At 69.3% G+C, this 55,976-nt stretch carries 55 protein-coding genes (1 of these 55 running past the window's edge); 28 read left to right on the top strand and 27 right to left on the bottom strand.

Annotated features, from left to right (window positions below; all coding sequences use genetic code 11):
- From murI to Q0568_RS02930, 3 genes are all read right to left on the bottom strand, one after another.
- On the bottom strand, positions 1–134 hold the start of the coding sequence (murI, locus tag Q0568_RS02940; protein ID WP_298861991.1) for a glutamate racemase. The gene continues 706 nt to the left of window position 1, outside the view; only the first 134 of its 840 coding nucleotides appear in the window; it begins with the start codon at positions 132–134; its stop codon lies off the left edge, out of view.
- Between the two features lie 67 nt (positions 135–201).
- Positions 202–1,143 carry an N-acetylmuramic acid 6-phosphate etherase gene (gene murQ, locus Q0568_RS02935; RefSeq protein WP_298861988.1) on the bottom strand — a complete coding sequence of 314 codons (942 nt, stop codon included), beginning with the start codon at positions 1,141–1,143 and terminating at the stop codon, positions 202–204.
- Positions 1,140–2,645 (bottom strand): glycoside hydrolase family 3 N-terminal domain-containing protein, encoded by a 1,506-nt coding sequence (locus Q0568_RS02930; protein WP_298861985.1) that lies wholly within the window; start codon positions 2,643–2,645, stop codon positions 1,140–1,142. Before Q0568_RS02930 ends, murQ begins: the two co-directional genes overlap by 4 nt.
- A gap of 84 nt (positions 2,646–2,729) precedes the next feature.
- Between Q0568_RS02930 and Q0568_RS02925 the strand changes: the two genes are divergently transcribed.
- On the top strand, positions 2,730–4,067 hold the full coding sequence (locus Q0568_RS02925; protein WP_298861982.1) for a nicotinate phosphoribosyltransferase: 1,338 nt from the start codon (positions 2,730–2,732) through the stop codon (positions 4,065–4,067).
- 50 nt (positions 4,068–4,117) lie between these two features.
- Here Q0568_RS02925 and Q0568_RS02920 read toward each other — a convergent pair whose 3' ends face one another.
- From Q0568_RS02920 to Q0568_RS02910, 3 genes are read right to left on the bottom strand one after another with little or no spacing between them, the layout of a single operon-like run.
- A complete protein-coding gene (locus Q0568_RS02920) occupies positions 4,118–4,384 on the bottom strand; it encodes a DUF3039 domain-containing protein (RefSeq protein ID WP_298861979.1) in 267 nt (88 codons plus the stop codon).
- A 33-nt stretch (positions 4,385–4,417) separates the two neighbouring features.
- Entirely contained in the window at positions 4,418–5,986 is a 1,569-nt protein-coding gene (locus Q0568_RS02915; RefSeq protein WP_298861977.1) for a hypothetical protein, read from the bottom strand.
- Entirely contained in the window at positions 5,962–7,029 is a 1,068-nt protein-coding gene (locus tag Q0568_RS02910) for an ATP-binding cassette domain-containing protein (protein ID WP_298861975.1), read from the bottom strand. The genes Q0568_RS02915 and Q0568_RS02910 overlap by 25 nt, the downstream gene beginning before the upstream one ends.
- Between Q0568_RS02910 and Q0568_RS02905 the strand changes: the two genes are divergently transcribed.
- The 4 genes from Q0568_RS02905 (at position 6,998) to Q0568_RS02890 (ending at position 10,306) form a co-directional block, all read left to right on the top strand.
- Positions 6,998–8,251 carry a hypothetical protein gene (locus Q0568_RS02905; protein ID WP_298861973.1) on the top strand — a complete coding sequence of 418 codons (1,254 nt, stop codon included), beginning with the start codon at positions 6,998–7,000 and terminating at the stop codon, positions 8,249–8,251. The genes Q0568_RS02910 and Q0568_RS02905 overlap by 32 nt on opposite strands.
- A 37-nt stretch (positions 8,252–8,288) precedes the next feature.
- On the top strand, positions 8,289–8,981 hold the full coding sequence (locus Q0568_RS02900) for a phosphocholine cytidylyltransferase family protein (protein WP_298861939.1): 693 nt from the start codon (positions 8,289–8,291) through the stop codon (positions 8,979–8,981).
- Between the two features lie 89 nt (positions 8,982–9,070).
- A complete protein-coding gene (locus Q0568_RS02895) occupies positions 9,071–9,922 on the top strand; it encodes a hypothetical protein (RefSeq protein WP_298861936.1) in 852 nt (283 codons plus the stop codon).
- 78 nt (positions 9,923–10,000) lie between these two features.
- The gene (locus Q0568_RS02890) at positions 10,001–10,306 is read left to right on the top strand and encodes a hypothetical protein (protein WP_298861931.1); all 306 of its coding nucleotides are present in this window, start codon (positions 10,001–10,003) and stop codon (positions 10,304–10,306) included.
- Positions 10,307–10,312: 6 nt separating this feature from the next.
- On the opposite strand, the gene Q0568_RS02885 is transcribed toward Q0568_RS02890, so the two are convergent.
- Complete coding sequence (locus tag Q0568_RS02885) at positions 10,313–10,621, bottom strand: helix-turn-helix transcriptional regulator (protein WP_298861928.1); 309 nt, start codon at positions 10,619–10,621, stop codon at positions 10,313–10,315.
- 73 nt (positions 10,622–10,694) lie between these two features.
- Here Q0568_RS02885 and Q0568_RS02880 point away from each other — a divergent pair, with 73 nt between their 5' ends.
- From Q0568_RS02880 to Q0568_RS02865, 4 genes are all read left to right on the top strand, one after another.
- Positions 10,695–12,434 (top strand): class I SAM-dependent DNA methyltransferase, encoded by a 1,740-nt coding sequence (locus Q0568_RS02880; RefSeq protein WP_298861925.1) that lies wholly within the window; start codon positions 10,695–10,697, stop codon positions 12,432–12,434.
- Positions 12,431–13,702, top strand: coding sequence for a restriction endonuclease subunit S (locus Q0568_RS02875; protein ID WP_298861922.1), 1,272 nt, complete (start codon positions 12,431–12,433; stop codon positions 13,700–13,702). The genes Q0568_RS02880 and Q0568_RS02875 overlap by 4 nt, the downstream gene beginning before the upstream one ends.
- A 184-nt stretch (positions 13,703–13,886) precedes the next feature.
- Entirely contained in the window at positions 13,887–14,282 is a 396-nt protein-coding gene (locus Q0568_RS02870; RefSeq protein WP_298861919.1) for a hypothetical protein, read from the top strand.
- Between the two features lie 114 nt (positions 14,283–14,396).
- A complete protein-coding gene (locus Q0568_RS02865; protein WP_298861916.1) occupies positions 14,397–14,708 on the top strand; it encodes a HigA family addiction module antitoxin in 312 nt (103 codons plus the stop codon).
- 258 nt (positions 14,709–14,966) lie between these two features.
- On the opposite strand, the gene Q0568_RS02860 is transcribed toward Q0568_RS02865, so the two are convergent.
- The 3 genes from Q0568_RS02860 to Q0568_RS02850 all read right to left on the bottom strand — a co-directional run bounded on the left by Q0568_RS02860 (position 14,967) and on the right by Q0568_RS02850 (position 17,263).
- Positions 14,967–16,379, bottom strand: a complete 1,413-nt coding sequence (locus tag Q0568_RS02860) for a DUF222 domain-containing protein (protein ID WP_298861913.1) — start codon at positions 16,377–16,379, stop codon at positions 14,967–14,969.
- Positions 16,380–16,478: 99 nt separating this feature from the next.
- Complete coding sequence (locus tag Q0568_RS02855; RefSeq protein WP_298861910.1) at positions 16,479–16,844, bottom strand: DUF5615 family PIN-like protein; 366 nt, start codon at positions 16,842–16,844, stop codon at positions 16,479–16,481.
- On the bottom strand, positions 16,841–17,263 hold the full coding sequence (locus Q0568_RS02850; protein ID WP_298861907.1) for a hypothetical protein: 423 nt from the start codon (positions 17,261–17,263) through the stop codon (positions 16,841–16,843). The genes Q0568_RS02855 and Q0568_RS02850 overlap by 4 nt, the downstream gene beginning before the upstream one ends.
- 66 nt (positions 17,264–17,329) lie before the next feature.
- On the opposite strand from Q0568_RS02850, the gene Q0568_RS02845 reads away from it, so the two are divergent.
- Complete coding sequence (locus Q0568_RS02845) at positions 17,330–20,473, top strand: type I restriction endonuclease (RefSeq protein WP_298861904.1); 3,144 nt, start codon at positions 17,330–17,332, stop codon at positions 20,471–20,473.
- A gap of 3 nt (positions 20,474–20,476) precedes the next feature.
- On the opposite strand, the gene Q0568_RS02840 is transcribed toward Q0568_RS02845, so the two are convergent.
- Together Q0568_RS02840 and Q0568_RS02835 are read right to left on the bottom strand one after the other, a co-directional pair.
- Positions 20,477–20,869, bottom strand: a complete 393-nt coding sequence (locus Q0568_RS02840) for a type II toxin-antitoxin system VapC family toxin (protein ID WP_298861901.1) — start codon at positions 20,867–20,869, stop codon at positions 20,477–20,479.
- Positions 20,869–21,150, bottom strand: a complete 282-nt coding sequence (locus Q0568_RS02835) for a type II toxin-antitoxin system Phd/YefM family antitoxin (protein WP_298861898.1) — start codon at positions 21,148–21,150, stop codon at positions 20,869–20,871. Before Q0568_RS02835 ends, Q0568_RS02840 begins: the two co-directional genes overlap by 1 nt.
- Before the next feature lie 83 nt (positions 21,151–21,233).
- Here Q0568_RS02835 and Q0568_RS02830 point away from each other — a divergent pair, with 83 nt between their 5' ends.
- From Q0568_RS02830 to Q0568_RS02815, 4 genes are all read left to right on the top strand, one after another.
- Positions 21,234–21,776, top strand: coding sequence for a hypothetical protein (locus Q0568_RS02830; RefSeq protein WP_298861895.1), 543 nt, complete (start codon positions 21,234–21,236; stop codon positions 21,774–21,776).
- Positions 21,770–22,636 (top strand): hypothetical protein, encoded by an 867-nt coding sequence (locus tag Q0568_RS02825; protein WP_298861892.1) that lies wholly within the window; start codon positions 21,770–21,772, stop codon positions 22,634–22,636. Before Q0568_RS02830 ends, Q0568_RS02825 begins: the two co-directional genes overlap by 7 nt.
- 75 nt (positions 22,637–22,711) lie before the next feature.
- On the top strand, positions 22,712–24,310 hold the full coding sequence (locus tag Q0568_RS02820) for an acyl-CoA carboxylase subunit beta (protein ID WP_298861889.1): 1,599 nt from the start codon (positions 22,712–22,714) through the stop codon (positions 24,308–24,310).
- Positions 24,311–24,323: 13 nt separating this feature from the next.
- Positions 24,324–24,542, top strand: coding sequence for an acyl-CoA carboxylase subunit epsilon (locus Q0568_RS02815; protein WP_298861886.1), 219 nt, complete (start codon positions 24,324–24,326; stop codon positions 24,540–24,542).
- 245 nt (positions 24,543–24,787) lie between these two features.
- On the opposite strand, the gene Q0568_RS02810 is transcribed toward Q0568_RS02815, so the two are convergent.
- The 4 genes from Q0568_RS02810 to Q0568_RS02795 are packed head-to-tail and all read right to left on the bottom strand — an operon-like array spanning position 24,788 to position 28,942.
- A complete protein-coding gene (locus Q0568_RS02810; protein WP_298861883.1) occupies positions 24,788–25,789 on the bottom strand; it encodes a hypothetical protein in 1,002 nt (333 codons plus the stop codon).
- Positions 25,786–27,039, bottom strand: a complete 1,254-nt coding sequence (locus Q0568_RS02805; protein WP_298861878.1) for an ATP-binding protein — start codon at positions 27,037–27,039, stop codon at positions 25,786–25,788. The genes Q0568_RS02810 and Q0568_RS02805 overlap by 4 nt, the downstream gene beginning before the upstream one ends.
- On the bottom strand, positions 27,029–27,691 hold the full coding sequence (locus Q0568_RS02800; RefSeq protein ID WP_298861875.1) for a response regulator transcription factor: 663 nt from the start codon (positions 27,689–27,691) through the stop codon (positions 27,029–27,031). Before Q0568_RS02800 ends, Q0568_RS02805 begins: the two co-directional genes overlap by 11 nt.
- Positions 27,692–27,745: 54 nt before the next feature.
- A complete protein-coding gene (locus Q0568_RS02795) occupies positions 27,746–28,942 on the bottom strand; it encodes a class I SAM-dependent RNA methyltransferase (protein ID WP_298861872.1) in 1,197 nt (398 codons plus the stop codon).
- 42 nt (positions 28,943–28,984) lie between these two features.
- Between Q0568_RS02795 and Q0568_RS02790 the strand changes: the two genes are divergently transcribed.
- The gene (locus Q0568_RS02790) at positions 28,985–29,641 is read left to right on the top strand and encodes a nucleoside triphosphate pyrophosphatase (protein WP_298861869.1); all 657 of its coding nucleotides are present in this window, start codon (positions 28,985–28,987) and stop codon (positions 29,639–29,641) included.
- A gap of 70 nt (positions 29,642–29,711) precedes the next feature.
- Positions 29,712–31,481: a biotin carboxylase N-terminal domain-containing protein gene (locus tag Q0568_RS02785; RefSeq protein ID WP_298861866.1), complete on the top strand. Its 1,770-nt coding sequence runs from the start codon at positions 29,712–29,714 to the stop codon at positions 31,479–31,481.
- Between the two features lie 101 nt (positions 31,482–31,582).
- Here the strand turns inward: Q0568_RS02785 and Q0568_RS02780 are convergent, their stop codons facing one another.
- Positions 31,583–33,031 (bottom strand): NAD(P)H-quinone dehydrogenase, encoded by a 1,449-nt coding sequence (locus Q0568_RS02780; RefSeq protein ID WP_298861863.1) that lies wholly within the window; start codon positions 33,029–33,031, stop codon positions 31,583–31,585.
- 45 nt (positions 33,032–33,076) lie between these two features.
- On the opposite strand from Q0568_RS02780, the gene Q0568_RS02775 reads away from it, so the two are divergent.
- Genes Q0568_RS02775 through Q0568_RS02765 form a run of 3 tightly spaced genes read left to right on the top strand, consistent with a single transcriptional unit; the run spans position 33,077 to position 35,852 of the window.
- Entirely contained in the window at positions 33,077–33,910 is an 834-nt protein-coding gene (locus Q0568_RS02775; protein ID WP_298861860.1) for a purine-nucleoside phosphorylase, read from the top strand.
- On the top strand, positions 33,907–35,592 hold the full coding sequence (locus tag Q0568_RS02770) for a phospho-sugar mutase (protein ID WP_298861857.1): 1,686 nt from the start codon (positions 33,907–33,909) through the stop codon (positions 35,590–35,592). Before Q0568_RS02775 ends, Q0568_RS02770 begins: the two co-directional genes overlap by 4 nt.
- A 2-nt stretch (positions 35,593–35,594) precedes the next feature.
- The gene (locus Q0568_RS02765; RefSeq protein ID WP_298861854.1) at positions 35,595–35,852 is read left to right on the top strand and encodes an HPr family phosphocarrier protein; all 258 of its coding nucleotides are present in this window, start codon (positions 35,595–35,597) and stop codon (positions 35,850–35,852) included.
- Positions 35,853–35,858: 6 nt separating this feature from the next.
- Here the strand turns inward: Q0568_RS02765 and Q0568_RS02760 are convergent, their stop codons facing one another.
- On the bottom strand, positions 35,859–37,775 hold the full coding sequence (locus Q0568_RS02760) for a PTS sugar transporter subunit IIA (protein ID WP_298861851.1): 1,917 nt from the start codon (positions 37,773–37,775) through the stop codon (positions 35,859–35,861).
- Between the two features lie 152 nt (positions 37,776–37,927).
- Here Q0568_RS02760 and Q0568_RS02755 point away from each other — a divergent pair, with 152 nt between their 5' ends.
- The 6 genes from Q0568_RS02755 (at position 37,928) to Q0568_RS02730 (ending at position 44,228) form a co-directional block, all read left to right on the top strand.
- Positions 37,928–38,245: a hypothetical protein gene (locus Q0568_RS02755; RefSeq protein WP_298861848.1), complete on the top strand. Its 318-nt coding sequence runs from the start codon at positions 37,928–37,930 to the stop codon at positions 38,243–38,245.
- A complete protein-coding gene (locus Q0568_RS02750) occupies positions 38,242–38,520 on the top strand; it encodes an HPr family phosphocarrier protein (protein ID WP_298861845.1) in 279 nt (92 codons plus the stop codon). Before Q0568_RS02755 ends, Q0568_RS02750 begins: the two co-directional genes overlap by 4 nt.
- Positions 38,517–40,172 carry a phosphoenolpyruvate--protein phosphotransferase gene (gene ptsP, locus Q0568_RS02745; RefSeq protein ID WP_298861843.1) on the top strand — a complete coding sequence of 552 codons (1,656 nt, stop codon included), beginning with the start codon at positions 38,517–38,519 and terminating at the stop codon, positions 40,170–40,172. The genes Q0568_RS02750 and ptsP overlap by 4 nt, the downstream gene beginning before the upstream one ends.
- A gap of 39 nt (positions 40,173–40,211) precedes the next feature.
- Entirely contained in the window at positions 40,212–42,290 is a 2,079-nt protein-coding gene (locus Q0568_RS02740) for a PTS mannitol transporter subunit IICBA (RefSeq protein WP_298861841.1), read from the top strand.
- Positions 42,287–43,447 carry a mannitol-1-phosphate 5-dehydrogenase gene (locus tag Q0568_RS02735; protein WP_298861838.1) on the top strand — a complete coding sequence of 387 codons (1,161 nt, stop codon included), beginning with the start codon at positions 42,287–42,289 and terminating at the stop codon, positions 43,445–43,447. The genes Q0568_RS02740 and Q0568_RS02735 overlap by 4 nt, the downstream gene beginning before the upstream one ends.
- A gap of 61 nt (positions 43,448–43,508) precedes the next feature.
- Positions 43,509–44,228, top strand: coding sequence for a TSUP family transporter (locus tag Q0568_RS02730; protein ID WP_298861835.1), 720 nt, complete (start codon positions 43,509–43,511; stop codon positions 44,226–44,228).
- Positions 44,229–44,236: 8 nt separating this feature from the next.
- On the opposite strand, the gene Q0568_RS02725 is transcribed toward Q0568_RS02730, so the two are convergent.
- The 9 genes from Q0568_RS02725 to Q0568_RS02685 form a co-directional block, all read right to left on the bottom strand.
- Positions 44,237–45,100, bottom strand: coding sequence for a carbohydrate kinase family protein (locus tag Q0568_RS02725; RefSeq protein ID WP_298861832.1), 864 nt, complete (start codon positions 45,098–45,100; stop codon positions 44,237–44,239).
- 7 nt (positions 45,101–45,107) lie between these two features.
- Positions 45,108–46,223 (bottom strand): adenosine deaminase, encoded by a 1,116-nt coding sequence (locus Q0568_RS02720; RefSeq protein ID WP_298861829.1) that lies wholly within the window; start codon positions 46,221–46,223, stop codon positions 45,108–45,110.
- 29 nt (positions 46,224–46,252) lie between these two features.
- Complete coding sequence (locus Q0568_RS02715; protein WP_298861827.1) at positions 46,253–47,545, bottom strand: thymidine phosphorylase; 1,293 nt, start codon at positions 47,543–47,545, stop codon at positions 46,253–46,255.
- Positions 47,542–47,940, bottom strand: coding sequence for a cytidine deaminase (locus tag Q0568_RS02710; RefSeq protein ID WP_298861825.1), 399 nt, complete (start codon positions 47,938–47,940; stop codon positions 47,542–47,544). The genes Q0568_RS02715 and Q0568_RS02710 overlap by 4 nt, the downstream gene beginning before the upstream one ends.
- A 42-nt stretch (positions 47,941–47,982) precedes the next feature.
- Positions 47,983–49,257 carry an ABC transporter permease gene (locus Q0568_RS02705; protein ID WP_298861822.1) on the bottom strand — a complete coding sequence of 425 codons (1,275 nt, stop codon included), beginning with the start codon at positions 49,255–49,257 and terminating at the stop codon, positions 47,983–47,985.
- Entirely contained in the window at positions 49,254–50,516 is a 1,263-nt protein-coding gene (locus Q0568_RS02700; protein WP_298861819.1) for an ABC transporter permease, read from the bottom strand. Before Q0568_RS02700 ends, Q0568_RS02705 begins: the two co-directional genes overlap by 4 nt.
- Positions 50,513–52,027 (bottom strand): ABC transporter ATP-binding protein, encoded by a 1,515-nt coding sequence (locus tag Q0568_RS02695; protein WP_298861816.1) that lies wholly within the window; start codon positions 52,025–52,027, stop codon positions 50,513–50,515. Before Q0568_RS02695 ends, Q0568_RS02700 begins: the two co-directional genes overlap by 4 nt.
- A 99-nt stretch (positions 52,028–52,126) precedes the next feature.
- Positions 52,127–53,185, bottom strand: a complete 1,059-nt coding sequence (locus Q0568_RS02690) for a BMP family ABC transporter substrate-binding protein (RefSeq protein WP_298862153.1) — start codon at positions 53,183–53,185, stop codon at positions 52,127–52,129.
- A gap of 144 nt (positions 53,186–53,329) precedes the next feature.
- A complete protein-coding gene (locus tag Q0568_RS02685) occupies positions 53,330–54,442 on the bottom strand; it encodes a mannose-1-phosphate guanylyltransferase (RefSeq protein ID WP_298861813.1) in 1,113 nt (370 codons plus the stop codon).
- A 156-nt stretch (positions 54,443–54,598) separates the two neighbouring features.
- On the opposite strand from Q0568_RS02685, the gene sdhC reads away from it, so the two are divergent.
- The 3 genes from sdhC to Q0568_RS02670 form a co-directional block, all read left to right on the top strand.
- Positions 54,599–55,024 (top strand): succinate dehydrogenase, cytochrome b556 subunit, encoded by a 426-nt coding sequence (sdhC, locus tag Q0568_RS02680; RefSeq protein WP_298861810.1) that lies wholly within the window; start codon positions 54,599–54,601, stop codon positions 55,022–55,024.
- Positions 55,024–55,476, top strand: coding sequence for a succinate dehydrogenase hydrophobic membrane anchor subunit (locus Q0568_RS02675; RefSeq protein ID WP_298861807.1), 453 nt, complete (start codon positions 55,024–55,026; stop codon positions 55,474–55,476). The genes sdhC and Q0568_RS02675 overlap by 1 nt, the downstream gene beginning before the upstream one ends.
- A gap of 25 nt (positions 55,477–55,501) precedes the next feature.
- Positions 55,502–55,976: FAD-binding protein (locus Q0568_RS02670; RefSeq protein WP_298861803.1), on the top strand; the 475-nt coding region annotated here is incomplete at its 3' end.

Below are 55,976 nucleotides of genomic sequence, written 5' to 3'. Positions count from 1 at the left end.
TTGGGCCCGTACGGGGAGTGCGCGGTGTCGCCGATGTACACCATGGACTCCGCAGGCAGCTGCGCGCGGATGGCTCTGGCCACGGTGAGTCCGCCGACGCCGGAGTCGAAGATGCCGATGGGCGCGTCGTTCATGATGCCCAAGCCTACTCGGGGCCCGCGACGGTCCAGCCGGAGCCCGCCCCTACGAGCATCGGCGGCGTCATCCCGCCTCGCCACTGCGGCGAGTCCCTGACGCGTGCACGAGCGTGCGCAGGTCGCCGGCGTCGCGCAGCGCGGCCCTGGCCGCATCGGCGTCGAGTCCGGTGGCGAGGATGGCGATGGCGAGGGCGGCCGAACCGCCGGCTGCGGCCAGCGCGGCGGCGGCGGTGTCGGCATCCGCTCCCGTCGCGCGGACGACGATGCGCTGCGCCCGCACGCGCAGTTTCTCGTTGGTGGCCTGCACGTCGATCATGAGGTTCCCCAGCACCTTGCCCTCGTGCACCATCGTCAGCGTCGACAGCGTGTTCAGCACGAGCTTCTGCGCGGTTCCGGCCTTCAGCCGGGTGGAGCCGGCGACGACCTCAGGGCCGACGGCCACCTCGATGGCCACATCCACACCCTGCGAGATCGCGGCTGTCGTGTTGCATGCCAGTGACACGGTGAACGCCCCCGCCCGCTGAGCGTGGGCGAGAGCGGCGACGACGTACGGCGTTCGTCCGGATGCCGAGATGCCGACCACCGCGTCGTCAGCGCTGAGTCCGATGTCCTCCAGGTCCGTGATGCCGGCGAGCGCGTCATCCTCGGCGTTCTCGACCGCGTGACGCAGCGCCTCATCGCCGCCCGCGATGAGCCCGACGACCTCGGCGGGGTCGGTGCCGAACGTCGGCGGGATCTCGCTGGCGTCCAGCACGCCCATCCGTCCGGCGGTGCCGGCACCGATGTAGACGAGGCGCCCGCCCCGCGCGCGGCGGGCGGCGATCCCGTCCACGGCCGCGGCGATGCTGTCGGCGCAGGCGGCGACGGCGGATGCCGCCTGCGCCGCGTGCGTCATCATCAGCGCCACCTGGGCGCCGGTGCCGAGCTCGTCCAAGTGCGCGGCCGCCGGGTCCACCTGCTCGGTGGCCAGGGCGTCGAGCGTGCGGTTCAGGTCGTCGGTGCTCATGTGAGATCCTCCAGTTCGCTCGGGGACGGTCGATACGGGGCGCCCACGAGCAGACGCCGCGCCTGCTGCGCGCCGAGGAGCCCGGCTCCGCGGACCTCGATCACGGGGACGTCGTCGATGGCAGGCCCGGGCACGCCGACGTCGACGATCACCGCGCGGTACGCCCGGGCCAGGCGCTCGGCGAGCGCGCGCTGCGCGGCGCCCGCGTCCAGCCGATCCGCCAGCACGATCAGAGGACCCTCTCCGGCCGCGACCGGCACGGCGTCGACTCGCACAGCATCTGCCGTCGCTTCCCATCGCAGGGTCGGCCCGCCGGCGGCCAGGGCGAGGGCGACATGGCCCGCAGCGCTGTCCACGGCCAACGACGAGCGGCGGCGGATGTCGATGACGGCGGTCGGCACGTCCGGCAGGGGCCGCAGCCGCCCGCGGACGGTGACCGCGCGCTGCACCACGGCCGCGGCGTCGAAGCGGGTCTCCGGCACCGCCGGACGCGAGCGAACGCGCTCCGCCATCCGCGCGACGCGGGCCGCTGCCTCGGCCACCCGCTCGCGCGGGAGCGCACCGCTGCGGATCGCCTCGACGACGGCATCCCGCACGGCGTGGAAATCGTGCTGGTCCTGGTCCGGCAGCATCGCCTGACCGGGGTTGGTGGGGTTGCCGACGCACAGCAGGTCGGCGCCGGCGTTCAGCGCCGCCACCGCGCCGGGCCCGAGCCCCACGGTCTCGCGGACGGCGGCCATGTCCAGCGCGTCTGTGACGATCACACCGTCGAAGCCGCCCGCCCGCAGCATCCCGAGGATGCGGGGATTGAGCGTGGCGGGGGCGTCGCCCCAGGCGGGCACGACGATGTGCGCAGTCATGACGGCCTGAACGCCGGCATCGACCACCGCGGCGAACGGCGGCAGGTGCCGCGCCGTGATCTCCGCCACCGGTGCGTCGATGCGGGGCAGGTCGTGGTGCGAGTCCAGCGCCGTGTCGCCGTGGCCCGGGTAGTGCTTCGCACAGGCCGCGAGGCCGGCATCCTGGATGCCGCGCACGGCGGCCGCCGCATGCCGGGACACGAGATCCGTGTCGCTGCCGAACGATCGTGTGCCGATCACGGGATTGCGCGGGTCGGTGTTGACGTCGGCGACCGGTCCCAGCACCACGTCGGCGCCGACGGCGTCGCAGCGTCGAGCGATCTCGTAGCCCGTGGCGCGCGTCGCTCGCAGATCGTCCACGGCCCCGAGCTGCGCGGCGCCGGGCGCCGTCGAACCGGTGGCGGTCTCCAGCCTGGTGACCGAGCCGCCCTCCTCGTCGATGCCGATCAGCGCCAGCGGGGCGATCTCGTGGATGCGGGCGCTGAGAGCGGCCGTGTCGCCGTGCAGGTTCTGCGCGAAGTAGACCACGCCCGCCAGCCCGGCCGCGAGCTCCTGCTCCAGCCAGTCCGGCACTGCGGAGCCGAGGAACCCCGGCCACACGACGCCATTGGCGAGTCTGCGCAGCTCCTCGTCCATGCTCATCCCTTCATGCCCCTCCACGAGCCTGCCACGGAGTCCGCCCGCACCGCCACGAGGAAGATCATCGCCTCACCATAGACTGGGCGGATGAGCTCCGCGTTCCTCACCGACCGCTATGAACTGACCATGCTCGCCGCCGCGCTGCGCGACGGCACGGCGAGCCGCCCCTCGGTCTTCGAGCTGTTCTCCCGCCGGCTCTCCGGCGGGCGCCGCTTCGGCGTGGTGGCCGGCACCGGACGCCTGCTGTCGCTGCTGCGCGAGTTCCGTTTCGGCGACGACGAACTGAAGTACCTGCGCGACAACGACGTGGTGGATGCCGACGCGCTGCGCTACCTGGAGGGCTACCGCTTCACGGGCACGATCCGCGGCTACCGCGAGGGCGAGCTGTACTTCCCCGGCTCCCCGATCCTGACAGTGGAGGGCAGCTTCGCCGATGCCGTGGTGCTGGAGACCCTCGCACTGAGCGTGCTCAATCACGACTCGGCCGTGGCCACGGCGGCCTCGCGCATGAGCATCGCCGCCGGGGAGCGCCCGCTGGCCGAGATGGGCTCGCGGCGCGCCGCCGAGCAGTCCGCCGTCGCCGCCGCCCGTGCGGCGTACATCGCCGGGTTCGGCGCCACCAGCAACCTCGAGGCGGGCCGCGCCTGGGGCATCCCGACGATGGGCACCGCCGCGCATTCCTGGACCCTGCTGCACGAGACCGAGGAGGACGCGTTCCGCGCGCAGGTGGACAGCCTCGGCACCGGCACGACCCTGCTGGTGGACACCTACGACATCCGCACGGGCGTGGAGACGGCCATCCGTGTGGCCGGCACGTCACTCGGCGGCGTGCGGCTGGACTCCGGCGACCTGCCGATCGTGGCGGGTGCGGTGCGCGCACAGCTCGACGAACTGGGCGCGACGGGGACGAAGATCACCGTCACCAGCGACCTCGACGAGTACGCCATCGCGGCTCTCGCAGCCTCTCCCGTGGATGCCTACGGCGTGGGCACCTCGGTGGTCACCGGATCCGGATACCCGACCGCGGGCATGGTCTACAAGCTCGTCGCCAGGCAGGATGCCGCGGGCGGCTGGGTCGCCGTCGCCAAGGCATCCGCCGACAAGGCCTCCAAGGGCGGACGCAAGGCTGCCTTCCGCACTCTTGCGAACGGCGTGGCCGTGGCCGAGACGATCTCGGTGGCCGACGGCTTCGAGCGCGTCGACGAGCCGGCGGCGCACCCCGACTCGCGGCCACTGCAGGTCGTGCTGGTGCAGGACGGCGACGTCGACACCGCCTACGAGGGACACGCGGGCACGGAGTCCGCGAGGGAGCATCACCTGAAGGTGCGCGAGGAGCTGCCTGTGCGCGCCCTCGCGCTCAGCAAGTCGGATCCTGCGATCCCGACTCTATTCATTGACGCCCCGGAGGGGCCGACTGGTTCCTGAGCGAGGAGCGCAGCGACGAGTCGAAGGGCATTGACGCGGACTGACTCGGATCAGCGCATCATCTTGTCGTAGATCTCCTTGCACGTCGGGCAGATCGGGAACTTCTCGGGGTCGCGCCCCGGAGTCCACTTCTTGCCGCAGAGCGCTCGCACCGGCTTGCCGGTGAGGGCGGACTCGAGGATCTTGTCCTTCTTGACGTAGTGGGAGAAGCGCTCGTGGTCGCCGGGCTCGAGGTTCTCCTCGCGGAGGAGCTCTTCGAGTTCGCGATCCAGTGTTGCCACGCCACCGTGATCGGGGTTGTCCAGCGGAATGCTCATGTCGAGATTCTAGCCGCCGGGATGACGCCGGGGTCAGGTGGTCTCGACGAACTCCATCAGCCGCGTGCCGCTGCGCTCGAAGATCGCACCGCCGATGGCGGCGCCTCCGGCCAGCACGAGGATGCCGGTGACGATGCCGGTCCAGAAGGTCGCGGGCGCATGCTGATCCCCATCGACGACGGTCAGCACGAACAGCCACACGGTGGGGGCGCTGAACAGCAGCGCACCCACGAACGTGCCCGCGGCGCCGAACGAGCCGTGCGACGACGAGCGCTGCGGCTGCTGGAAAGGGCTGTCACCGGGGCGCGAGACCGCGTACGGGGCGACGACGGAGGCGATGCTCGACATGCCGAGTCCCGTCAGCAGCAGCACGGCCGCCACACCCACCAGCGGCAGCAGCAGAGTCCACTTGTCGATGGTGACCAGTGTCACGGAGACGGCGACGGCCAGCACGGGGACGGCCACCAGCAGCACGGGCACCAGCCGGCCGAGCCGATCGGGCACGCCGCGCACGCCGCTGGCGATGTGCAGCCACAGGGCTGTGGAGTCGTAGGCGACGTCGTTGTGCGGCAGCCAGCCGAAGAACAGCGCCATCAGCGGCACGGGCACGAGCGCGGCGGCCCATGCGGGCACCCCGGCGACCATCAGCGGGAACACCGTCAGGACGCCGGCGATGGGGACGATCAGGACGTTCACGATGTAGCGGCGGTCGCGCAGCCAGTACACCAGGCTGCGCGCGGCCACTCCCCCGAACGCATTGGCGGGGAGCCCGGAGAACCAGCCCAGTCCCACGCGCTCGCGCGCGGCGTGCGGGCGCTCGGTGGTGCTGAGCAGGCGTCGCACGAGGATCATCCATACCGCCAGGAGCCCGCCGAGCGTGAGGAGGGCGATCAGTCCGCTGACCCAGGCCGCCCCCGCGTCGCCCGCGGCGAGGTGGTACAGGAACGCCTGCGGCGCGGCCAGCGGGGTGAACCCGACGACGGAGGTCGCCGAGGCGACGGTCACCGGCACGTGGCCGTTCCAGTTCATCGAGGCGAAGTACGCCGCGACGGGGAACGCGATGACGATGATCGGGATGGTGAACAGCACCGTCAGCTCGCGGGATCGGCGCTCGGGCAGCGCGATGGCGCTGATGGCCATGCCGATGCGCGCTACGAGCGCGGTGGACACGACGCTGACGATGCCGGCGAGGATCGCCACCGGCCACGCGATGCCGCCGACGGTGATGGCCGTGATCACGAAGCACAGGTGCACCGCGATGAGCGCGAAGCTGGGGATGCTGATCAGCGACCCCAGCGCCAGGATCCACGGCATCCGCTTCTCGTCCACGCCGAACGGGCCGAAGCGCCGCGGATCGAGCTGATCCGGCGTGGCGGTCAGCATCGGCGCGAGGAAGAACGCGACGAACGTGGCCGCCGAGCCGAGCACGATGATCGTTCGCGCGGTGGGCAGCGGCGCCTCGGCGAGACCGAGCACCGCGATGCAGACCGCGACGGTGAAGGCTGCGACAGCCAGCGTGGCCAGCACGCTGCGCACCAGGCGCTCCCCACGGAGGGCGCCGGCCAGCAGCGCCAGTCTCAGTCGGAGAACGTGTGCAACCACTCCAGCCCCTCCACTTCGCCCCCGGAACCGGAGAGCTCGACGAACCGGGCAGCCAGCGTCTGGCCGGCGCGCACCTCGTCGACGGTCCCCTCGGCCAGCACCTCGCCGTCGACGATCACGGCGACTCGCGAGCACACCTGCTCGATGAGGTCCATGCCGTGGCTGGAGAGGATGACGGTGCCGCCATGCGACACGTAGGAGCGCAGGATGTCCAGGATCACGCCGGAGGACACCGGGTCGACGGCCTCGAACGGCTCGTCGAGCACCAGCACCCGAGGCGTGTGGATGAGGGCACCGGCCAGCAAGAGCTTCTTGGTCATGCCAGCGGAGTAGTCGGAGACGACGCGGCCGAGAGCCTCGGCGAGGTCGAACGCACGGGCGAGGTCGGCCACGCGCTTCTCGATCACCGTGCGACTGAGCCCACGCAGCTGCCCGTAGTAGTGCAGCAACTGGCGGCCGGTCAGACGATCGAAGGTGCGCAGCCGGTCGGGCAGCACGCCCATCACGCGCTTCGCGCCGAGCGGGTTGGCGCGCTGATCGATGCCGCTGATGTGCACGGTTCCGGCATCCGGCCGCAGGAGTCCGGCGATGATCGACAGCGTGGTGGTCTTGCCCGCTCCGTTGGGGCCGACCAGTCCGTAGAACGATCCGGCGGGCACCGTGAGGTCTATGCCGTCCACGGCATGCGAGTCTCCGAACCGCTTGACGAGGCCGCGGATGCGGATGGCCTCGGTGACGCCGTCGGGATCTGTGGGCGCCACGGTCTCGGATTCCGAGACCGTGGAGTCGGATGCCTCGGCGTCGATCGGCTCGGAGTGGTTCGCAGCCGCGGGAGTCTCCGCTGCTGGCCGCGGGGAGTCAGCCGGAGCAGCCACGACGGGAGGGGCCTGCGTGAGCGCGGGTTCGGCCGCCGTCGAGTCTTCGCCGTCGCGGGGTGCGCGCGCCTCGGTGGTGACGGGCGCGCTGTCGGATGCGGCGACGAGACGCGGTGCGGATGCCCTGGCGTCAGTCGTGGCTGGGCTCTTCGAGCCGGGCCCGGACATCGGGGGGACGGCCGCAGCGGACGCCGTTGAGCTCGCTTGTGCGGTGATGGTCGACTCGGGTGTGGTGGGATCGGACTCGGCAGCAGCGGTCCGGGACGCGTTGGTCGAAGCTGCGACTCGCGAGGCTGCGGTCTTGGACGCCGCGGTCTTGGACGCCGCGGTCTTGGAGGCTGCGGTCTTGGTGGCTGCGGGCTTGGACGCGGGACTCTTCGCACCGCGAGCCTTGGTCGCAGTGGTCTTTGACACCGACGCCTTGGACGCAGTCGACTTCGACGCCGCTCCCGTAGCGGTGGTCCTGGACGCTGTCCTCTTCGCAGCACCGGCCTTGGGTGCGGTGGTCTCCGCATCGGCTGTCTTCGACGCAGCGGTCGACGTCGCCGAGGTGGTCTTGGTCTCCGTGGTCTCCGCCGAGCCTGCGTCGGGTGCCGCAGTCTTGGATGCGCTGCGCGTCGTGGAGGCCGACTTCGCCGTTGCCCTGCCGGCGGCAGTCTTGCCGACGGCTGCGGTCCTGCTCGACGCGGACCTGGCCACGGCCGCCGTCTTGGATGCGGTCTCGGATGCCGATGCGGCCGCAGCCTTCTTCGCAGCGGCCGTGCGAGCCGCTCCGGTTGCGGCCGTGCGCCCCGCCGCGGTCGTCTTCGCCGCCGCAGTGTCGGATGTCGCCTTCTTCGCAGCAGCGGTCTTCGCCGCCGCGGTCCTGGCGGCTGTGCTCTTGGCCGCTGTGCTCTTCGCCGAACTGGCCTTCGTACCTGCGCCCTTCGTGCCCGTGCCCTTCGCCGCCGCACTCTTCGTCGCCGTGCGACGAGGCGTCTTCTTCGCGGAGGGCTCGGCTCCAGCATCCGCCTTCGCGTCATCAGCGGCCGGCTCTGCCGCATCCGCGTTCACCGTCGCCGCCGGTTTCCGCGTCGAAGACGCGCGCGCGGGCTTGTTCACCGCATCCCCCGCAGCGGCGATACCCTCCCCTGCGACACTCTGCGGGGAGGTGTCTTCGCGGTGGTCCCCTGAATCGTCGCGAGAAGCTGTCACGGGTACTACGGTATCAAGAGCGCGCAAGGCCTCCGAGCCCTTCGACACACGTCGAAACGGCATTCGGACGCCCATGAGAATCCTGAGCGTCGCATGTGAGAACGATCACGGATCAGCAACGGCATCCGCTCTGCCCGGGGTCTCCCAGGTGGCATCAGTACCATGTTCCTGGCACGAAGAGGTGTCCCGTCGATGAATCGACAGTGAACACAAGTTCTTTTCAAGGAGAAATCGTGACTCTTCAGACCGTCATCCTTGCCGCTGGCATGGGCTCGCGCCTCGGTCGCGCGCTGCCGAAGCCGCTCACCGAGCTCAGCGACGGCCGCACCATCATGCAGCAGCAGCACGACAACATCCGCGCGGCCTTCGGCAGCGACGCACGCATCACCGCGGTGGTCGGCTACCGCGCCGAGGTCATCATCGAGGCCTTCCCCACCGCGAAGTACGTGCACAACGAGCGCTACGACGTGACCAACACGTCCAAGAGCCTGCTGCGCGCCCTGAGCGCCACCGGCAAGGCGGGCGTGCTGTGGATGAACGGCGACGTGGTCTTCGATCCGCGCATCCTCGGTCGCGCGATCGAGTACATCGAGCGCGACCAGTCGTTCGTCACAGTCAACACGTCCAAGGTCAGCGACGAAGAGGTCAAGTACACCGTCACCGCCGAGGGCTTCATCAAGGAGCTGTCCAAGACCGTCAAGGGCGGGCTGGGCGAGGCCGTGGGCATCAACTACATCTCCTCGGCCGACAAGGCGGCGTTCATGCGCCAGCTGCAGCGCGTCGACGACCAGGACTACTTCGAGCGCGGTCTCGAGCTGGCGATCGCCGAGAACGGCCTGCTGCTCGAGCCGATGGACGTCTCCGACCTGTACGCGGTCGAGATCGACTTCGCCGAGGATCTGGAGCGCGCGAACCTGTTCGTGTGATTTCAGACTTCACGACTGAGAGTGCCCCGGCCCCGCAAGGGTACCGGGGCACTCGGCTTTCTCGCGGATGCCGTGCATAGGATCTCCACATGCGGCAGAAGGTCCACAAGCTCGAGATCGACGAGCCCGTCGTCATTGATACGCCTCGGCGCTCTTTCTCGGCGCGAGGCCTGGACCGGATGCTGGCCGTGCAGCGGCCGCTGGTCGTGGCTCACATCCGCAGCATCCGCCTGCGGCATCCCGATGCCGACCCCGCGCAGATCGTGAGGATCCTGGAGACGCGCTATCTCGCCGCTGTGACGACGGGCGGCGCGGCGGTCGGCGCGACGGCCGTGATCCCGGGCATCGGCACGGGCGTGACGCTCGCGCTCTCGGGTGCGGAGACGCTGGGCTTCATGGAGTCGACCGCGCTGTTCGCGCAGTCCGTAGCCGAGGTGCACGGTATCGCCGTGCGAGATCCCGAGCGCGCCCGTGCGCTGGTGATGACGCTGATGCTGGGCAAGGAGGGCGTCGATCTCGTCTCCCAGCTGGCCAGGCAGGCTTCCGGAAAGGGCGGGACGCGCTCCTCGTACTGGGGTGAGCTGGTGACGAAGTCGCTGCCGCGGGCGGCCGTGGGGCCGCTGGTCGACCGGCTGAAGTCCGAGTTCATCCGCCAGTTCGCCTCGCGCGGCGGTGCCTCGTTCATCGGCAAGGCGATGCCTTTCGGTGTGGGTGCCGTGATCGGCGGTGCGGGCAATCACCTGCTCGGGCGCCGGGTGCTGAAGAACTCTCGTCGTGCGTTCGGGACCGCGCCGCTGTGGCTGCCGCCGGAGCTGGAGCCCGCCGCAGGCAGCGAGAAGCTCGAGACCCGGATGCTGCACGGCGCGCGCCTGGTGGGTGGGGGCGTCGTGTCGCGGCTGAGGCTGCCGAGACGGCATCCGTCCTCCACAGCCGAGGACTGATCCCGACTTCTCCACCCTTCCGGGAGCAGGTCCTCTGGGGCCGGGTCCGGCGTCCGTCACCGCTCATAGCTTGGCCGGATGCTGCACTCCATCGACACCACCCAAGCTCCTTCTCCCACCGCCTACTGCGTGCCCTGGGTGGTGACGCGGGGCGACCGGAGGCATCCGGTCGTGATGAACGCCGGCAAGGAGCCGGTGGACTTCGTCAAGGTGCTCCGCAGCGACCTCTCCGAGAGCGGAGCAGTCGAACTGTGGGGCCAGGTGCTTCCCTCCGAGACCGTCGAGCTGTGCCTGTGCGACTGCGACGTGGACCAGGTGGTGGTGACCATCGCCTGGTTCCGCCAGCAGGACGGGCTCGAGTACGTCTGGAGGTTCGTGGTGTGAGGCCGGTCAGGCGTCGTGATCGCGTCGGCGCAGCTCGCGCCGGAAGTCCGCCTCGGAGTACGGCTTGATGTCCTGGGGCAGGTCGGCGGCGGAGAGGCCCTTGACCAGGGTCGTCAACGAGATGTCCAACGCCGTGGACAGCTGGATGAGGACGAACAGCGTGGGGTTGCCGGTGCCGTTCTCGATGCGAGCCAGGTGCGAGACGTCCATGTCCGCGCGCTCGGCGAGCTTGTTGCGGCTGATCATGCCCTTGTCGCGCAGTTCTCGAACGCGCATCCCGACGATCTCGGATGCTCGCGATCGGACTGCTCTCATCCCACCAGCTTCTTGACAATGATCATCCGCACCACGCGCATTCATGCCTGGGCTTATATGCCATGGTTAAGCCGTGAGCAGTCTCGGTACTTTCGTGTGGTCCATCGCCGATCAGCTTCGGGGTCCGTTCAAACCGCACCAGTACGGCGACGTGATCCTGCCGATGACGATCCTGCGGCGTCTGGACGGCGTGATGTCCGCGCACCGCGACGTGATCAACGAGGTGCTGCACAGCACCGACAACGACGACCTGCGCGACGTGCGCATCCGTCAGAAGACGGGTCTCGGCTTCTACAACAGCTCGCCGTGGACCTTCGCGCGCCTGCTGGGCGACCCGCAGGGTCTGCAGGCGAATCTCATCGACTACATCTCCGGGTTCTCGAAGAACATCGACGTGTTCGACCGGTTCAAGTTCGACGACCAGATCGAGGCGCTGGCCGAGAGCAACCGCCTGCTGCTGGTCGTGCAGCGCTTCGCCGATGTCGACCTCTCCCCCGAGGCGATGCCCAATGCGGCGATGGGCGACCTGTTCGAGGAGCTGATTCGCAAGTTCGCCGAAGCCTCCAACGAGACCGCCGGCGAGCATTTCACGCCGCGCGACGCCATCCGCCTGATCGTGGACCTGCTGTTCGCGGGCGACGACTCCGGGCTCACCGAGAAGGGTGCGGTGCGCTCGATCTACGACCCGACGGCCGGCACCGGCGGCATGCTGTCGGTCGCCGAGGAGCGCCTGCTGGAGATGAATCCGGATGCCGCGCTGCGGCTGTACGGGCAGGAGATCAACCCGCAGTCGTACGCGATCTGCAAGAGCGACATGATCGCGAAGGGGCAGGATGCCACGAACATCCGCCTCGGCAACACGCTCTCGGACGACCTGTTCGCCGGGCAGACCTTCGACTACTGCCTCTCGAATCCGCCATACGGGGTGGACTGGAAGGCGTCGCAGGCGGCGGTGAAGGCGCACATCCAGGATGCCGGCGAGCGCAGCCGCTTCCCCGGCGGGCTGCCGCCGATCAGTGACGGGCAGATGCTGTTCCTGCAGCACATCGCGACGAAGATGCGTCCGGTTCACGAAGGCGGCGGGCGCGCGGGCATCGTGCTGAACGGGTCGCCGCTGTTCACCGGCGCCGCGGAGTCGGGTCCGAGCCAGATCCGCCGCTGGCTGCTGGAGCACGATCTGGTGGATGCGATCATCGCGCTGCCGACCAACATGTTCTACAACACCGGCATCGCCACATACGTCTGGCTGCTCGACAACCAGAAGCCGGCGGATCGCATCGGCACCGTGCAGCTGATCGACGGCACCGCGTTCTGGAGCAAGCTGCCCAAAAACCTCGGACAGAAGAACCGCGAGGTGTCGAAGAAGGACCGCGCCGAGATCGCACGGCTGTACGCCGAGCACACCGAGCAGAAGCACTCCAAGATCTTCTCGACCGATGCGTTCGGCTACTGGACCATCACCGTCGAGCGCCCGCTGCGCGACGAAGACGGCGAGATCGTCCGCGACCGCAAGGGCAAGCCGAAGGCGGATTCCAAGCTGCGCGACACCGAGAACGTGCCGTTCACGTGGGGTGGGAACGAGGCGGGAACGGATGCCCGGGACGAGGTCATCTCGAAGTACTTCGCCTCGGAGGTGCTCCCCCATGTTCCGGATGCCTGGGTAGAGACCGCCAAGACCAAGGTCGGCTACGAGATCCCGTTCACGAGGCACTTCTACGAGTACGTGCCGCCAAGGCCGCTGGAGGAGATCGACGCAGAGCTGAACCAGCTCGTCGGCGAGATCATGGAGCTGCTGAAGGGCGTGGAGCGGTGACCTGGCCCACTGGTCGGCTCTCGCAGCTCGCGGAGGCCTGGCCCAGCAACGTCGACAAGCATTCCGTCGAGGGCGAGTCTCGTGTGCGCCTATGCAACTACACGGACGTGTACAAGAACGACGCAATCACCGAATCACTCGACTTCATGGTCGCCACTGCTTCCGAAGATCAGATCGATCGCTTCAGCCTCAAAGTTGGAGACACGATCATCACCAAGGATTCGGAGACAGCTGACGATATCGGGATACCAGCGTTCGTCAGTTACGAGGCTCCGGACCTAATCTGCGGCTACCACCTCGCCATCGTTCGTCCCATCGAGGCCGCATCGTCTCGCTACGTGTACTGGGCGCTGCGGTCCGACTTCGTTCTCCGCCAGTGGTCGGTGTTGGCGTCAGGCGTGACTCGAGTTGCACTCCGTCGCAATGACGTATCGCGGGTTACCGTCCCTATCCCACCTGTCGAAGATCAACAACGGATCGCCGACTACCTCGACCGCGAGACCGCCCAGATCGACACGCTCATCGCGAAGCAGGAACAGCTCATCGCCACCCTCCGCGAGCGACGTACGTCCGCGGTCGAGCACGCCGTATTGGAAGGAATCGACCCACACGTGCCCCGCGCGGGAGGCCCCGACTCGGCGCCGCACGCACCCGCCCATTGGAGAAGAGCACGCATCAGTCAGATTGCCACGCTGTCCTCGGGTGCCACACCGGACACTGACAACCTCGAATTCTGGGCAAGCCCTGGCGACGCTGAGGCCACGCCGTGGGTGGCGATCGGCGATATGAGCAAGCGCGATACCGTCACTCACACAATGAAGTCATTGACTCCTCATGGAATGGCATCGAAGCGGCTGACTCCGGGAGAACCTGGGACAATCCTCTTCGCGATGTACGCGAGCGTCGGTGAAGTGGCTGCGGTGGAAGTGCCTGCTGTCTGGAACCAAGCAATTCTTGGGATCACACCCGACGCGAGCCGGCTATTCCTTCGCTACTTGTTCCACCTTCTGCGTGCGCTCAAACCTTTCCTGTTGCGTGACGTGCGCAGCAACACACAGTCGAATCTCAACGCTGGACAAGTGGGCGGCACGTGGATCCCCCTGCCACCGTTGGACGAGCAGGAAAGGATCGCGACGCACCTCGACGCCACGGTTTCCAAGATTGACACCCTCATCGCCAAGGCCGAGCGCTTCATCGAGCTGTCGAAGGAGCGCCGCGCGGCGCTGATCACCGCAGCCGTCACCGGCCAGATCGACATCCCCGCGTAGTCGTCGGCTTCCAATGTCGCCGATGACATCGGCCCACGGCTGCGAAGCGATCCCGCTCAAGCCACAGCCCTCCGGGAAGCATTGAGATAGCCCACTTGCCCGCCCGAGTCCGTTGCAGCATCGTCACAGATCGCTGCCCGCCGTGCACCCACCACCGCTCCGCGGCCGTGGGACACTGATCGGCATGGGCGACATGCATCCCGGCCGCTTCGCCGGCATCCTCGCTACCCTCCCCGCCCGGCTGCCCATCAGTGACTGGTTCGGCACCAACTACCCGCAGCGCCGCGGAGCCTGGTGGGGCGATCGGCGGGAGCACATGGTGTCGTGGTTCGACTCACAGGCCACCCGCGGCGCCGGCGCGTACACCCGCCGTACCCCGAACCTTTCCGCCCGGATCACGTACGAGCGGCTGCAGGCACCTGGTGCGCTCCTATGGATCGGGGAAGCCGCGGGCGCACCCGCCGAGGCCGTGCAGGCCGCAGCGGATGCCGCCGTGCGGGCCACCGATAACCGCACCCGATGCCGGGTCATCCGAGAGCACCTCCCCTGGGACATGATCTCGGAGGCGCTGAACATCTGAGGACGCGCCCGTGCTGGCATCCCCGAGGCAGGCACCACGTATGAACGCTTGTGTCCGCCCGCAATCAGCGCGAGACTGTGAGGCTGCCCATGAGCGCGTTGAGAGGAGAGACCGATGATCTACGAGGTGGACGCCCCGATGTATGCACCCCTGCACCCCGGCGAGTTCATCAAGGAGAGCTACCTCGCGGAATGGGCGCTGAGCGTTGAGGACCTCGCGATCGCGCTCGACATCACGCCGTCAGTCGTGCGCCGCTTCCTCACTGCCAAATCACGTGTCAAGCCCGAGATGGCACTGCGCCTCTCGAAGGCCCTGGGCCGCTCTGCCGAGAGTTGGCTCGCCATGCAGCAGGCTTATGACCTGTGGCACGCGCGTCGGACCGTCAACCTCGACAACGTGCGCCGGATCGACCGTCCCGCCGCCTGACACGCACAACACCAGACACGCAGAACGCGCAGTCCCGCGCCCCCGAAAGCTGAGGGCGGAGGGATCGTCGCATGAGCGAGCATCGGGGTGGCGCGCCAGCGCCGGGGTCCCCGCTCTGCGAGCGAAGCGACGATCCCGCAGCCCGTCACCACTGCACCCGTGAAGTGCATTTCGTCTCGCTTCGCTCGCTCAATGACCGGTTGGTGGGGGCTCGCTCAATGACCGGTTGGCGGGGCTCGCTCAATGACCGGGTGCACGCTACGTGAACGCGAAGTCCGGCAGCGACAGGCGCGGCACGCGCCAGTGATGGAGGGGATCCCACCAGGACGGCCCTCGGATCTCGGGCAGGCCATCATTCATGCGGATCTCCCACCCGGAGTGATCCAGTGACCTGTGATGCCACCAGCACAGCGGAACCCCGTTGTCAGTGCTGGTCGGGCCGCCGCGCGCATGCTCGACGACGTGATGGATCTCGCACCACGACGCGGGGACGTGGCAGCCGGGAATGATGCACTCCTTGTCTCGGAGCGTGATCGCGCGGCGCTGGTACACATCGAAGATGCGGTCGGTGATGGTCATCCCGACGATCCGGCCGTTCTCGGTGAACACGCGCTGGAGAGCGCCGGTGCAGCCGGTGTGACGTGCGACCGCGCCGCTCACCGGCCCGTCGACTCCCGGGATGCGGGCCCACGAGTCATCACTGAAGTCCATGTGCACGACCAGCGTGGGCGCTGCGCCGCCCAGAGACGGCATGTCCGCGTGACGGGCGGCGATACCAAGAGTCGCGGCGAGCGCATCGTGCTGCTTCTGGCCGCGCGTGCGCGTGTCGAGCACGCTGCGCGGGTCGCTGTTGAGCTCGTCTTCTTCAGCATCCGCCTTCTCGTCGGACGGGCGGAACGCGACGCCCTCCGGAGCCGGCGGTCCGTCGGTCTTCGGGTTCAACTGCGCGTCCAGCAGCAGCTGCAACTGTGCGTACGTCTCGGGCAGCAGGTTGCCGCGCAGCGGGTATACGCCGTCGCGCATCCGCCCGATCGTGAGGTACCGCTTGCGCATCGCCCGCTCTTCGACCGGCTCAGAGCCGTCGGGGTCGAGCCGTACGGCGATCTCGTACGCGAGCGCCTTCAGGTCCTCGGGCGTGGGCGCGGGTGCCGCATCCGACACTGCCTCGTCGTCTTCGCTCATCGCATACCCGCGCGCCACGTCGGCCAGAAGCTCATCCGCCTTCCACCGGTCTGCGGTGCCGATCCGCTCCCCGGCAGCCTCGATCGGTCCGGTGGCGGCCAGCAGACCCGTGACTCCGATCGCGCCATCGAGCAGCGCCTGTCTCACCGCGGGCCACCGTGCAGGCAACGATTCGCCGGATGTGAGATCCGTATCGCGATGCGCGAGCCTGCCAGCCTTGACCAGTTGCGCCGCCGTGCGCGAATCAGCCCGAAGGGTGCGTTGCAGCAGTTCGTTCATGCTGCGACATCCGGCACTGTGCGGAACGTCCACCGGATCGGACGTCGCCACCGTCTCGACGATGACCGCCTCGGCTCGCCGCAGCACTTCGCCGGCAGCGTTCAGCACTGACAGCCGCTCGGCATCCGACAGGGTCGAAAGAGCATCCGCACCCAGCACCTGATCGAGGTCGGAGGCGACCCGATCGAGGACTGCGGCGGTGCTGTTCATGCTTCTATTCAACAGGGGGCCACCGACATTGAGAGTCGCTGTCGCTCGCTCAGTGCATCGCATTGAGAGTCGAGATCCGGGCTGATCAGCGAGACTTTCTCAGATCAGCCAATCCTCGACCGGGCGCGGCTGCGCATCAGCATCGTCGAGCCAGGTTGCGAGTGCATCCACGATCGCATGCGCCCTCGAACCAGACCCTCGCGGGAAGCGACGAGGTGCGACCAGCAGCAGTGGCGCGAACGTCTCTCCCTTCCCCAGCGCGGCCATCAGCAGAGGGCGGAAGTCCTTGATGTTCTCCGTGACAATCCGTCGCCCTCTCGCGGCGGCTTCGAGGAACACCACCGGATCGCTCGCCGCGCGCAGCGTGTCATCTGCCACCACGGATTCCACATCATGCCCCCGCTCGCGCAGAGCGACGGCGATCTGCTCGCTGTCCTGCTCATCGAGCAGCAGCCGCTCTGTCACGATACGAGCCGCTGCTGCGCCTTCCAAGAGGCGAGCGCCACCTCAGCCGCACGGTCGTTCTCTGCTACTTCAGCGTCGATCTCCGCCGCATGAGCGCCGTAGTACGACAGCGCAAGCCGAACAGCCACGGGCGACAGGCTGAAGTCCACCGCCACGGCCTCGATGGCCGCATCGCCGCGCTGCTCGACATCGCGCAGCGCGGACGCGATCTCCCACACATCCGGACCGACGGCGAGCGCGGCCCGTCGCCCCGCGGGCCCATCGCGGAACACGATTCCCGGGAAGTCCTGCGTGCGCAGCGCCTCCTCCACATACCGCTGAATCAGGCTCGACGCCGTCGTGTCGCGCACCGCGGCCGACCGGCGGACACGATCGAGCACGTCGTCGTCGAAGCGGATCGAGACCGGTGTGGATGACATGCACTACATTGTAGTGCGCACTCGGGATCGCTAGGGATAGCTCATATATGCGCCATGCTTGCATGCATGGGCATCCAGCACGAGGAAGCGTTCGAGCGCGAGATCTGCGAGTACCTGGCGGCGAACGGCTGGATCTACGAACCGGAGAACACGCACGGCTACGACAAGGTGCGCGCACTGTTCCCCGAGGACGTGTTCGCGTGGATCCAGCAGACGCAGCCCGACGAATGGGACAAGGTCGTCAAGCCTTCAGCCTCCGCTCCAGAGCAGGAGAAGGCCAAGCAGCAACTGCTGGACCGGCTCGTGAAGACCCTGGATCTCCCCTTGGATGCCGGCGGCGGCACGCTCAACGTGCTGCGGCGCGGATTCAAGAAGACGCCCGCGACGTTCCGGATGTGCGCGTTCAAGCCCGCCACCACACTCAATGCGCAGGCGCAGCAGGACTACGACGCCGTCCGGCTGCGCGTGGTCCGTCAGGTCTACTACTCCACGAAGAACACCAACTCCCTCGATCTGGTGCTTTTCGCCAACGGCATCCCAGTCGCGACGCTCGAGCTGAAGACCGACAACATGCAGTCCATCGCCGATGCGGTCACGCAGTACCGCCACGACCGCGATCCGAAGGGCGAGCCGCTGCTGGGCTTCGCGCACCGAGCGCTGGTGCACTTCGCCGTCTCCACCGACGAGGTCGCGATGACCACGCGCCTGGCCGGCGCCGCCACGCGCTTCCTGCCGTTCAACCTCGGCAACGACCAGGGCGCGGGCAACCCCGTGAACCCGAACGGCGCGGCATCCTCGTACCTGTGGGAGCGCGTGCTGCAGCGCGACGCCTGGCTGCACATCCTCGGCCGGCTGCTGCACATCGAGAAGTCGCAGTCCACCGACCCGATCACCGGCGAGGTCACCAAGCGCACGACGCTGCTGTTCCCGCGCTTCCACCAGTGGGAGCTCGTCACCGAGCTGCTGGCCACCGCCCGCGCGGAGGGCCCCGGCCATCGCTACCTCGTGCAGCACTCCGCCGGCTCCGGCAAGACCAACTCGATCGCCTGGCTCGCGCACGGACTCTCCAGCCTGCACGACGACGCCAACCACAAGGTGTTCGACTCCGTCATCGTCATCACCGACCGCACCGTGCTCGACGATCAGCTGCAGAAGGCCATCACGCAGATCGAGGGCGTGCACGGCACCGTCGCCACGATCAACGCCGACGAGGTGCGCAGGGCCGGCGAGGGCTCCAAGTCGGGCCTGCTGGCCAAGACGCTGCTCTCGGGCAAGCTCATCATCATCGTCACGCTGCAGACCTTCCCCTATGCGCTGAAGGCCATCCAGCAGAACAAGGGACTCGCCGGACGCGGCTTCGCGATCATCGCCGACGAGGCGCACTCCTCCCAGACCGGCGAGGCGTCGAAGAAGCTCCGCGAGGTGCTCACCACCGAAGAGCAGGCCGCCCTCGACGACGGCGGAGAGGTGGACGCTGAAGCCCTCCTCGCCGCGCAGATGACGGCCCGTGCCGACTCCCCCAACCTCTCGTTCTTCGCCTTCACGGCCACCCCCAAGCCGAAGACGCTGGAGCTGTTCGGAAGAGCGGATGCCGCCGGCATCCCCCGCGCGTTCCACGTCTACTCGATGCGCCAGGCCATCGAGGAGGGCTACATCCTCGACGTGCTGCGCAACTACACGACCTACTCGACGGCGTTCCAGCTGGCAGAGACCACCCGACGGCACCTGCAGATCGTCGACGAGGTCGATGAGGGCGAGGCCGTCAAGGGACTCATGCGCTGGGTGTCGCTGCATCCGACCAACATCGCGCAGAAGGTGCAGATCATCGTCGAGCACTACCGTGCCAACGTGCGCCACCTGCTCGACGGGCACGCCAAGGCCATGGTCGTCACCGCATCGCGCGAGCACGCCATCCGCTACAAGGAGGCCATCGACGCCTACATCGCGTCGAAGAAGTACCGGCTCGCGACGCTGGTCGCCTTCTCCGGAACCATGACGGCAGAGCAGGTGCCCGGAGTGGCCTTCGCGGGCGTGCAGCCGCCGTACTCGGAGTCCAACCTCAACAGCGGGCTCCGCGGGCGCAGCATCCCCACCGCCTTCGCATCCGACGATTTCCAGATCCTGATCGTCGCCAACAAGTACCAGACCGGGTTCGACCAGCCGCTGCTGTGCGCGATGTACGTCGACAAGCGGCTCGACGGGGTCACGGCCGTGCAGACGCTCTCCCGACTGAACCGCACCTACCCCGCCGGCGGCAAGGACACCACATACATCCTCGACTTCGTGAACGACCCGCAGGAGATCCTGGAGACGTTCCGGCAGTACCATCGCACCGCCGAGCTCAGCGAGACCAGCGACCCCGATCAGGTGCACGACCTGCAGACCAAGCTGGATGCGGCGAGCATCTACACGGATGCCGAGATCGAGGCCTTCGCGGCGGCGTTCCTGGCCACATCCACCCCACCCAAGCACGGTGCGCACACCGCACCGCTGAAGGCTGCAGCCGACCGGTTCAACACGAGGTACGCCGCGGCCGTGGCATCCGGAGCCAAGACGGAGCAGGACGAGCTGGACCTGTTCCGCAAGGACGTCGGCACGTTCATCCGGTTCTACGACTTCCTGTCGCAGATCTTCGACTACGCCGACACCGGTCTCGAAAAGCGCTCGCTGTACCTGCGGCTGCTGCTCCCCCGTCTGACCGGTCGGGAGCGCGGCGAGCCGATCGACTTCTCGTCGATCGAGCTCACGCATATCAAGCAGACCCGCCGCGGCGACGCCGACCTGGATCTGGATGCCGGAGAAGCCGGTGCCATGGATCCCGCCCGCGCCGGAGGGACCGGCACCGCGCGGGACCCCAAGCTGGCGCGGCTGGCGGACATCCTCGCGCGCATCAACGAGCTGTTCTCGGACGAGGATTTCAGCGACTCCGGCGTGCAGAGCTGGGCGGAGAGCGTCGTGACCGTGCTCACCGGGAACCCGCAGCTGCGCACCCAGGCCGCGGCGAACACGCGCAAGCAGTTCGTGGAGTCGCCCGACCTGAACGATGCGGTTACGGATGCCGTGCTCAGCAACCAGGACACCAACAATCGCATCGTGGACTACTACCTCGCGCACCCCGAGATGCGCGGACGGCTCGTGCAGCTGCTGGGCGCGCTGGTGCATGAGAACGTGCAGGGCGAGAGCGACGGCGACGAGCGGAGGAGCGCCTGAGCGTCAGCGGATGCCGGGGCTGACGACGAGGAGCCCCGCCCGCTCAGCGGCGGCGGCGAGTTCGTCGTCGTACGTGATCATCTGATCGGCAGTGAGACTCAGAGCGACCGCGAGATGGATCGCATCCTGTGCGCGGAGCGGGGCGAGAGCACCCGCAGAGACGAGATGGCCGCGTGCAAGATCGACGAGGTTGACGCCGGAGAGCACTCGTGAGATCGACCGCACTTCGGCGCCACCACGCCGATTCGCGGCGCAGTGCAGCTCGGTGTGCAGCAGCCACGACGACACGAATGTCGGCCCAGCCGGGTCGGCGAACAGCTCGCCCATGGCCGATGCGCCGTCCTCCTGATAGAGAAGCTTCATCGCAGCGGACGTGTCCAGGTATGCGAGCGTCATCAGTAGTCGCGATCGTAGCCGCGGACGTCGGCGATGATGTCCGCCGTGGTCGCTCCGTCGGGCAGCGCGACTCTGGGGATGTCGCGCAGCGACGCCCGGTCGCTCGTCGCCCGGCGCAGCTGACCGTTGGCTTCCAGCTCTTCCAGAATCGACTGCCGCACCGGTGACAACTGCGCGACCGCCCGCCCATGATTCGTCACCGTGATCGTCTCCCCCGCTTCCACGCGCCGAAGGACCTCGGCGCTGTTGTTGCGCATCTCACGGTGACTGATCGTAGCCATGTAGCACAGCGTAGCATTCAGTGGATGCGCCGACCTGTGGATAACTTCTGCGGGATGCTCGTCGTTCGGGTTACCGTGTCCGGGTGACTCTCGCTTCCCGCCCTGTTCGTGCGCTCGGTGTGCTGTCCGCCGGGCTGCTCGCCCTCGGGATGCTGGCCGCGTGCACACCGGAGCCTGCGCCCAAGCCGACGAAGACGGCGCTGTTCTCGTCGGATGCCGAGGCGTTCAAGGCTGCGGAGGAGACGTACAGGGCCTACTCGACCGCCGCGAACGCAACTGACTATTCAGACCCGAACACGTTCGAGCCCGTGTACAGGTGGTTGTCGGGTACTGCCCTCAGCTCGGAGAAGAAGGCACTGAGTGTCTATCACGCCGAACAGATCAAACGAGTCGGAGCCGCGTCATTCGACACCTTTTCGCCACTGTCTGCGTCGAACGACGAGGTTGTCGTTCAGTTGTGCATCGACGTGTCAAGCGTCGACTTGGTGCGCTCGGACGGGGAATCTGTAGTTCCTGACGGAAGAATTCCTCGTGTTGGACGACTGGTCACTTTTACCCCTGGATCAACACCGACAGGGCTTCGCATTGAGTCGAATCACAAACCCAAGGATGACTTCTCATGCTGAGGAAGACGGTTGCCATCGGCACCCTGATTCTCGTGACCTCCATCTTGATTCCACAGGTTGCGGACGCCGCAGATCCGCCTGAGGAACTGGGTTCGCAGACCGTGGCAGCAGCCATTGATCCAGAGACCCAAACCGCCACCGTAGAAGGCAATATCAACCGGCCCGGTCATTCTCCCGCCCCGGACTCCAAGCCCAAGGGGCACGGCCACAGCACGACCCCGATCGCCAACGTGCACGCGCCTGCGCGTGACACGCGCACTCGCACCCTCGGCGAGAAGTTCACGGACTGCGACACGCTCTGGGATCTCCAGGCGCGCTGCGTCCCCGCTGTCCAGAGGCCTGCCGACGCCCCCGAGTCTGAAGATCCCCGCGCCACGCAGCCCATCACGATCACCGACCTGGCGACCTTCGCCCCCGCTCCGGCGACGATCACCGGGGAGCCCGACAACCTCGGGGTCGCGGGCCTGCCCACCAACTTCACCACCAGCGCCGCCGCGCACACCAGATCCGGCGAGCTGTTCGGCTACCCCATCACCGTCCGCTTCACCCCGGTATCCTTCACCTTCCACTACGGCGACGGCGCGACGAAGACCACCAAGACCCCCGGCACCAGCTGGGACGCACTGCACCTGCCGCAGTTCAGCCCCACCGACACCAGCCACGTCTACCGTGACCGCGGCACCTACACGGCATCCGCCGACACCGTCTACACCGCCGAGATCGACCTCGGCACCGGCTGGTACCCCATCACCGGAACCCTCACCATTCCCGGACCCGGCCAGGACATCCGCATCTACGAAGCCCACACCGCCCTCGTCGCCCACACCTGCAACGAAGACCCCCACGCCGCCGGCTGCTGATGGTGGTCCGACTCCAAAGGATCGGCGAACCCGTTGTGTGCGGCATCCAACGTGGCGACAGTCCTCGGCGATAGGGTGGAACCCGTGACCGACAAGCCTGACCTCTCGACCACCGCCGCGAAGATCGCGAACTTGCGCGCGCGCTTCAACGAAGCCGTCGTGGAGCCGGAGAAGATCGCCCAGGAGAAGCAGCACGCCAAGGGCAAGATGACCGCTCGCGAGCGCATCGAGATGCTCGTGGACACCGGCAGCTTCGTCGAGCTCGACGAGTACGTGCGCCACCGCACGACCGCGTTCGGCATGGACCGCAACCGCCCGTACGGCGACTCCGTCGTCACCGGCATCGGCACCATCAACGGCCGCACGGTCGCCATCTATTCGCAGAACTTCACCGTCTTCGGCGGCTCGCTCGGCGAGGTCTCCGGCGACAAGATCATCAAGATCATGGAGTTCGCCCTCACCAACGGGATGCCGATCATCGGCATCCTCGACTCCGGCGGCGCCCGTATCCAGGAGGGCGTGCTCGCCCTCAGCAAGTACGGCGAGATCTTCAAGGCGAACACCCGCTCCTCGGGCGTCATCCCGCAGATCTCCATCATCATGGGCCCGGCGGCCGGCGGCGCCGTGTACGGCCCGGCCCTGACCGACTTCGTCATCATGGTCGACAAGACCAGCCAGATGTTCGTCACCGGCCCCGACGTCATCAAGACCGTCACCGGCGAGGACGTCGGCATGGAGGAGCTGGGCGGCGCGTACACGCACAACACCCGCTCGGGCGTCGCGCACTACCTCGCCGCCGACGAGGACGACGCGATCGACTACGCGCGCACCCTTCTGAGCTTCCTCCCCGACAACAACATGGCCGAGCTGCCGACGTACGCGGCGGAGTTCGACTGGGAGACGACGGATGCCGATCAGCGGCTCAACGCGATCATCCCGGACTCCCCCAACCAGCCCTACGACATGCGCACGGTCATCGAGCACATCGTCGATGCCGGCGAGTTCCTCGAGGTGCAGCCGCTGTTCGCTCCGAACATCCTGATCGGCTTCGGCCGCGTGGAGGGACGCTCGGTGGGCATCATCGCCAACCAGCCCTCGCAGATGGCAGGCACACTCAACATCGAGGCCGGCGAGAAGGCCAGCCGCTTCGTGCGCTTCTGCGACGCCTTCTCGATCCCGATCGTCACCCTCGTCGACGTCCCCGGGTATCTGCCCGGCACCGACCAGGAGTGGACCGGCGTCATCCGCCGCGGCGCGAAGCTGATCTTCGCCTATGCCGAGGCCACCGTGCCCCTGGTCACCGTCATCCTGCGCAAGGCCTACGGCGGCGCGTACATCGTGATGGGCTCCAAGCAGCTCGGCGCCGATGTGAACCTGGCATGGCCCACGGCGGAGATCGCCGTGATGGGCGGCCAGGGCGCGGTGAACATCCTCTACCGCGGCGAGATCAAGAAGGCCGAGGAGGCCGGCGAGGATGTGGCGGCCGTGCGCAGCCGCCTGGCCGCCGAGTACACCTACGGCGTCACCAGCCCGTTCCTGGCGGCCGAGCGCGGCGAGATCGACGGCATCATCGAGCCGGCGAACACCCGCGTGTCCATCGCCAAGTCGCTGCGTGCGCTGAAGGGCAAGCGCGCCGAGCTGCCCGCCAAGAAGCACGGCAACATCCCGCTGTGATCGGCGTCGCACCATGACTGAATCAGACGAGAAGCCGCGCATCGAGATCGTCCGCGGCACGCCCACCGACGTGGAGCTCGCCGCGCTCATCGCCGTCGTCAGCGACGCCTACGCGACGGAGACAGCGGATGCCGTCGCCGAGGAGCCGCACATCTCGGTGTGGGAGCGCACGCAGCGTGGACTGCAGGGCCCCCTCCGAAGGGATATCCCCTGGGGGCGCTTCTCTGGCTGAACGGCCAAGACGACTAGCTACTTTCGTCTGAATTGGCGGGAATTTGTCCCCCGAAATACCTACAGACAGATGTGTTGACACCCGTCAGACTTATGGGGACGCTTCGCGTTAGGCGGCTGCTCCGCCCCAGGGTAGGCAGACGCAGTACCGCCCCCACGCGGACAGTTTTCGGGTAACTGCTCCGCATCGGCGAGGGGCGGGCGGCTTCGCCGCCCCTCGCCCACTCTCTTCCCGAACGGCCCGGGTCAGGATGCCGTTCGCCGGATCTCGTGCCAGAGATCCACGGCGTCGTCGTCGTGCGCTCCGCCGGCATCCCGACCCACCACGGTGACCGCGATCTGCTCGTCGCGACCCGCCCGGATGATCAGGCGGTTCGTCCTCGCCGCCTGCAGCACCTCGGCCAGCTCGTCGCGGATCTCCGCGAGCCGTGCCTCATCGATGCCCTCCAACCCGCCCTCGTCGAACACGGTCACGACGGTGCCGCGCATCCTGGCATCCGCGATCGCGCGTCGCACCGCGTCGTTGAGCAGACCCGCGCCGCGCAGCTCGTCCCGCAGCGTGCCCTCGGCCAGCCTCGCCGCCAGGCGCTCCTCGTCCGTCAGCTCGCCATGGCTCGCGACCGTGCGTGAGAGCACGGGGCCGGCGATCACCAGCGCGCGCTGCGCGCGCACCCGCCGCTCCTTCTGCCGAACCACCTGAGTGGAGTGCCAGGCGGACGCCGCCTGCTGCACGTCGGCCAGACGCTCGGTGTCGCGCACGGCCCGGTCCCAGAACAGCACCAGCAGCTGGGCGATGACGACCCACGTCAGGGAACCCACCAGGCCCAGGGTGAACGCGTTCTCGAAGCCCATGTACGCGCACGCTGACACGACCAGCACGGCCAGGATCATCCAGCCGAACAGCGGGCTGCGCCGCACGATGCACACCACGGCCAGCAGGCCGATGGCGCCGATGTACCAGGTCGCGAACGGCGCCGTCCGCATCTCCGGCGGCAGCGCCAGACTGACCACGGTCGGCACGCCGGCAGCGGCGATCAGCGCGAGGATGGCAGCGCCCAGCGGCATCCTCGAAGTCCCCGCCTGCGAGGACAGGATCGCGGTGAGCGTCGCCGCGAGGTACAGCAGGATGCCCGCCACCATCAGCAGTGGGGCCGTGGGCTGCTGGACCCACCAGATCGCCCGCGCGGCGAAGTACAGTGCGAACCCCAGCGCCAGCGCCGTGGTCATGCTCCGGACGGTGCGCCTCATGACGGCTCCCAGCTGAGTTCCACGGTCGTGCCCTGGTCGCCGGACGTGATCAGTGAGCTTCCGGAGATGGCTGCCATGCGCGCCACGATCGACGCGCGGATGCCCAGGCGGTCCTCGCTGATGGCCTCGGGATCGAATCCGGCCCCGGCATCCAGCACGGTCAGCACCAGCGCACCCCGCTCGTGCGACTCGGCGATGATGTGCAGCCCTCGCCCGCCCGCGTGGATCAGGGCGTTGCCGATCGCCTGCCTGGCCGCCAGCACCATCGCCCTCGCGACACGGCCCGGCACATCGATCGCGACTCCGCGCTCCTCCACCACGGCATCCGCTCCGCGCTCCGAGAGCGTTCGGCGCAGCTCGGCGACGATCCGCGAACGACCCACCGGCTCGTCGCTGCCGGCCTGCGCGATCGACGCCTCCGTGTTGGCCAGGCGGGTCAGCGCCTCACGTGCCATCCCCACGGCCAGCGTCCGCTCGCGCTCGCTCGATGCGCGCTCCGCGGCGATCAGCGCCGCCAGGACGCTGTCGTGCATGAGCGCTGCCATCGCGATGCGCTCCTCCTCTGCGGCCTCCGCGGCCGCGGCCACTGCGTACGCCTCCACGGCCGCCAGACGCGCATCGTCGACACCCGTCGCGACCTGCCGGAACATCCACGCCAGCGACACGATGACCATGCCGAGGATGACCGTGAAGGTCACGTCGAACCCGGTGGTGATCCAGAAGTCCTGCGAGAAGTCGCCCTGGGCCAGACGCACCCAGCCGTACACGAGAGGAAGCGCCAGCGCCCAGGTGAACTGCAGCCGGAGAGGAAAGGCCAGCACAGCAGCGACCACGCCGATGTTGACCAGGAAGAAGATCCACGGCTGCTCCGCCGGCTCGCGGATCGTGCGATCCACCACGGCCGGCCACAGCAGCAGCGCCAGCACGTAGACCACCGCGAAAGCACCGCAGGCCTGTCGCACCCAGCGCCCGCTCACGCACGCCAGGATCATCCACAGCAGCGGCCCGAAGACCAGGATCATCATGGCCAGGTGCGGTCCGTCCAGCCGGATCAGCCGGGTGGCGGCGTTCAGGAAGGCCTGGATGCCCAGCGCGGTGCTGCCGATCGCGGCGACCACCGCGAGGATGCGCTCCATGCGCTCACCGGTGAACCGCTCCAGTCCCACGCCCACCTGTCCGGGGGTCGGAAGGCTGTTCCAGGCGTCCCGGATGCTGCGCACCCGGTGGACGCCCGTCGCCTCAGCCGGCACTCGTCAAGCCCTCCGGCGCGACGATGCCGTCCTCCACCGCCCGGCGCAGCAGGTCGACCTTGGTGGGCGCGGGGCGCCCCACCTCGACGTACTTCACCCGGATGCGGGTGATATTCTCCTTGGCCGTCGAGTACGCCACGCCCAGGCGCTCGGCCACGGCCTTCAGCGGCAGGCCCGTCGCGTACAGCCTCAGCACGTCGCGCTCACGGGTGGACAGCTGCGCATCGGCGAACTCGCGGTCGCCGTCGACGGCGCTCGCCCACTCCACATTGTTGAGGGCGTCGCCGCGCGCCACCGTGCGGATGGCATCCAGCACGTCCTCCAGAGCCGACGACTTGCTGACCACGCCCGCAGCTCCCGCCACCAGCGCCTCGCGCACAGCGGCAGCCCGGTCGGCGACGCTGTGGATGACCACGCTGGCGCCGTCGGCGACGAGCGTCGCGACGTTCTCGGTGACCGTGGTCCCGTCGCCGAGCGTGAGATCCAGCACCACGACGTCGGCGGGGCGCGCGCCGGACGCCTGACGCCACGCCAGGTACTCCTTGACGGTGCCGCCGGAGAAGACGATCATCTGCTCGCCGTCACGCAGACAGGCGGCCTCGATTCCCAGACGAACCGATTCGTGGTCGTCTATGAGGGCGACTGTGCTCATGCCGTCAGCCTACTCAGTGCGCGCACGCGTGATCGTGCGCGATATCCGCGTCCATCAGCGGGTCAGCAGCGCCACGGCCTCGAAGTGATGCGAGTGCGGGAACAGGTCGAAGGCCCGCAGCGAGTCCACGTTCCACCCCAGGCCCCGGAAGGTGCCGAGGTCACGGGCGAGCGCCACCGGGTCGCAGGCGACGTAGACGACAGCCTCGGGCGCAAGCGCGTGGATGGACTCGACGACGGCACGGCCGGCTCCCGCACGCGGAGGATCCAGCACCACTGCACCGGCCCTGGAGCCCTCGGCGAGCCCCACCAGGAACCTGTCCACGCGTGCGGTGACGGCCTGCGCGTCGAAGGCCGAGAGGTTCTCGCGTGCGTGCTCCGTGGCCCGGCGGTCGGATTCCACGGTGACGATGTCACGCGCGCCCTGCTCACCGAGGACGGCGGCGAACAGCCCGACACCGCCATACAGGTCGAAGTGCGTGGCATCCGCGTCGATGCGGCCTGCGAGCGCGTCGCCTACGGCGTGCTGCAGCGTGTCCGCGGCCTGCGGGTGCACCTGCCAGAAGCCGTCGGCCTCCACGGCGAAGCGCCTGCCGCCGGCGCGCTCGAAGACCTCCTCGCGCTTCCCCCGGCGAGCGCCATCGGGCCGCGGCATCACGCGCACTCGGCCGTCGGCGGGCTCGACCAGGTCGACGCGTCCGGGTTTCTGCGCGCGCAGCGCGTACGCGGCCTCGGCCACGGCCGGCCGCGCCAGCGGCAGCGTCGCCACGTCGATCACGCGGTGGCTGCGGGCCGCGTAGGGTCCCACACGGCCGTCGCCGTCCACATGCAGCGAGACGCGTGTGCGCCAGCCGGTGCCGTCGCCGGCATCCACCGCCACGACCTCAGGGGCCTCCAGCCCCGCACCCGCGAACTTGTCCAGAGCCTCCTGCAGCACGCGGCGCTTGAGCATCCGCTGCTCGCCGAGCTCGATGTGCCCGAGATCGGCGCCGCCCACGCGGTCCTCCGGGGCGCGGGAGACATCGGCCTCCGCCCACACGTGCGGCCGGCGATGCGGCGATGCCTCGAGCACCTCGAGGGTCTCGGCACGCCAGAACGAGTTCTTCGACGCGTCGGTGACCTGCACGCGCACCCGCTCCCCGGGAATGGCGTCGGGAACGAAGACGACCCGCCCCTCGTGCCGGGCGATGAAGGTGCCGCCATGCGCGATGCCGGTGATGTCGAGGTCGAGCGTGGGCTGCGAGGAGGTCATCCCTCCAGGATCCCATACCGCGCGGCCCGTATCGTGGGACGCATGCGCGTCTGCCTGGCATCCACCTCCCCCGCCCGACTCATGCTGCTGCGGCAGGCGGGCATCGAACCGCTCACGCTCGCCCCCGACGTGGATGAGGATGCCGTGGGCGCCGCAGCCGCCGCCGAGCGCGGTGCCCCGCTGGCCCCTGCCGAGCTGGTGCTGCTGCTGGCGCGTGCGAAGGCCGCCGACGTCGCGCGCAGGCTTCCGGCGCAGCATCCGGACTTCGACGGCATCGTCATCGGCGGCGACTCCATGTTCGCTCTCGGCGGGCAGGTGTACGGCAAGCCGTACACGCCTGAGGCCGCCCGCGAGCGCTGGCGGCTCATGCGCGGCGCGACCGGCGTGCTGCACTCCGGGCACTCCGTGTTCCGCGTCTCCCCCGGTACGGAGCCCGTCGAGGCGACCGCCGTCGCCGAGGCGAGCGTGACCTTCGCCGACGATCTGACGGATGCCGAGGTCGACGCGTACATCGCCACCGGCGAGCCTCTGCTGGTGGCGGGCGCCTTCACCGTCGACAGCCTGGGCGGGGCGTTCATCACCCGCGTCGAGGGTGACCCGTCGACCGTGGTCGGGATGTCGCTGTCCACCCTGCGCAGGCTGGCCGGCGAACTGGGTGTGACCTGGACCGACCTGTGGAGCGCACCGGTAGGTTCTTGACGACAGTTCTGCAGATATCTTGTGGAGAGGCGTCAAAAAGTTCTGCCTTCCACTCGCTAGGCTGAAGTTCATGCCTGCTATCGCCAAGGTCCTCATCGCAAACCGCGGCGAGATCGCCGTACGCATCGTCCGCGCCGCCAGGGACTCCGGAATCTCTTCGGTGGCCGTCTACGCCGACCAGGACCGCGACGCCATGCACGCGCGTCTCGCTGACGAGGCGTACGCACTGGACGGCGCCACCAGCGCCATCACGTACCTGCAGATCGACAAGATCCTCTCCGTCGCCCGCCGCTCGGGCGCGGATGCCGTGCATCCCGGCTACGGCTTCCTGGCCGAGAACGCCGAGTTCGCCCGCGCCGTCATCGACGCCGGCCTGATCTGGATCGGCCCCTCCCCCGAGGCCATCGAGGCGCTCGGCGACAAGGTCACCGCCCGTCACGTGGCCGAGAAGGTCGGCGCACCGATGGCACCCGGCACCCCCGGTCCCGTCGAGACCGCCGACGAGGTCATCGCCTTCGCCGAGAAGGTGGGCCTGCCCATCGCCATCAAGGCCGCGTTCGGCGGCGGCGGCCGCGGGCTGAAGGTCGCCCGCGAGATGGACGAGGTCGCCGAGCAGTTCGAGTCCGCGACCCGCGAGGCCGTGGCGGCCTTCGGCCGTGGCGAGTGCTTCGTGGAGAAGTACCTCGACAAGCCCCGGCACGTCGAGACCCAGTGCCTGGCGGATGCCGCCGGCAACGTGGTGGTCATCTCCACCCGCGACTGCTCGCTGCAGCGCCGCCACCAGAAGCTCGTCGAGGAGGCGCCCGCGCCGTTCCTCACCGAGAAGCAGACCGAGATGCTGTACTCGGCATCCAAGGCCATCCTCAAGGAGGTCGGCTACGTGGGCGCCGGCACCTGCGAGTTCCTGATCGGCGCCGACGGCACCGTGTCGTTCCTCGAGGTCAACACCCGCCTGCAGGTGGAGCATCCGGTCTCCGAGGAGGTCACCGGCATCGACCTGGTGCGCGAGCAGTTCCGCATCGCCGCCGGCGGCCTCATCGACTACGACGACCCCGCGCCGCAGGGTCACTCCTTCGAGTTCCGCATCAACGGCGAGGACCCGGGCCGCGGCTTCCTGCCGCAGCCCGGCCCCATCAAGGTCTTCAAGACCTTCGGCGGCCCCGGGGTGCGGCTGGACTCCGGCGTCACCGCCGGCGACACGGTCTCGGGTGCGTTCGACTCGCTGCTGGCCAAGCTCATCGTCACCGGCCGCGACCGCGCCGAGGCACTGGAGCGCGCCCGCCGCACGCTCGACGAGTTCGAGGTCGCCGGCATGCCCACCGCCCTGCCGTTCCACCGCAAGGTCGTCCGCGACCCCGCCTTCACCGCCGAGAACGGCGAGTTCGGCGTGTACACACGCTGGATCGAGACCGAGTTCGTCAACGACATCCCGGCCTGGGACGGCGAGCTGGATGACCCGGCCGCAGCGCCCGGGCGTCACACCGTGGTCGTCGAGGTCGGCGGTCGTCGCCTCGAGGTGAGCCTGCCCGACCGCGTGACCGCCCCGGTCTCCGGCACCGCCGGCCGCCCGGCGGCCGTCCCGCCGTCCCGCCGCACGCACGCCTCCACCGCGAGCTCCGGCGCATCCGGCGACGCCGTGAAGTCGCCCATGCAGGCCACTGTCGTCAAGGTCGCCGTCGAAGAGGGCCAGCAGGTCGTCAAGGGCGATCTGGTCGTGGTGCTCGAGGCCATGAAGATGGAGCAGCCGCTGCAGGCGCACAAGGACGGCGTCATCGGCAACATCAACGCCGCCGCGGGCGCCACCGTGTCTGCCGGTCACCAGCTGCTGACCATCAGCTGACGCCGAGACCCCTCCTGGTCGTCGAGACCCCTCCTGACCTACGTGGGCCAGGAGGGGTTTCGACGAGGGTGAGGGGTTTCGGCGCGCTCGCGCGATGCGTCTCAGCCGATGTTCACCAGGTGCATCGCGCGCGTGGCGTCGGTGATGCTGGAGGACAGCGACGGGTACGCGGCGAACACGCGCGAGACCTGGTCGACGTTGAGCCGGCGCTCCACGGCCACGGCCAGCGGGAAGATGAGCTCGGATGCCTTGGGCGCGACGACCACGGCGCCGATGACGGTGCCGGATCCCTTGCGGGCGATGACCTTGACGAAACCGTCCTTGATGCCCATCATCTTGGCGCGCGGGTTGGCGGCCAGCGGCAGCTTGTAGGCCACGCCGTCTGCCGCACCGTTGGAGAGGTCCTGCTCCGAGAAGCCGACCGTCGCGATCTCGGGTGCGGTGAAGATGTTGGCGGTGATCTTGCGCTGCTCCAGCGGGATGACGATGTCGCCCAGCGCGTGGAATACGGCGGTGCGCCCCTGCATGGAGGCGACGGATGCCAGCGGGAAGAAGTTCGTGCAGTCCCCCGCCGCGTAGATGTTGGACACCGACGTGCGCGCCACCCGGTTCACGCGGATGTGCCCGGACTCGGTCAGCTCGACGCCGGCCTCCTCCAGCCCGATGCCGCGGGTGTTGGGGATGGAGCCGACGGCCATCAGGCAGTGGCTGCCCTCGACCGTGCGCCCGTCGGAGAGCGTGACGATCACGCCGTCCTCCGTGCGCTCGACCCCTGCCGCGCGCGACTTGGAGAGCACCTGCATGCCGCCGCGCTTGAACACCTTCTCCAGCACCTGGGCGGCGTCGACGTCCTCGCCGGGGAGCACCTGCTCACGGCTGGAGACCAGGGTCACCTTGGCACCGAGGTTCATGTACGCCGAGGCGAACTCCGCACCCGTGACGCCGGATCCCACCACGATGAGGTGCTCGGGAAGCGCCTTCATGTCGTACAGCTGCGTCCAGGTGAGGATGCGCTGTCCGTCGGGCTTGGCCGAGTCCAGCTCGCGCGGCGAGGCGCCCACCGACACCACGACGGTGTCGGCCTCGACGCGGTCGAAGTCGGTGCCGCCGGGGCCGGTGGCCACGACGATGGCGTTGGGGCCCTCGAGCCGGCCGTGGCCGGAGAGGATGCGCACGCCCGCGTCCAGCAGCGTGGCGCGCATGTCCTCGGACTGCTGCCCGGCCAGCGCCAGCAGGCGCTTGTTGACGGCGGCGAGGTTGATGGCGATCTCGGGCTTCAGCGGCTTGCCGTGCGCGCCCTTGGCGTAGAACTGCACGCCCAGGTCGGTGGCCTCGGAGATGGCGACCGCGGCATCCGCCGTGGCGATGAGGCTCTTGGAGGGCACCACGTCGGTGAGCACGGCCGAGCCGCCGACGCCGACCCGCTCGACCAGCGTCACCTCAGCCCCCAGTTGCGCGGCGGCGAGTGCTGCTTCGTATCCGCCGGGGCCGCCACCGAGGACGGCCACACTCTGCCGGTTCGCAAAGGAAGTCTGAGACATGCGCTCCATTCTTCCGTACTGGCAGTGCGCCCCGCACATTCCTAGAGTGGACTCATGCAAGACACTCTCACGCACCCTCTCGACGCGGCCGACGCGAAGCCGTCCGACGTCGCCGCCCAGGCCGCTGCGGACATCGCGCGGCTGACCGGCGTCGACCATCACGACATCGCGCTGACCCTGGGCTCGGGCTGGGGCAAGGCCGCCGAGCTCATCGGCGAGACCGTCGCGACGATCCCCGCCACCGAGGTCACCGGCTTCTCCAAGCCGGCGCTGGAGGGCCACGTCGGCACGCTGCGCAGCATCCGCACCGCATCCGGGCGGAACGTGCTCGTGATCGGCGCACGCACGCACTACTACGAGGGCCACGGCGTGCGCCGCGTGGTGCACAGCGTGCGCACCGCCGCCGCGACGGGAGCTGCGGTCATGGTGCTCACCAACGGCGCCGGCGGCATCCGCGAGACCTGGAAGCCAGGACAGCCCGTGCTGATCAGCGACCATATCAACCTCACCGCGGACTCCCCGCTGGAGGGCGCGACCTTCGTCGACCTCACCGACCTGTACTCGCAGCGGCTGCGCGATCTCGCCCGCACCATCGACCCCACCCTCGACGAGGGCGTGTACACGCAGTTCCGCGGTCCGCACTACGAGACCCCGGCCGAGGTGCAGATGGCGAAGGCCATCGGCGGCCACATCGTCGGCATGTCCACGGCGCTGGAGGCCATCGCCGCTCGCGAGGCCGGCATGGAGGTGCTGGGCTTCTCGCTCATCACCAACCTCGCCGCAGGCATCCAGAAGACCCCGCTCAGCCACGCCGAGGTCATCGAGGCCGGCCAGCAGGCCGAGCCGGTCATCTCCGCGCTCCTCGCCCGCGTGATCGAGGCGCTGTGAACGCCGCGTCGAGCGAGCGGCTCGCTCAGGCCCGCGCCTGGCTGCGGCAGGATCCCGATCCCTCCACGCGCGACGAGCTGGCCGGCATCATCACCCGTGCGGCCTCCGGCGACGCCGCGGCCACGGCCGACCTCGACGACCGGTTCGCCACCCGCCTGGCGTTCGGCACCGCGGGACTGCGGGGCGCTCTGGGCGCCGGCAGCAACCGCATGAACCGGGTGCTGGTGGCGCAGGCCGCCGCCGGCTTCGCCGGCTACCTGCTGCAGCGCACACAGGGAACGCCCACGGTCGTCATCGGCTACGACGGCCGCCGCAACTCGCGGCAGTTCGCCGAGGACTCCGCCGAGCTGTTCGCGGGCGCCGGCCTGCGCGCCATCCTGCTCCCCCGGCTGCTGCCCACGCCGGTGCTGGCGTTCGCCGTGCGGCACCTGGGAGCGGATGCCGGAGTGATGGTCACCGCCAGCCACAACCCGCCGAACGACAACGGCTACAAGGTGTACCTGGGCGGCGCCGACGGCGGATCGCAGATCGTGTCGCCGGCGGATGCCGAGATCGCCGCGCACATCCAGCGCGTGGCGGATGCCGGCGATGTGAGCCTGCTGCCGCGCTCGACCGCCTACGAGATCGCCGACGAGGACGTCGTGGACGCCTACGTCTCCACGACCGCGGCCATCGCGCACGCGCCGTACGGCGTGCAGGAGATGCGCTGGGTCTACACGGCCATGCACGGCGTGGGCTGGGAGACCTTCTCGCGGGTCGTGAAGGCCGCCGGCTACCCGGCGCCGCGCGTGGTGGACGAGCAGCGCGATCCCGACGCGACCTTCCGCACGGTGGCGTTCCCGAACCCGGAGGAGCCGGGCGCGATGGACCTGGCCTTCGCCCGCGCCCGCGCGGTGGACGCCGAGTTCATCATCGCCAACGATCCCGACGCCGACCGACTGGCCATCGCCATCCCGGATGCCGGGGTCGAGGGCGGCTGGCGCCGCCTGGCCGGCAACGAGGTGGGACTGCTGCTGGGCTGGCGCGCCGCGAAGGCCGCCCAGGAGGCCGGCGCGGTCGAGGGCGCCTCGCTGGCCTGCTCGCTGGTCTCCTCCCCCGGCCTGGGGGCGATCGCCGAGGCGTACGGACTGGACTTCCACGAGACCCTCACGGGCTTCAAGTGGATCTCGCGAGCCCCCGGTGCGGTGTTCGGCTTCGAGGAGGCCTTGGGCTACCTCGTCAACCCCGGCACGGTGCGCGACAAGGACGGCATCTCCGCAGCAGTCGCGCTGCTGGGCATGGCCGCCGACGCGCGCGTGCGCGGCACCACGATCGCGGGGCTTCTGGACGAGCTGGGAGCCGAGATCGGGCACTACGCCAGCGGCCAGGTGGCCGTGCGGGTGGAGGACCTGGCGATCATCGCGAACACGATGATCTCGCTGCGGGCCGAGCCGCCGGCATCCTTCGGCACGCGCCACGTCGCGACGGTCGACGACCTGTCCCGTGCAGCAGGCGGAATGCCGTCGGGCGACGTGCTGCGGTACCGGCTGGCCGACGGATCGCGCGTCGTGATCCGTCCCAGCGGCACCGAGCCGAAGCTGAAGGTCTACATCGACGTGCGCGCGGACTCCGCGGCCGAGGCCGGCACCGCCGTCGCGGAGCTGGAGGCCGCGGTGCGCGAGCTCCTGGCCGAGCGGAGATGACCATGCTGCGCAGGCGGGTCACGGTCGGCGTGGACGACGGGGCGCACGCGCGTCCCGTCGCCGAGCTGGCCCGCCTGGCGCAGGCCCACGGGTCTCCGGTGCGCCTGACCGCACTCGGCGGCACGGCGGAGCTGACCAGCGTGCTGGCCGTGATGGACCTGGCGATCGTCGCCGGCGACGAGGTGACACTGGAGGTCGCCGACTCCGCCGGGGCCCCGGCCCTGCTGGACGCGCTGGAGGCCGTGCTGCGCCCGCAGTGAGCGCGGTCAGCCGTCGATGACGGCGACCAGCTCGTCGAGGAAGGCGTCGAAGTCGCCCGACCTGCGCACGATGCGCTGCACGCTCTCGCGCTCGCTGAACACCTCCACGAGCTGCTCGAACACGGTCTGGAAGGCATCGCGGTCGCTCTCGCTGAAAGCGGCGAGCGCGACCACCTGCACGCGCCCGCTCCCCCAGGCCACCGATCCGTCGGCGATGCCGATGGCGATGGCCGTGCGCTGGGCGGTCATCTGCATCGCATGCGGCACGGCCAGGGCATCCGTGAACGCCGTCGACGACATCCGCTCCCGTGCGATCGTGTTCTCGACGTAGTCCTCGCCGATGAGCCCGGTCGCGACCAGCAGGCCGCCCAGTCGGCGGATGATCTGCTCCTCGCCCTCGTCGGGGACCGGGACGAGGAAGGCGTCGGCGGAGAAGTAGCGGGCGAGCTCGGCGCGCAGGCGCTGCAGGCGCCGTGAGCGGCGGATGCGGGCGGCGGCCTGCTGCACCCGTTCGATGTCGGCCCCGGCGAGGAACGGCGTGATGGACACGATCCGCTCGTCCGAGCGACCGGCGGGGATCGTGGACAGCACCAGGTCGGTGTCGATGGCGGACCAGTCCGGGTCCACGCTGGTGTCCACCCGCACCACCTCGATGAGGCTGCCGAGCGACCGGTCCACGCTGGCGTGCAGCAGTTCCTGCAGTTCGCGGTAGCCGGGGCACACGATCGTGGCGGTGAGGATGGCATCCGCCGCCCTGCTGCGCTCGAGTCTGCCGCCGACGTGCATGGCGATGTACGCGATCTCGTCCTCCTGCAGCGGCACACCCAGCCGGTCGTGCAGCCCGCTGGCGATGGACACCGCGACATCGAAGATCATCGGATACGAGGACTTCAGCGACTGCGTGAGCGGATTGCGCGTCCAGGCATGCTCCTCGGAGCGCCGCAGCAGGTTCTGCACGTGCAGCGAGAGCCGCACGATGAACGCGTCGTCGACGAGATCCACCTGGTAGTCGCGGGCCGCCTGCTCCACCTCGGCGCGCACGGCCCGCTCCACGTCGGGGTCAGAGGGGTGCGGTGCCGTCTCACGCCGCGTCTCGCCGGGCGTGACCACGCGGGTCAGCACGAGGTTCGCGAGGTGATCGCTGTCGCCCTGCCCGAGCACGACGCCGAAGTGGCTCCTGGTGAGCCGTGCGATGACCGTCGACACCGCGGCCATCGCGTCGTCGGGGATCCGCGCACCGGCCTCCAGCGCCCGTCCGACCGCGACACGCTCGGCGGCGATGGTGATGTGCAGCAGCACGTCGCTGATGGCCAGCTCGTTGACGTAGTAGCCCAGTTCGCCCAGCTCCCGCACCAGCGCGGCCTTGAACGGGGCGACCTCGCCGGCGGGCACCGTCTCCGGCGCGAGCGCACGCTGCAGCGCGTCGGCGCGCAGCGGTCCGGCATCCATCTCGTCCTGCGCGAGCCGCGACAGCAGTCGTCGTAGCGACTGCTCGTCGCCGCGCAGCCGCACCCGGTCCCGTTCCCGCTCCAGCGCGACCCTGCTGTCGTCGAGGAGGGCGCGCACGCGCACCAGATCGTTCTCCAGCGTGGTCTCGCTGACGTGCATCTCCAGCGCCGCGTCGTACACGTCGATGCCGTCGGTCTCGTCCACGAGCGTGCGGATCAGCGTGTGCAGCCGGGCGCGCGGCGTGCCGTGCGCGTCCGGCGTGCGGGAGGCCTCGGCGGCGTGCGCACCGGCCCGGTACCCGGCGGGGCCCGATTCCACGACCTCGCCGCCGTCCACGCGCGCGTTGAGCGCGGCGACATACGAGCGGATGCTGCGCGGCGTGACGCCCAGACGATCCGCCAGGCTCGCCGCCGTCGCCCACGAGTCCTGCCTGCGGAGCACCGAGAGCAGCTGATCCTGACGCTGACGCGACATCCGTCCGCCTTCCTCGTCGACGACCCCGCCCATCCATGATGCCAGGCGCCTCGGGGCGGCGGGGCGGAAAGCCGTGTTCCGCAGGGGCGGAAACAAGCTTGCTGGAAGAACGCTGTGAGTCGCGGCGACACTGAGTGTGGAAAGGGAGATCGATGCGGATTCTCATCGTGTGCGGGGCAGGCGCCTCCAGCACGTTCGTCGCCGGCAGGCTCGCGCGGGCCGCCGCGGCCGAGGGGCTGGCCTGGGAGACCTCCGCCGGCACCGAGAGCACCGCACTGGCCGCCGTGGGCGTCGACCTGGTGCTCGTGGGACCGCACCTGCAGGGCCGCGCCGACAGCATCCGCACCGCCACCGGCCTCCCCGTCGTCGTCCTCCCCGACGACGCATTCACGGACATCGACGGCAGCCGCACGCTGCGCCTCGTCCGCGACGCGATGACCGCGTCGCACGACCGGAAGGAAACATCATGACCGCCATCACCCGCACGGTTCGCGTCGGATCCTCGCACGGGCTGCACGCCCGCCCCGCCAAGCTGTTCGCGCAGGCGGCCAAGGAGTCGGGCATCCCCGTCACCATCGCCAAGGACTCCGGCAAGGCCGTCAATGCCGCCAGCATCCTGGCCGTGGTGGCCCTGGGCATCGACTTCGGCGACCACGTCGTGCTGAGCGCCGAGGGCGAGAACGCCGAGGCTGTGCTGGACGCCCTCGTCGAGGTGCTCACCACCGATCACGACGAGGCGGCATGAGCATCCTGCGCGGCGTCGGCATCGGCCAGGGCATCGCCTCCGGTCCCGTCGTGCGGATGGCGCCCGCACTGCCCGAGCCGACCGACGAACCGAGCGCCGTCGGAGCGGATGCCGAGCGTGAGCGCGCCCGCGAGGCGATGACCGCCGTGGCGGCCGACCTCCAGCAGCGTGCGGATGCCACCGGCGGCGCGGCGAAGGACGTGCTCGAGGCGCAGGCCATGATCGCCGAGGACCCCACGCTGACCGACGAGGTCGATGAGCGCATCGACCAGGGCGCCACCGCCGAATGGGCCGTGCACGACGCGTTCGCCGGCTTCCGCGCGACCCTCGAGGCCGTCGGCGGCTACCTCGGCGAGCGCGCCGCCGATCTGGAGGACATCGCCCAGCGCGTGCTGGCCCGCCTGCAGGGAGTGGCAGCCCCCGGGGTGCCCGACCCCGGGCATCCGTTCGTGCTGGTCGCCCGCGACCTCGCTCCCGCCGACACCGCGCTGCTCAAGCTGGACCAGGTGCTGGCGCTGATCACCTCCGACGGCGGGCCCACCTCCCACACGGCCATCCTGGCCCGTGAGAAGGGCATCGTCGCGGTCGTGGGCGCGGCGGATGCGGACTCCCTCGCCGACGGCACGACGGTCATCGTCGATGCCGCCGCCGGAACCGTCAACGACGCGCCCACCGCCGAAGAGCTCGCCTCGGCCGCCGAGCGCATCGCCGCGCGCGCCGCGGACGATGCCTCGCCCGCAGGCCCCGGGGCCCTCGCGGACGGCACCCCGGTGAGCCTGCTGGCCAACCTCGGCAAGCCGGCCGACGCCGCGGACGCGGTGGCGCGCGGGGCGGAGGGCGTCGGCCTGTTCCGCACCGAGTTCCTGTTCCTCGGCGCCTCGCAGGCGCCCACCATCGCCGAGCAGCGCACCGCGTACATCGAGCTGCTGAGCGCGTTCGAGGGCAAGAAGGTCGTGGTGCGGCTGCTGGACGCCGGCGCCGACAAGCCGCTGGCGTTCCTCAACGACGCGCACGAGGAGAACCCCGCGCTGGGCCTGCGCGGCCTGCGCGCGCTGCGCGCCAGCGAGGACATCCTGCGCGAGCAGCTCACGGCCCTGGCCGAGGCGGATGCCGAAACCTCCGCCGACCTGTGGGTGATGGCGCCGATGGTGACCACCGTCGAGGAGACCGCGTACTTCACCGCCCTGGCGAAGGAGTACGGGTTGAAGACCGCCGGTGTCATGGTGGAGGTGCCGGCCAGCGCACTCCTGGCCGACCGCGTGCTCGCGCACGCCGACTTCGCCTCGATCGGCACGAACGACCTCACCCAGTACACGATGGCCGCCGACCGCCTGCTGGGCTCGGTGGCGTCGTTCCAGGACCCCTGGCATCCCGCCGTGCTGCGCCTGGTGCGCGAGGTCGGCACCGCCGGAGCATCCCTCGGCAAGCCCGTCGGCATCTGCGGCGAGGCCGCCGCCGACCCGCTGCTGGCGGTCGTGCTGGTGGGACTGGGCGCGACGAGCCTGTCCATGGCGCCGTCGGCCCTCGCCGACGTGCGCCGCTCCATCGCGCAGCACACCCTCGAGGATGCCCGTCGCATCGCCGCCGCAGCACTCGAGGCGGACGATGCCGCAACCGCTCGCGAGGCCGCCCAGGCCGCAGCGGCCCTCTGAACCCGAACACCCTCCCTTCACACCAGGAAAGAGAAGACAATGACGACGTCGTCACCCCACAAGCCCGGAGGCGCGCGCATCGCCGTGCAGCGCTTCGGCACGTTCCTGTCCGGCATGATCATGCCGAACATCGCCGCGTTCATCGCATGGGGCTTCATCACCATGCTGTTCATCCCGGCGGGCTTCTTCGGCGCCGACAGCCCGTTCAAGTGGCACTGGGCTCCGGTCGCCGAGATCCTCGGCGGCGGCGGCAACTCCGCCGACATCGGCTGGCACGGCGCCATGACCGCGCTCACGCAGGGCACCGACGGCACCTTCGCCGGATACGTGGGTCTGGTCGGCCCGATGATCACCTACCTGCTCCCACTGCTGATCGCCAACACCGCAGGGCGCATGGTCTACAGCGAGCGGGGCGGCGTGGTCGCCACCATCGCGACCATGGGCGTCATCCTGGGCACCGACATCCCGATGTTCCTCGGCGCCATGATCATGGGCCCGATCGCCGCCTGGGTCACCAAGCAGATGGACAAGCTCTGGGAAGGCAAGATCAAGCCCGGCTTCGAGATGCTGGTGAACAACTTCTCCGCCGGCATCCTCGGGATGCTCCTCGCGATCGTCGGCTTCTTCGCCTTCGGCCCCGTCATGCTCGGCATCAGCAACGTGCTCGGCGCGATCGTCGCCTGGCTCGTGTCGCTGCACCTGCTGCCGGTGCTGTCGATCATCGTCGAGCCCGCCAAGGTGCTCTTCCTGAACAACGCCATCAACCACGGCGTGTTCACCCCGCTCGGCATCGAGCAGGCCACGCAGGTCGGCAAGTCGATCCTGTTCCTCATCGAGGCCAACCCCGGCCCCGGCCTGGGTCTGCTGCTGGCCTTCACGTTCTTCGGCGTGGGCGCGGCGAAGTCGTCGGCACCCGGTGCGATCATCATCCAGTTCTTCGGCGGCATCCACGAGATCTACTTCCCGTACGCGCTCGCCAAGCCCGCCACGATCCTCGCGCTGATGGCCGGTGGTGCCACCGGCGTGGCGACCAACATGGTGCTCGGCGGCGGCCTGGGCTTCCCCGCGGCGCCCGGCAGCATCATCGCCGTGACGGCCGCGGCTGTCGGCGGCGGCGTCGGCAACCTGCTGGTGGTCTACCTGTCGGTGGCGCTGGCGGCGACCGTCACGTTCCTCATCGCCGGCGTCATGCTGCGCGCCTCGCGCAAGCGGGATCTGGCGGCAGAGGCGGCCGGTTCGGACGCCTTCGGCTCGGCCATCGCGCAGACCGAGGCCAACAAGGGCAAGAAGTCCAGTGTTCTGGGCTCCCTCGGCGGCGGCACCGCGACCGCGACGCTCACCCGACCGATCGAGACCATCGTGTTCGCCTGCGACGCGGGCATGGGCTCCTCGGCCATGGGCGCCAGCGTGCTGCGCAACAAGATCAAGAAGGCCGGTATCGAAGGGGTGAAGGTCACCAACGCCGCCATCGCGAATCTCGACGGCACGGCCGACCTGATCATCACGCAGCAGCAGCTCACCGACCGCGCGAAGTCCAAGTCACCGGCATCCGAGCACCTCTCCGTCGACAACTTCATGAACTCACCGGTCTACGACGAGGTCGTGAGCATGCTCGAGACGCAGCAGAGCGGCGCTCAGCCGACGGCGGAGGCCGCCCCGGCCGCGCCGGCCGCGCAGCCGGCATCCGCCATCCTCACCCCCGACCGGGTACGCATCCACGCCGGATCCGCCACCCGCGATGAGGCCCTGAAGGAGGCCGCCGACGCCCTGGTGGCAGCCGGCGCCGTGACGGGCGACTACCTGCAGGCCATGCACGACCGCGAGGCCTCGGCGTCCACGTTCATGGGCAACGGCCTGGCCATCCCGCACGGCACCAACGACGCCAAGGACGCCGTGCTCGACTCCGCGCTGAGCGTGGTGCGTTACGACGGCGGAGTGGACTGGGACGGCGACCGCGCCACGTTCGTGATCGGCATCGCCGGCAAGGACGGCGCACACCTGCAGATCCTCTCCAGCATCGCCGAACTGTTCTCCGACGAGGACGACGTGGCCAGGCTCAACGCCGCGGCCACGCCCGAGGAGCTGTTCGCGATGCTCTCGGCGGTGAACGAGTCATGAGGGCCGTCCACTTCGGCGCCGGCAACATCGGGCGCGGCTTCGTCGGACTGCTGCTGCACCAGGGCGGTTATGAACTGGTGTTCTCCGACGTCGCGGCCGGGCTGGTCGACGCGATCAACGCGTCCGACTCGTACACGGTGCACGAGGTGGGCGACGGCGGGACCGACACGAGAGTCACCGGTTTCCGTGCGATCAACAGCGCCGAGGACCCCGAGGGTCTGATCGCCGAGATCGCGGATGCCGATGTCGTGACCACCGCGGTCGGCCCCACGGTGCTGCGCTTCGTCGCCGCACCGATCGTCGACGCGCTGCGCCGGCGTGACCCCGCGGCCGCGCCGCTGCAGGTCATGGCGTGCGAGAACGCGATCGGCGCCACCGACCTGCTGAAGCAGGAGATCATCGCGCGCGCCGGCGAGGAGTGGGGAGTCCTCGCCGGCCGGGCGGTGTTCGCCAACACCGCCGTGGACCGGATCGTGCCCGGTCAGCCCGAAGGAGGCGGCATCGACGTCACGGTCGAGCCGTTCTTCGAATGGGCGATCGAGCGCGGACCGTTCGGCGAGAACCCGCCGAACATCCCGGGCGCGCACTTCGTGGACGACCTGGCGCCGTACATCGAGCGCAAGCTGTTCACGGTCAACACGGGGCACGCCACCACGGCGTACCTCGGCGCACAGGCCGGCATCCAGCGCATCTCCGATGCCCTTGCCGACGAGGCGATCGCCGCTCAGGTGGCCGCGGCTCTCGCGGAGACGTCAGCGCTGCTGGCCGCCAAGCACGGCCTGGACCCGCAGGAGCTCGCCGAGTATCGCGCGACGATCCTGCGCCGCTTCGCGAACCCGGCGCTGCCGGACACGGTGTGGCGGGTGGGGCGTCAGCCGCTGCGGAAGCTGTCCCGGCACGAGCGCTTCATCGGCCCGGCAGCCGAGGCTGCCGAGAGCGGCCTGAGCGTGCAGGCACTGCTGGTCGCGGTCGGCGCCGCGCTCGCCTTCGACGACCCCGCGGACGAGCAGTCCGTCGAACTGCAGAAGCGCCTGCGCACGGAAGATCCCGCGGCCCTGGCCGCGGAGGTCACGGGGCTGGAGGCGCAGCATCCGCTGTTCCCGCCCGTGCGCGACGCGTTCACCGCCCGCGCCGCGGAAGTCGCCGGTTCGCTCTAGGCTCTCCTGCCTTTAAGCTCGCTGGGGGCGGCCCGGCCGCCGGATCGCCCCCAGGAGTCCCATGCTCGTCCTCATCGCGGCCGTCACGATCGTCGCCGCCGTCGTCCAGCGCGTCACAGGCCTCGCCTTCGTGCTGGTGCTGATCGGTCCCATCGTCATCGCCTACGGCCCCGTGCGGGGCGTGACCGTGGCGGTGCTGCTCGCGATCATCGCCTCGCTGTTCGCCGTGCCCAGCGCGTGGCGCGACGTCGACTGGCCGCGTACGCTCTGGCTGCTGGGCGCCGGACTGGCCGCTGCTCCGCTCGGCGCGCTGACTGCGGCCGTGCTGCCGCAGACCGCCCTGCTGTTCCTCATCGGCGCGATGGGCGTCCTGAGCCTCAGCGCGCAGTGGCTCGGCCGCGTCGCCCGGCATGTGCGGGGGCGTCCTGGCGCGATCGGCGCGGGCGCTCTGGCAGGTTTCATGCATGCCTCCAGCGGGTTATCCGGCCCCGCGCTGGCATCCTTCGCCCTGGGCGACGACTGGCCGCAGCGGCGCTTCGCCGCGAGCGCGCAGATCGTCTTCCTCGGCTACGGGGCGGTGTCGGTCGCGCTGCGCGGGCTGCCGACCATCGCCGCCGCCGACCTGGCCGTCCTCGTCGCGTGCACGGCGTGCGGCATGATCCTCGGCGCGTTCGCCGCGCGACGGGTGCCACTCCCGCTGGCCCGGCGCGTGATGCTGCTGTGCGCCTGGGCGGGCGCGATCGTCGTGCTGGGGCGGGCGGTGGCGTCGCTGTTCGTCTGAGGCCGGGATCAGCCGAGCACGGCGTCCAGCAGCGGATGCAGGTGCCGGCTGGTCAGCACGCCGGCGGCCGCGCGCGCCCCTGCGTGGAGAGCCTCGGGCACCGCGGCACCGCGCAGGGTGGCGTCGAGCACGCCCGATAGGAAGGCGTCGCCGGCGCCGTTCGTGTCGACGACGTCGACGGGAACGGCCGCGACCCGGTGCACATCCCCGGACGCATCGACCGCGAGTGCGCCCTCCGCACCCAGGGTGCACACCGCGAGACCGGCACCGCTGTCGATGCGCGAGCGCAGGAAGGCGACCGGATCGTCCAGTCGATCAGCGTTGCAGAACACCGCATCCGCCGCAGCGAGGAAGGGCGCGTGGAAGTCCGCGACGCCGTCGTAGTCGTGCACGTCGACCCAGATCGGCCGTCCGGTGCGCTGCGCGATCGGGAGCAGTCGGCGAGGTTCAGCGGCGAGGTCGAGCACGAGCGCGTCGGCCGCAGACATCTCCGCCTCCAGCACCGTGTCGTCGGTGCCCCCCGCCCCCTCCGCGACCGTGGCGTTCGACAGGTACAGCGACACGCGCCCACCGGCGCGGGTCATGAGATTCAGATGCCGCTCGGTCGTCGGCGAGTCCGCCCAGCGCGCAGGGACTCCGGCCTGCGCCAGCGCATCGCGCACACGCAGTCCGGCCGCATCCGTCGCCGTCGCCGCGTACAGTCGCACGTCGCGTCCGAGCGCGGTGAGGCTGAGCGCCTTGCCCGCGCTGGTGCCCCCGATCGTCTCCCAGGTGTCCTCCGCGAACTGCATGTGCGGCACGGGTTCGGGCAGGCGATCCAGCACGACCAGCGTGTTCCACGACGCGGGCCCCGCAATGAAGACCGAGCTCACGCGGTGCTCACCGTTCGAAGCCCTCGGCGATCATCTCGACCAGTTCCTCACGCTCCTCGACGGGGAGGAAGGCCGCCGAGGCGGCGTTGAACTGGAACACCTCCAGGTCGTCGAGATCGTACTCGAACGCGTCGACCAGCAGCCCGAGCTCACGAGTGAGCGTGGTGGCGCTCATGGTGCGGTTATCGGTGTTCACCGTGACTGCGAAGCCCAGCTGGTACAACAGGTCGAACGGGTGATCGGCCGCCTCGTCACCCCACTGCGCGATCGCACCGGTCTGCAGGTTCGAGGACGGCGAGAGCTCCAGGGGGATCTCCCGGTCGCGCACCCAGCGCGCCAGGTCGCCGAACTGCACCTGCACGTCGTCGCCCTCGCGCTCGATCACCTGCAGGTCTTCGGCGATGCGCACACCGTGACCGAGCCGCAGTGCACGTCCGTCGATCAGCGCGGAGCGGATGGATGCCGAGCCGGCCCCCTCGCCGGCGTGCACGGTGACCGGCAGGAATTCGGATGCCAGGTAGTCGAACGCCTCGCGGTGACGCGAAGCCGGGAAGCCGTCCTCGGGTCCGGCGATGTCGAACGCGACCACGCCGTGCTCGCGGTTCGCGACGGCGAGTCGGGCGATCTCAAGAGAACGATCGCCCTGGCGCATGGCGGAGAGGATCTGAGAGATGCGGATGCTGCGTCCGGCGGCCTCGGCCTCCTCCTCGCCCTCCTCGAGACCCCGCTGGACGGCGGCGACGGCCCGGTTCGGGCTCAGCCCGCCGACGGTGTGCTGCTCGGGAGCCCAGCGCACCTCGCCGTAGATCACGCCGTCGGCCGCGAGATCAGCCACGTACTCGCGTGCGATGCGGGTGAGCGCGGCTTCGGTCTGCGTGACCGCGGCCACCAGCTCGAAGGTCTTCAGATAGGCGGGCAGCGAGCCAGCGCCGCACTGCTGCGCGAACCAGCGACGCAGCCCCGCGGCGTCCTTCGCGGGGGTCTCGATGCCAGCCGCACCCGCGAGGTCGATGATCGTCTCGGGCCGCACCGCGCCGTCGAGATGGTCGTGCAGCGAGACCTTCGGCAGTGCACGCAGCGAGAGACCCTGCACCTTCATGTCGCCGTTATGGTCGATGGCCATGGAATCCTCCGGTGGTGTGTGGTGACCGCTCAGGCGGTGATGCGCTCGCGCACGATGGGGGCGGCGGCCGGTGCGTCCTGGCCGACCTCGTACGCGCCGTCCAGCGCCTGCAGCGCACGCGCGAAGCGCGCGTCGTCATCCGCAGCCAGCGTGAACAACGGCTGGCCGGCGCTCACCCTGTCACCGGGCTTGACGGCCAGGTCGATGCCCGCGGCGTGGATCACCGGATCCTCGGCGCGCGCACGCCCGGCACCCAGACGCCAGGCGGCGACGCCGAACGGCAGCGCGTCCATGCGGGTCACGACGCCGTCGACGGCAGAGCGGACGATGTGCGTCTCGCGCGGAGCGGGCAGCGCGGCATCCGGATCCCCATCCTGCGCGCGGATCATCGCCTTCCACGAGTCCATCGCGCGACCGTCGTCGAGTGCCTTCTCCACATCGGCATCCGGCTGTCCGGCCAGCGCGAGCATCTCGCGGGCGAGGGCGAGAGTCAGCTCCCGCACGTCGGCGGGGCCGCCGCCGGCGAGGATCTCGACGGATTCGCGGACCTCGTTGGCGTTGCCGATGGCCAGACCCAGCGGCACGTTCATGTCGGTCAGCAGCGCGGTGGTGGCCACGCCGGAGTCGGTGCCGAGTGCCACCATGGTGCGCGCGAGCTCGCGGGCCCGGTCGATGTCCTGCATGAACGCGCCGTTGCCGAATTTCACGTCCAGTACCAGGGCGTCGGTGCCCTCGGCTATCTTCTTCGACATGATGCTGGAGGCGATCAGCGGGATGGCCTCCACGGTGCCGGTGACATCGCGCAGCGCGTACAGCTTCTTGTCGGCGGGCGCCAGACCGGAACCTGCGGCGCAGATGACCGCGCCGACATCTCCCTGCATCTGCGCGAACATCTCCTCGTTGCTCAGCGCCGCGCGCCAACCGGGGATGGACTCCAGCTTGTCCAGCGTGCCGCCGGTGTGGCCCAGGCCCCGGCCGCTCAGCTGCGGTACGGCCACGCCGAAGGATGCCACCAGCGGCGCCAGCGGCAGGGTGATCTTGTCGCCCACACCCCCGGTGGAGTGCTTGTCGACCGTGCGCTTGCCCAGCGCGGCGAAGCTCATCCGCTCCCCCGTCGCGATCATCGCGTCGGTCATCACGCGGATCTCGTCGCGGTCCATGCCGCGCTGCAGCACGGCCATCGCGAAGGACGCCATCTGAGCATCCGACACGTAACCACGGGTGTACGCGTCGATCATCCAGCGCAACGGCGCTTCGGCGACCGCGCCGCCGTCGCGCTTGGTGCGGATGACATCGACGGCATCGAACGGCTCGACGCTCATCTTGCTGCCTCCAGGTCTCGCGGGCCGAACGCGTCCGGCAGGACCTCATCGATGGTGCGGATGCCGGAGACGGTCTCCAGCAGCATCTCCGGGCTGGAGTGCTCGAACAGCAGCTGGCGGCACCGGCCGCACGGCATGATGGTCTCCCCTTCGCCGTTGACGCACACGAACGCCACCAGCCGGCCGCCGCCCGACATATGCAGCTCGCCGACCAGCGTGCACTCCGCGCACAGCGTGACGCCGTACGAGGCGTTCTCCACGTTGCAGCCGGCGATCACGCGCCCGTCGTCCACGAGAGCCGCAGCCCCCACCCGGTAGCGGGAGTACGGCGCGTACGCCTTCGTCATCGCGTCGGTCGCGACCTGTCGCAGGTCGTCCCAGTCGATGTCGGTCATTGCTCGGTTCAGCTCCTCTTGGATGTGATGTGCGGCGAGCCGTCAGGACTTGATGTACGGCACGCCGTCCTCTGCCGGTGGGCGGGAGCGCCCGACCAGGCCGGCGACGGCGAAGATCGTCACGATGTACGGCAGCATCAGCATGAACTGGCTCGGCACCGGGGAGCCGATCACGCTCAGCACGCTCTGCAGGTTGGTGGCGAAGCCGAACAGCAGGGCGGCCAGAGTCGCCTTGATCGGATCCCACTTTCCGAAGATCACCGCGGCCAGGGCGATGAAGCCCGCACCGGCGGTCATCTCGGGGTTGAACCGCGGCACCGACACCAGCGTGTAGAACGCACCGCCCATGCCCGCGATGGCTCCGGCGATGAGCACGTTCATGTAGCGGGTGCGGGCGACGTTGATGCCGACGGTGTCGGCGGCCTGCGGGTGCTCGCCGACCGCGCGCATGCGCAGCCCCCAGCGGGTGCGGTACATGCCGTACCAGACCACGAACACGATGATGTACATCAAGTACACGATGATGGTCTGCCGGAACAGGATCGGGCCCAGCACCGGGATCTGGCTGAGCAGCGGGATGGCGAGCCGCTTGAACGGCTCGACGGTGTTCAGCGTCGCCTGATCGGGCGCCAGCACCTGCCGGAACAGGAAGCTGGTGATGCCGATGACCAGCACGTTCAGCACGACGCCGACGATGACCTGGTCGACGTAGTACGTGATCGAGAAGATGCCCAGCACCAGCGCCACCAGCACGCCGGCGACCATGGCCGCGATCAGGCCCGCCCACGGCGTGCCCGTCACGGAGGCGACGATGGCCGCGCAGAACGCGCCCGCCAGCAGCTGGGCCTCGATGGCGATGTTCACGACGCCGGCGCGCTCGCCGATCACGCCGCCCAGGGCGCCGAAGATCAGGGGGGTCGCCAGCGCCAGCGCACCGCTGAGCAGGCTGATCATCGGCAGGGTGCCCTCGCTGCCGGCGGCTGCCCAGGCCAGGAATCCGAAGATCAGAGCGGCGGCGTACACCGCGACCAGCCACAGCGGCAGCGTGCGGTGCTGCAGGGCGCGCATCACCGCCAGCAAGGCGATCACGGCGGCGATCACGACACCGACCCAGGCGGTCGCGGTGCCTGGCAGGCTGAGATCGGGAATGGCGAGGATCTCGTTGCCGCCGGCGAACCGGAAGGTGGCGTCCCCCTTGCGCGGCGCCAGCAGTGGCAGCAGCGCCACCAGCACGACGACGACCGACAGGATGATCGGCGTCTTCCAGGAGACGACGGTGACGGTGCGGGGCTCCGCCTCGAGGGTCTGGACGCTCACGCGGCCACCTCCTTCTTCGCGGCGCGGCGCACTCGACGAGGCGCCTGCCCGGGCTGCGGGACGCCGAACATCGCACGTACCAGCGGCGGCGCGGCGATGAACAGCACGATCAGGGACTGCACGACCAGGACGATCTCGATGGGCACGCCCTGTGAGGCCTGCATCGTGAAGCCGCCGGTCTTGAACGCGCCGAACAGCAGTCCGGCGAACAGGATGCCGATCGGGCGCGAGCGCCCCAGCAGCGCGACGGTGATCGCATCGAAGCCGATGCCGGCATCGATGCCGCCGCCGAAGCCGTTGGGCTCGGTACCCAGTGCCTGGCTGACGCCGGCGAGCCCGACCAGGCCGCCGCCGATGATCATGACGACGAAGTACATCCGACCCACCGAGATGCCCGCGGTGCGGGCCGCGGCAGGGTTCTCCCCCACGGCGCGGAAGCGGAAGCCGAGGCTGGAGCGCTCCAGGATCCACCAGGTGATGGCCACGGCGACCAGCGCCAGCAGGAAGCCGAGGTGCAGCTTGTACATCGGTCCGAGGATCTGCGGGAGGACGGCGGTGTCGGCCATGGGCGCGGTCTTCGGGTTGCTCGAGCCCGGCGCCTGCAGGACGCCCTGTGTGGCCAGCATCCATGCCAGCAGGTAGAACGCGATGTGGTTGAGCATGATCGTCACGATCACCTCGTGCGCACCGGTGCGGGCCTTCAGGAAGCCGGCGATGCCGCCCCAGATCGCACCGGCGATGATGCCGGCGACCAGCGCGGCGATCATGTGCAGCGGGAAGGGCAGGTCCCAGGTCGTGGCGATGTAGCCCGCGGCGGCGGCCGCCATGAGCATCTGCCCCTGACCGCCGATGTTGAACAGGCCGGCGCGGAACGCCAGTCCCACGCCGAGTCCCGCCGCGATCAGCGGGGTCGCGAACTTGAGCGTCTCGGTGAACGGCCTGATGCCGATGGCGAACGACGTGGCGTTGAAGTTGTAGACGGCGCCGCGGAACAGCGCCGCGTAGGCGCCGCCGACCGAGCTGCCGATCGCGCCGAGCGTGTCGGTCGGGCGCTGGAAGAAGTATCCTGCGGCGGCCTGCACGTCGGGATCGGTCGCGGCGATCATGATCGAGCCGACGATGATCGAGGCGATCACCGCGAGCACCGACACGAGTGCGTTGCCCGTCGCGATGCGGGTGAACGCCTCGCGCCAGCGGGAGGGGCCGGGCGCGCCGGTCTCCTTCTCGGGCGCAGGGGTCTGCGTCTGGGCGGCGGTCATGCCTGGGCTCCTTCGTTCACGGCGCCGGCCATCATCAGGCCCAGCTGCTCGCGCGGGGTGTCGCCGGGCACGATTCCGACGATCCTGCCGCGGTACATCACCAGGATCCGGTCGGCGAGCGCGGTGACCTCGTCGAGCTCGGTGGAGATCACGATCACCGGCACACCGGCGTCCCGCGTCTCGATGACCCGCTTGTGGATGAACTCGATCGAGCCGACGTCCACACCGCGGGTGGGCTGCGCCGCCACGAACAGCGACAGGTCGCGGCTGAGCTCACGGGCCAGCACGACCTTCTGCTGGTTGCCGCCGGAGAGGCGGCCGGCCGGCTGCGTCGGCCCCTGGGTGCGGATGTCGAACTCGGCGATCTTCTCGCGCGCGAACTGGTCCAGCAGCCCCAGCTGCAGCGCGCCGGCCTTCACGAACGGTGCGCCGTTGGAGCGGTCCAGCATGAGGTTCTCGGCGATGGAGAACTCCTTGACCAGGCCGTCCACACCGCGGTCCTCGGGGACGAAGCCCACGCCTGCGTCGAGGATGTGCCGCACGCTGCGGCCCACCAGCTCCTGGCCGTTCAGACGGATGCTGCCTCGGACCTTCTCCTGCAGGCCCATCAGCGCCTCGGTGAGCTCGGTCTGGCCGTTGCCCTGCACGCCGGCGATGGCGAGCACCTCGCCGCCGTGCACCTCGAAGGACGCGTCGTCGACGAGCACCGTGCCGACGGCGTCCGTGACGGTGAGGCCCTCGACGACCAGTCCGTTCTGCTGCACGTTCGGCAGGCCCTTGTGCACGGTCAGCTCGACGGCGCGGCCCACCATCAGCGAGGCGAGCTCGGTGTTCGAGGCCGTGGGCTCGGCCTCGCCGACGACCTTGCCGAGCCGGATCACGGTGATGCGGTCTGCGACCTCGCGCACCTCGCGCAGCTTGTGGGTGATGAAGACGATCGCGGTGCCCTGCTCCTTGAGCCGGCGCATGGTGGCCATCAGCTCGTCGGTCTCCTGCGGGGTCAGGACGGCGGTCGGCTCGTCGAAGACGAGGATACTGGCGTCGCGCGAGAGCGCCTTGATGATCTCCACGCGCTGCTGCACGCCGACGGGGAGGTCCTCGACGACGGCATCCGGGTCCACGTCGAAACCGAAGCGATCGGAGATCTCCTTCACCTGACGGCGGGCGGCCGCCAGATCCAGCCTGCCTCCGAAGGACGTCTTCTCGTGGCCGAGCATGACGTTCTCCGCCACGGTGAACACCGGCACCAGCATGAAGTGCTGGTGCACCATGCCGATCCCCGCGTTCATGGCATCGCCGGGCCCGTCGAAGTGCTGAACCACGTCGTCGATGAGGATCTCTCCCTCATCGGCCTGGTACAGCCCGTAGAGCACATTCATCAGCGTGGACTTGCCTGCGCCGTTCTCACCCAGCAGGGAGTGGATCTCGCCGGGGTTCACCACCAGATCGATGTGGTCGTTGGCAGTCAGTGCGCCGAACCTCTTCGTTATGCCGCGCAGCTCGAGCTTCATATGTCCGATCCTATTCGTGACTTTCGGTCCGTCCCAGGGTCGCCGGGCAGACGACAGCGGGGAGGCCGGAGTACGACCTCCCCGCTGCAGAATCCTCGCTCAGTCGAGGTAGGACTTGACGGTGATCTTGCCGTCGATGATTCCCTGCTTGATCTCGTCGACCTTCTTGACGAGGGCCGGGTCGACCTTGCTCTCGAAGTTGTGCAGCGGCGCGATGCCGACGCCCTTGTTCTCGAGGGTGCCGATGTACGGCTCGCCGCTGAACTTGCCCTCCGACGCGGCCATCACGGCCTCGTAGGTGGACGTGTCCATCTCCTTCATGACCGAGGTCAGGACGTAGTCGTCCGTGGTCGGGTCCGTGACGAAGAGGTCGGCGTCGGCGCCGATGAGGGCGATGTCCTTGCCGGAGTCCTTGATGGCCTGCAGGCCGGACTGGTAGATCGGGCCGCCGACCGGGAACAGCACGTCGACGCCCTGGTCGATGATGTTGGTCGCCACGGTCTTGGCGTCCTGGTTGGCCTCGAAGCCACCGGTGAACGAGCCGGTCTTGCCGTCCCAGCCCACGACCGCGACGCTCTTGGAGTTCTCCTTGTTGAAGTAGTCCACGCCCTGCTTGAAGCCGTCCATGAAGATGGTCACGGTCGGGAACTCCATGCCGCCGAAGGTGCCGACCTTGCCGGTCTTCGAGTAGCCGGCCGACAGGTAGCCGGCCATGAACGCGGCCTCTGCCGTGTTGTACAGCAGCGGCTTGACGTTGTCGGGCTTCTTGTCGCCGCCGGCGTCATCGATGAGGATGAAGTCGGTGTCGGGGTTGGCGTTGGCCGCGTCGACCGTGGCGGCCGAGAGCGCGAAGCCGACGGTGACGATGGCGTTGCAGCCCTCGGAGACCATGTTCTCCACGTTCGGGGCGTACTCGGTCTCGGCGTTGGACTGCGCCTCCTTGAGCTTCACGCCGATCTCGTCGGCGGCCTTCTTGGCACCTTCGTAGGACAGCTGGTTGAACGACTTGTCGTCGAAGCCGCCCATGTCCGAGACGATGCACGTCTGGTACTTGGATGCCGCCGGTTTGTCGCCCGCGCTGCCGGACTTCTCGGTCGGAGCCTGGCCGCAGCCGGCGAGAGCGAGGATGACGCCAGCGGCGACGGTCACCGCGAGCATCTTCTTGGTCGTAGAGATGGGCACTCTTTGCCTCCCCATGAGATCTTCTCCGCGGATGTCGCGGGTCGATCCAAGTTACCCACGGTTACGCCCGGCCGCATCTCCGGTTGGCGTCAGCAGGGCGAATGGTTATGATTCCGCAACTCAGAGCACGTCGCCGCGACCGGTGAGCTTGAGCGACTCGACGACGCCCTTCACCCGCTGCGCATGCTCCACGGTCGTCACCAGCAGCGCGTCGGGGGTGTCCACCACGACGATGTCCTTCACGCCCACCAGGCTGATCACGCGCGAGGTCTGGCTCACGAGGATGCCGCTGGCGGCATCCGACAGCACTCTCGCCTTCGGTCCCAGCACGGCGAGATCGTTCTTGCGGCCGTGGGTGATGAGCTTGGTCAGCGAGGCGAAGTCCCCCACGTCGTCCCAGTCGAAGTGCCCGGGGATCACGGCCAGGCGGCCTCGCTCGGCGGCGGGCTCGGCGACCGCGTAGTCGATGGCGATCTTCTTCAGCCGCGGCCAGATGCGGTCCACGGCCGGCCCGCGCAGGTCGCGGTCGTCCCAGGCGGCCGCCAGTTCGACCAGCCCCGCGTGCAGCTCGGGCTCGTTGGCGGCCAGCTCGTCCAGCAGCACACTCGCCTTCGAGATGAACATGCCGGCGTTCCACAGGTAGTCGCGGCTCGCGACGTACTCCTTCGCCGTCGCGAGGTCCGGCTTCTCGACGAACCGCTCCACGAGCGTGGCCTCGGGCGCGCCGTCGACGACGATCTCCCCAGCGCGCTTGATGTACCCGAAGCCCACGGACGGCTCGGTGGGCGGGATGCCGATGGTGACGATGTATCCCTGGCGAGCCACCTGCACGGCCTGCTGCACGGCCCACTGGAACACCTGCGTGCCCTGGATGACGTGATCGGCGCTGAACGAGCCGATGATGACGTCCGGGTCGCGGCGGTGCAGGATCGCAGCGGCGAGGCCGATCGCCGCCGCCGACTCCCGGGGCTCGGACTCGAGGAAGACGTTCTCATCCGGGATGCCGGGCAGCTGGCCCTCCACGGCCGCGCGGTGCGCTCGCCCCGTGACCACGGCGATCCGCTCGGGGCCCGCCAGCGGCTCCAGGCGGTCCCACGTGTCGCGCAGCAGCGAGTGGCCGGATCCGGTGAGGTCATGCAGGAACTTCGGTGCGTCGGCACGGGACAGCGGCCACAGCCTGCTGCCGATGCCGCCGGCCGGGATCACTGCGTAGAAGTCGTCGATTCGCACCATGCGCCCAACCTATCGGTGGGAGTCGGCGAAGCCGCTGAGCACGGACCGCTAAGGGTCCCCTTCGTCGCATCCAGCGTTCTGACAGGAATAGGATGGACGAGGTCGGGCGTGCCCGGATGCACGGACCCGACGTCACGATCGAGCAGGGAGGACGACGTGTCCACGAGCACACGCTTGGCACCGTCGATATCGACAACCACCTCGAAGTCACCGCGCGGGACCCTCTACCGGGGGCGCGAGGGAATGTGGTCCTGGGTGCTTCACCGCATCACCGGCGTGGCCATCTTCTTCTTCCTGCTGGTGCATGTGCTGGACACGGCTCTGATCCGTGTCTCGCCCGAGGCCTACAACGCCGTCATCGGCACCTACAAGAACCCGATCATGGCTCTCGGCGAGGTGGTCCTGGTGGCCGGCATCGTGTTCCACGCGATGAACGGCCTGCGCATCATCCTGGTCGACTTCTGGTCCAAGGGCGCGAAGTACCAGCGCCAGCTGTTCTGGATCGTCATCGGCGTGTGGGTCGTGCTGATGGCCGGCTTCGTCCCGACCCATCTGATGCACGCGTTCGGAGGAGGAAACTGATGTCGGTTCAGACCGCGACTCCCGCCGCACCCGTCGCACGCCGCAAGCGCAAGACCAACCTGGAGAAGATCGGCTGGCTGTTCATGCGCGGATCGGGCGTCGTCCTGATCGTGCTGATCTTCGGCCACCTCTTCGTGAACCTGATGGTCGGCCAGGGCATCCGCGCCATCGACTTCGGCTTCGTCGCCGGAAAGTACGCCACGCCGTTCTGGCAGTGGTGGGACGTGCTGATGCTGTGGCTGGCGCTCATCCACGGCGCCAACGGCATGCGCACCATCGTGAACGACTACGTCACGCACGAAGGCCCCCGCAAGGCCCTGGTCTGGGCGCTCGGCCTCGCCGCAGCGCTGCTGATCATCCTGGGCACCCTCGTGGTGTTCACGTTCGACCCCTGCAACGGCGTGCTCGAGAGCGGCGCGATGTGGGACACCTGCCAGGCCCTGGGCAAGTAGTAGAGACGAGAAGGCAGAACACACAGTGACTACTCAGACCTCCGACTCCGTCGTCCGCGACGGCGTGCACTACCACGAGTTCGACATCGTCATCGTCGGCGCTGGCGGCGCCGGGATGCGCGCGGCGATCGAGGCGGGGCCGCACGCGCGGACCGCCGTGATCTCCAAGCTCTACCCCACGCGCTCCCACACGGGTGCGGCGCAGGGCGGCATGGCCGCAGCGCTGGCGAACGTCGAGGACGACAACTGGGAGTGGCACACCTACGACACCGTCAAGGGCGGCGACTACCTCGTCGACCAGGATGCCGCGGAGATCCTCGCCAAGGAGGCCATCGACGCGGTCATCGACCTCGAGAACATGGGCCTGCCGTTCAACCGCACGCCCGAGGGCAAGATCGACCAGCGCCGTTTCGGCGGTCACACCTCCGAGCACGGCAAGGCGGCTGTGCGCCGCGCCTGCTACGCGGCCGACCGCACCGGTCACATGATCCTGCAGACGC

This window comes from uncultured Microbacterium sp., from assembly GCF_937927635.1.
GTDB lineage: Bacteria > Actinomycetota > Actinomycetes > Actinomycetales > Microbacteriaceae > Microbacterium.
This window is presented reverse-complemented; position numbering and strand designations above follow the sequence as displayed.

What these genes read in the sequence shown, in the direction of transcription:
- Q0568_RS02840 (WP_298861901.1), bottom strand. Translation starts at nt 20,869, where the DNA reads ATGACGCTCGCATACCTGGACACGTCCGCTGCGATGAAGCTTCTCTAT.
- Q0568_RS02885 (WP_298861928.1), bottom strand. Translation starts at nt 10,621, where the DNA reads ATGAGAGCAGTCCGATCGCGAGCATCCGAGATCGTCGGGATGCGCGTT.
- Q0568_RS02675 (WP_298861807.1), top strand. Translation starts at nt 55,024, where the DNA reads ATGTCGGTTCAGACCGCGACTCCCGCCGCACCCGTCGCACGCCGCAAG.
- Q0568_RS02920 (WP_298861979.1), bottom strand. Translation starts at nt 4,384, where the DNA reads ATGAGCATTCCGCTGGACAACCCCGATCACGGTGGCGTGGCAACACTG.
- murQ (WP_298861988.1), bottom strand. Translation starts at nt 1,143, where the DNA reads ATGAGCACCGACGACCTGAACCGCACGCTCGACGCCCTGGCCACCGAG.
- Q0568_RS02730 (WP_298861835.1), top strand. Translation starts at nt 43,509, where the DNA reads ATGCTCGTCCTCATCGCGGCCGTCACGATCGTCGCCGCCGTCGTCCAG.
- Q0568_RS02930 (WP_298861985.1), bottom strand. Translation starts at nt 2,645, where the DNA reads ATGAGCATGGACGAGGAGCTGCGCAGACTCGCCAATGGCGTCGTGTGG.
- Q0568_RS02835 (WP_298861898.1), bottom strand. Translation starts at nt 21,150, where the DNA reads ATGGCTACGATCAGTCACCGTGAGATGCGCAACAACAGCGCCGAGGTC.
- Q0568_RS02890 (WP_298861931.1), top strand. Translation starts at nt 10,001, where the DNA reads ATGCTGCACTCCATCGACACCACCCAAGCTCCTTCTCCCACCGCCTAC.
- Q0568_RS02800 (WP_298861875.1), bottom strand. Translation starts at nt 27,691, where the DNA reads ATGAGCACAGTCGCCCTCATAGACGACCACGAATCGGTTCGTCTGGGA.
- Q0568_RS02700 (WP_298861819.1), bottom strand. Translation starts at nt 50,516, where the DNA reads ATGACCGCCGCCCAGACGCAGACCCCTGCGCCCGAGAAGGAGACCGGC.
- Q0568_RS02710 (WP_298861825.1), bottom strand. Translation starts at nt 47,940, where the DNA reads ATGACCGACATCGACTGGGACGACCTGCGACAGGTCGCGACCGACGCG.
- Q0568_RS02870 (WP_298861919.1), top strand. Translation starts at nt 13,887, where the DNA reads ATGGGCGACATGCATCCCGGCCGCTTCGCCGGCATCCTCGCTACCCTC.
- Q0568_RS02865 (WP_298861916.1), top strand. Translation starts at nt 14,397, where the DNA reads ATGATCTACGAGGTGGACGCCCCGATGTATGCACCCCTGCACCCCGGC.
- Q0568_RS02860 (WP_298861913.1), bottom strand. Translation starts at nt 16,379, where the DNA reads ATGAACAGCACCGCCGCAGTCCTCGATCGGGTCGCCTCCGACCTCGAT.
- Q0568_RS02755 (WP_298861848.1), top strand. Translation starts at nt 37,928, where the DNA reads ATGCGGATTCTCATCGTGTGCGGGGCAGGCGCCTCCAGCACGTTCGTC.
- Q0568_RS02850 (WP_298861907.1), bottom strand. Translation starts at nt 17,263, where the DNA reads ATGTCATCCACACCGGTCTCGATCCGCTTCGACGACGACGTGCTCGAT.
- Q0568_RS02845 (WP_298861904.1), top strand. Translation starts at nt 17,330, where the DNA reads ATGGGCATCCAGCACGAGGAAGCGTTCGAGCGCGAGATCTGCGAGTAC.
- Q0568_RS02795 (WP_298861872.1), bottom strand. Translation starts at nt 28,942, where the DNA reads ATGACCTCCTCGCAGCCCACGCTCGACCTCGACATCACCGGCATCGCG.
- Q0568_RS02815 (WP_298861886.1), top strand. Translation starts at nt 24,324, where the DNA reads ATGACTGAATCAGACGAGAAGCCGCGCATCGAGATCGTCCGCGGCACG.
- Q0568_RS02810 (WP_298861883.1), bottom strand. Translation starts at nt 25,789, where the DNA reads ATGAGGCGCACCGTCCGGAGCATGACCACGGCGCTGGCGCTGGGGTTC.
- ptsP (WP_298861843.1), top strand. Translation starts at nt 38,517, where the DNA reads ATGAGCATCCTGCGCGGCGTCGGCATCGGCCAGGGCATCGCCTCCGGT.
- Q0568_RS02925 (WP_298861982.1), top strand. Translation starts at nt 2,730, where the DNA reads ATGAGCTCCGCGTTCCTCACCGACCGCTATGAACTGACCATGCTCGCC.
- Q0568_RS02740 (WP_298861841.1), top strand. Translation starts at nt 40,212, where the DNA reads ATGACGACGTCGTCACCCCACAAGCCCGGAGGCGCGCGCATCGCCGTG.
- Q0568_RS02825 (WP_298861892.1), top strand. Translation starts at nt 21,770, where the DNA reads ATGCTGAGGAAGACGGTTGCCATCGGCACCCTGATTCTCGTGACCTCC.
- Q0568_RS02720 (WP_298861829.1), bottom strand. Translation starts at nt 46,223, where the DNA reads ATGGCCATCGACCATAACGGCGACATGAAGGTGCAGGGTCTCTCGCTG.
- Q0568_RS02785 (WP_298861866.1), top strand. Translation starts at nt 29,712, where the DNA reads ATGCCTGCTATCGCCAAGGTCCTCATCGCAAACCGCGGCGAGATCGCC.
- Q0568_RS02690 (WP_298862153.1), bottom strand. Translation starts at nt 53,185, where the DNA reads ATGCTCGCGGTGACCGTCGCCGCTGGCGTCATCCTCGCTCTCGCCGGC.
- Q0568_RS02895 (WP_298861936.1), top strand. Translation starts at nt 9,071, where the DNA reads ATGCGGCAGAAGGTCCACAAGCTCGAGATCGACGAGCCCGTCGTCATT.
- Q0568_RS02790 (WP_298861869.1), top strand. Translation starts at nt 28,985, where the DNA reads ATGCGCGTCTGCCTGGCATCCACCTCCCCCGCCCGACTCATGCTGCTG.
- Q0568_RS02780 (WP_298861863.1), bottom strand. Translation starts at nt 33,031, where the DNA reads ATGGAGCGCATGTCTCAGACTTCCTTTGCGAACCGGCAGAGTGTGGCC.
- Q0568_RS02685 (WP_298861813.1), bottom strand. Translation starts at nt 54,442, where the DNA reads ATGGTGCGAATCGACGACTTCTACGCAGTGATCCCGGCCGGCGGCATC.
- Q0568_RS02910 (WP_298861975.1), bottom strand. Translation starts at nt 7,029, where the DNA reads ATGTCCGGGCCCGGCTCGAAGAGCCCAGCCACGACTGACGCCAGGGCA.
- Q0568_RS02695 (WP_298861816.1), bottom strand. Translation starts at nt 52,027, where the DNA reads ATGAAGCTCGAGCTGCGCGGCATAACGAAGAGGTTCGGCGCACTGACT.
- Q0568_RS02765 (WP_298861854.1), top strand. Translation starts at nt 35,595, where the DNA reads ATGCTGCGCAGGCGGGTCACGGTCGGCGTGGACGACGGGGCGCACGCG.
- Q0568_RS02750 (WP_298861845.1), top strand. Translation starts at nt 38,242, where the DNA reads ATGACCGCCATCACCCGCACGGTTCGCGTCGGATCCTCGCACGGGCTG.
- Q0568_RS02735 (WP_298861838.1), top strand. Translation starts at nt 42,287, where the DNA reads ATGAGGGCCGTCCACTTCGGCGCCGGCAACATCGGGCGCGGCTTCGTC.
- Q0568_RS02775 (WP_298861860.1), top strand. Translation starts at nt 33,077, where the DNA reads ATGCAAGACACTCTCACGCACCCTCTCGACGCGGCCGACGCGAAGCCG.
- Q0568_RS02760 (WP_298861851.1), bottom strand. Translation starts at nt 37,775, where the DNA reads ATGTCGCGTCAGCGTCAGGATCAGCTGCTCTCGGTGCTCCGCAGGCAG.
- Q0568_RS02715 (WP_298861827.1), bottom strand. Translation starts at nt 47,545, where the DNA reads ATGAGCGTCGAGCCGTTCGATGCCGTCGATGTCATCCGCACCAAGCGC.